At 70.7% G+C, this 57,157-nt stretch carries 49 protein-coding genes, 1 other RNA gene and 1 pseudogene (1 of these 51 cut by a window edge); 29 read left to right on the top strand and 22 right to left on the bottom strand.

Annotation, left to right across the window (positions count from 1 at the left end; genetic code table 11):
- The 8 genes from LWF15_RS25330 to LWF15_RS25295 all read right to left on the bottom strand — a co-directional run.
- Positions 1-425, bottom strand: partial view of a response regulator transcription factor gene (locus tag LWF15_RS25330; protein WP_232813431.1) — the 5' portion only. It extends 214 nt beyond the left edge of the window; 425 of the gene's 639 nt are visible here — the first part of the coding sequence; it begins with the start codon at positions 423-425; its stop codon lies beyond the left edge, outside the window.
- Complete coding sequence (locus LWF15_RS25325; protein WP_232813430.1) at positions 416-1,576, bottom strand: sensor histidine kinase; 1,161 nt, start codon at positions 1,574-1,576, stop codon at positions 416-418. The genes LWF15_RS25330 and LWF15_RS25325 overlap by 10 nt, the downstream gene beginning before the upstream one ends.
- Entirely contained in the window at positions 1,573-2,208 is a 636-nt protein-coding gene (locus LWF15_RS25320) for a DedA family protein (protein ID WP_232813429.1), read from the bottom strand. Before LWF15_RS25320 ends, LWF15_RS25325 begins: the two co-directional genes overlap by 4 nt.
- A gap of 42 nt (positions 2,209-2,250) precedes the next feature.
- On the bottom strand, positions 2,251-3,318 hold the full coding sequence (locus LWF15_RS25315; RefSeq protein WP_232813428.1) for a plasmid pRiA4b ORF-3 family protein: 1,068 nt from the start codon (positions 3,316-3,318) through the stop codon (positions 2,251-2,253).
- Positions 3,319-3,417: 99 nt separating this feature from the next.
- Positions 3,418-4,422: a LacI family DNA-binding transcriptional regulator gene (locus LWF15_RS25310; RefSeq protein ID WP_232813427.1), complete on the bottom strand. Its 1,005-nt coding sequence runs from the start codon at positions 4,420-4,422 to the stop codon at positions 3,418-3,420.
- A gap of 32 nt (positions 4,423-4,454) precedes the next feature.
- A complete protein-coding gene (locus tag LWF15_RS25305) occupies positions 4,455-5,342 on the bottom strand; it encodes a carbohydrate ABC transporter permease (protein WP_232813426.1) in 888 nt (295 codons plus the stop codon).
- Positions 5,343-5,346: 4 nt separating this feature from the next.
- Positions 5,347-6,192: a carbohydrate ABC transporter permease gene (locus LWF15_RS25300; RefSeq protein WP_232813425.1), complete on the bottom strand. Its 846-nt coding sequence runs from the start codon at positions 6,190-6,192 to the stop codon at positions 5,347-5,349.
- Positions 6,193-6,275: 83 nt separating this feature from the next.
- Entirely contained in the window at positions 6,276-7,619 is a 1,344-nt protein-coding gene (locus tag LWF15_RS25295; RefSeq protein WP_232813424.1) for an extracellular solute-binding protein, read from the bottom strand.
- A 382-nt stretch (positions 7,620-8,001) separates the two neighbouring features.
- Between LWF15_RS25295 and LWF15_RS25290 the strand changes: the two genes are divergently transcribed.
- The 3 genes from LWF15_RS25290 (at position 8,002) to LWF15_RS25280 (ending at position 12,990) form a co-directional block, all read left to right on the top strand.
- Positions 8,002-10,359: a glycoside hydrolase family 3 N-terminal domain-containing protein gene (locus tag LWF15_RS25290; protein WP_232813423.1), complete on the top strand. Its 2,358-nt coding sequence runs from the start codon at positions 8,002-8,004 to the stop codon at positions 10,357-10,359.
- A gap of 199 nt (positions 10,360-10,558) precedes the next feature.
- A complete protein-coding gene (locus tag LWF15_RS25285; RefSeq protein WP_232813422.1) occupies positions 10,559-12,457 on the top strand; it encodes a putative bifunctional diguanylate cyclase/phosphodiesterase in 1,899 nt (632 codons plus the stop codon).
- 41 nt (positions 12,458-12,498) lie between these two features.
- Positions 12,499-12,990: an LURP-one-related/scramblase family protein gene (locus LWF15_RS25280; protein ID WP_232813421.1), complete on the top strand. Its 492-nt coding sequence runs from the start codon at positions 12,499-12,501 to the stop codon at positions 12,988-12,990.
- Here the strand turns inward: LWF15_RS25280 and LWF15_RS25275 are convergent.
- Complete coding sequence (locus tag LWF15_RS25275; protein WP_232813420.1) at positions 12,987-14,000, bottom strand: LacI family DNA-binding transcriptional regulator; 1,014 nt, start codon at positions 13,998-14,000, stop codon at positions 12,987-12,989. The genes LWF15_RS25280 and LWF15_RS25275 overlap by 4 nt on opposite strands.
- Positions 14,001-14,177: 177 nt before the next feature.
- On the opposite strand from LWF15_RS25275, the gene LWF15_RS25270 reads away from it, so the two are divergent.
- From LWF15_RS25270 to LWF15_RS25215, 12 genes are all read left to right on the top strand, one after another.
- Complete coding sequence (locus LWF15_RS25270) at positions 14,178-15,104, top strand: carbohydrate ABC transporter permease (RefSeq protein WP_232813419.1); 927 nt, start codon at positions 14,178-14,180, stop codon at positions 15,102-15,104.
- A gap of 1 nt (position 15,105) precedes the next feature.
- Positions 15,106-16,029 carry a carbohydrate ABC transporter permease gene (locus LWF15_RS25265; protein WP_232813418.1) on the top strand — a complete coding sequence of 308 codons (924 nt, stop codon included), beginning with the start codon at positions 15,106-15,108 and terminating at the stop codon, positions 16,027-16,029.
- Between the two features lie 113 nt (positions 16,030-16,142).
- Entirely contained in the window at positions 16,143-17,510 is a 1,368-nt protein-coding gene (locus tag LWF15_RS25260) for an ABC transporter substrate-binding protein (protein ID WP_232813417.1), read from the top strand.
- 83 nt (positions 17,511-17,593) lie between these two features.
- The gene (gene arfA / locus LWF15_RS25255; RefSeq protein WP_232813416.1) at positions 17,594-19,156 is read left to right on the top strand and encodes an arabinosylfuranosidase ArfA; all 1,563 of its coding nucleotides are present in this window, start codon (positions 17,594-17,596) and stop codon (positions 19,154-19,156) included.
- Positions 19,149-20,894 (top strand): glycoside hydrolase family 35 protein, encoded by a 1,746-nt coding sequence (locus LWF15_RS25250; protein WP_232813415.1) that lies wholly within the window; start codon positions 19,149-19,151, stop codon positions 20,892-20,894. Before arfA ends, LWF15_RS25250 begins: the two co-directional genes overlap by 8 nt.
- 151 nt (positions 20,895-21,045) lie before the next feature.
- Complete coding sequence (locus LWF15_RS25245; RefSeq protein ID WP_232813414.1) at positions 21,046-22,224, top strand: Nif3-like dinuclear metal center hexameric protein; 1,179 nt, start codon at positions 21,046-21,048, stop codon at positions 22,222-22,224.
- A 67-nt stretch (positions 22,225-22,291) separates the two neighbouring features.
- Positions 22,292-23,032 carry a zinc ribbon domain-containing protein gene (locus tag LWF15_RS25240; protein ID WP_232813413.1) on the top strand — a complete coding sequence of 247 codons (741 nt, stop codon included), beginning with the start codon at positions 22,292-22,294 and terminating at the stop codon, positions 23,030-23,032.
- Positions 22,990-23,646: a histidine phosphatase family protein gene (locus LWF15_RS25235; RefSeq protein ID WP_232813412.1), complete on the top strand. Its 657-nt coding sequence runs from the start codon at positions 22,990-22,992 to the stop codon at positions 23,644-23,646. The genes LWF15_RS25240 and LWF15_RS25235 overlap by 43 nt, the downstream gene beginning before the upstream one ends.
- Before the next feature lie 101 nt (positions 23,647-23,747).
- Entirely contained in the window at positions 23,748-23,972 is a 225-nt protein-coding gene (locus LWF15_RS25230) for a DUF1737 domain-containing protein (protein ID WP_232813411.1), read from the top strand.
- Positions 23,973-23,975: 3 nt separating this feature from the next.
- Positions 23,976-24,392 carry a rhodanese-like domain-containing protein gene (locus LWF15_RS25225; protein WP_232813410.1) on the top strand — a complete coding sequence of 139 codons (417 nt, stop codon included), beginning with the start codon at positions 23,976-23,978 and terminating at the stop codon, positions 24,390-24,392.
- Between the two features lie 105 nt (positions 24,393-24,497).
- Positions 24,498-25,697, top strand: a complete 1,200-nt coding sequence (locus LWF15_RS25220; protein ID WP_232813409.1) for an O-succinylhomoserine sulfhydrylase — start codon at positions 24,498-24,500, stop codon at positions 25,695-25,697.
- Positions 25,698-25,972: 275 nt separating this feature from the next.
- Complete coding sequence (locus tag LWF15_RS25215; RefSeq protein WP_232813408.1) at positions 25,973-26,425, top strand: hypothetical protein; 453 nt, start codon at positions 25,973-25,975, stop codon at positions 26,423-26,425.
- Between the two features lie 4 nt (positions 26,426-26,429).
- On the opposite strand, the gene LWF15_RS25210 is transcribed toward LWF15_RS25215, so the two are convergent.
- Genes LWF15_RS25210 through LWF15_RS25200 form a run of 3 tightly spaced genes read right to left on the bottom strand, consistent with a single transcriptional unit; the run spans position 26,430 to position 30,554 of the window.
- Positions 26,430-27,908: a pyridoxal phosphate-dependent decarboxylase family protein gene (locus LWF15_RS25210; RefSeq protein WP_232813407.1), complete on the bottom strand. Its 1,479-nt coding sequence runs from the start codon at positions 27,906-27,908 to the stop codon at positions 26,430-26,432.
- 13 nt (positions 27,909-27,921) lie between these two features.
- Positions 27,922-28,713: a YaaA family protein gene (locus LWF15_RS25205; protein ID WP_232813406.1), complete on the bottom strand. Its 792-nt coding sequence runs from the start codon at positions 28,711-28,713 to the stop codon at positions 27,922-27,924.
- Positions 28,714-28,748: 35 nt separating this feature from the next.
- Entirely contained in the window at positions 28,749-30,554 is a 1,806-nt protein-coding gene (locus tag LWF15_RS25200; RefSeq protein ID WP_232813405.1) for a bifunctional metallophosphatase/5'-nucleotidase, read from the bottom strand.
- A gap of 309 nt (positions 30,555-30,863) precedes the next feature.
- Between LWF15_RS25200 and rnpB the strand changes: the two genes are divergently transcribed.
- An RNA gene (rnpB, locus tag LWF15_RS25195) (RNase P RNA component class A) lies at positions 30,864-31,242 on the top strand.
- Positions 31,243-31,369: 127 nt separating this feature from the next.
- The gene (locus tag LWF15_RS25190; protein WP_232813404.1) at positions 31,370-31,630 is read left to right on the top strand and encodes a hypothetical protein; all 261 of its coding nucleotides are present in this window, start codon (positions 31,370-31,372) and stop codon (positions 31,628-31,630) included.
- A gap of 28 nt (positions 31,631-31,658) precedes the next feature.
- Here LWF15_RS25190 and ppgK read toward each other — a convergent pair whose 3' ends face one another.
- The 3 genes from ppgK to LWF15_RS25175 form a co-directional block, all read right to left on the bottom strand.
- On the bottom strand, positions 31,659-32,474 hold the full coding sequence (gene ppgK, locus LWF15_RS25185; protein WP_232813403.1) for a polyphosphate--glucose phosphotransferase: 816 nt from the start codon (positions 32,472-32,474) through the stop codon (positions 31,659-31,661).
- A gap of 35 nt (positions 32,475-32,509) precedes the next feature.
- A complete protein-coding gene (gene map, locus LWF15_RS25180; RefSeq protein ID WP_232813402.1) occupies positions 32,510-33,397 on the bottom strand; it encodes a type I methionyl aminopeptidase in 888 nt (295 codons plus the stop codon).
- Positions 33,398-33,469: 72 nt separating this feature from the next.
- Positions 33,470-33,829 (bottom strand): hypothetical protein, encoded by a 360-nt coding sequence (locus LWF15_RS25175; RefSeq protein WP_232813401.1) that lies wholly within the window; start codon positions 33,827-33,829, stop codon positions 33,470-33,472.
- 150 nt (positions 33,830-33,979) lie between these two features.
- Here LWF15_RS25175 and LWF15_RS25170 point away from each other — a divergent pair, with 150 nt between their 5' ends.
- Positions 33,980-34,171: a hypothetical protein gene (locus tag LWF15_RS25170; RefSeq protein ID WP_232813400.1), complete on the top strand. Its 192-nt coding sequence runs from the start codon at positions 33,980-33,982 to the stop codon at positions 34,169-34,171.
- A gap of 3 nt (positions 34,172-34,174) precedes the next feature.
- Here LWF15_RS25170 and panB read toward each other — a convergent pair whose 3' ends face one another.
- On the bottom strand, positions 34,175-35,026 hold the full coding sequence (panB, locus tag LWF15_RS25165; RefSeq protein ID WP_232813399.1) for a 3-methyl-2-oxobutanoate hydroxymethyltransferase: 852 nt from the start codon (positions 35,024-35,026) through the stop codon (positions 34,175-34,177).
- Positions 35,027-35,274: 248 nt separating this feature from the next.
- Here panB and glnA point away from each other — a divergent pair, with 248 nt between their 5' ends.
- The 8 genes from glnA to glnII all read left to right on the top strand — a co-directional run bounded on the left by glnA (position 35,275) and on the right by glnII (position 47,380).
- Positions 35,275-36,612: a type I glutamate--ammonia ligase gene (glnA, locus tag LWF15_RS25160; RefSeq protein WP_232813398.1), complete on the top strand. Its 1,338-nt coding sequence runs from the start codon at positions 35,275-35,277 to the stop codon at positions 36,610-36,612.
- Between the two features lie 140 nt (positions 36,613-36,752).
- The gene (locus LWF15_RS25155) at positions 36,753-37,346 is read left to right on the top strand and encodes a hypothetical protein (protein ID WP_232813397.1); all 594 of its coding nucleotides are present in this window, start codon (positions 36,753-36,755) and stop codon (positions 37,344-37,346) included.
- A gap of 5 nt (positions 37,347-37,351) precedes the next feature.
- Complete coding sequence (locus tag LWF15_RS25150) at positions 37,352-38,650, top strand: signal peptidase I (protein WP_232813396.1); 1,299 nt, start codon at positions 37,352-37,354, stop codon at positions 38,648-38,650.
- A 27-nt stretch (positions 38,651-38,677) separates the two neighbouring features.
- Positions 38,678-41,875: a bifunctional [glutamine synthetase] adenylyltransferase/[glutamine synthetase]-adenylyl-L-tyrosine phosphorylase gene (locus LWF15_RS25145; RefSeq protein ID WP_232813395.1), complete on the top strand. Its 3,198-nt coding sequence runs from the start codon at positions 38,678-38,680 to the stop codon at positions 41,873-41,875.
- A gap of 46 nt (positions 41,876-41,921) precedes the next feature.
- Positions 41,922-42,404 carry a hypothetical protein gene (locus LWF15_RS25140; protein ID WP_232813394.1) on the top strand — a complete coding sequence of 161 codons (483 nt, stop codon included), beginning with the start codon at positions 41,922-41,924 and terminating at the stop codon, positions 42,402-42,404.
- A 165-nt stretch (positions 42,405-42,569) separates the two neighbouring features.
- Positions 42,570-44,996, top strand: coding sequence for a protein translocase subunit SecD (gene secD, locus LWF15_RS25135; RefSeq protein WP_232813393.1), 2,427 nt, complete (start codon positions 42,570-42,572; stop codon positions 44,994-44,996).
- Positions 44,983-46,212: a cation:proton antiporter gene (locus LWF15_RS25130; RefSeq protein ID WP_232813392.1), complete on the top strand. Its 1,230-nt coding sequence runs from the start codon at positions 44,983-44,985 to the stop codon at positions 46,210-46,212. Before secD ends, LWF15_RS25130 begins: the two co-directional genes overlap by 14 nt.
- 157 nt (positions 46,213-46,369) lie before the next feature.
- Positions 46,370-47,380, top strand: a complete 1,011-nt coding sequence (gene glnII, locus LWF15_RS25125; RefSeq protein WP_232813391.1) for a glutamine synthetase GlnII — start codon at positions 46,370-46,372, stop codon at positions 47,378-47,380.
- Positions 47,381-47,392: 12 nt separating this feature from the next.
- On the opposite strand, the gene LWF15_RS25120 is transcribed toward glnII, so the two are convergent.
- Both LWF15_RS25120 and LWF15_RS25115 read right to left on the bottom strand, forming a co-directional pair.
- Positions 47,393-47,818: a hypothetical protein gene (locus LWF15_RS25120; protein WP_232813390.1), complete on the bottom strand. Its 426-nt coding sequence runs from the start codon at positions 47,816-47,818 to the stop codon at positions 47,393-47,395.
- Between the two features lie 43 nt (positions 47,819-47,861).
- Positions 47,862-48,950 carry a winged helix DNA-binding domain-containing protein gene (locus LWF15_RS25115; protein WP_232813389.1) on the bottom strand — a complete coding sequence of 363 codons (1,089 nt, stop codon included), beginning with the start codon at positions 48,948-48,950 and terminating at the stop codon, positions 47,862-47,864.
- Between the two features lie 127 nt (positions 48,951-49,077).
- Between LWF15_RS25115 and LWF15_RS25110 the strand changes: the two genes are divergently transcribed.
- Both LWF15_RS25110 and LWF15_RS25105 read left to right on the top strand, forming a co-directional pair.
- Positions 49,078-49,746 carry a FadR/GntR family transcriptional regulator gene (locus LWF15_RS25110; protein WP_232813388.1) on the top strand — a complete coding sequence of 223 codons (669 nt, stop codon included), beginning with the start codon at positions 49,078-49,080 and terminating at the stop codon, positions 49,744-49,746.
- Positions 49,747-49,775: 29 nt separating this feature from the next.
- On the top strand, positions 49,776-50,834 hold the full coding sequence (locus tag LWF15_RS25105) for an ADP-ribosylglycohydrolase family protein (RefSeq protein ID WP_232813387.1): 1,059 nt from the start codon (positions 49,776-49,778) through the stop codon (positions 50,832-50,834).
- Between the two features lie 7 nt (positions 50,835-50,841).
- Here LWF15_RS25105 and LWF15_RS25100 read toward each other — a convergent pair whose 3' ends face one another.
- Positions 50,842-51,513 (bottom strand): hemerythrin domain-containing protein, encoded by a 672-nt coding sequence (locus LWF15_RS25100; protein WP_232813386.1) that lies wholly within the window; start codon positions 51,511-51,513, stop codon positions 50,842-50,844.
- 96 nt (positions 51,514-51,609) lie between these two features.
- Here LWF15_RS25100 and LWF15_RS25095 point away from each other — a divergent pair, with 96 nt between their 5' ends.
- Entirely contained in the window at positions 51,610-54,306 is a 2,697-nt protein-coding gene (locus LWF15_RS25095; protein WP_232813385.1) for a BTAD domain-containing putative transcriptional regulator, read from the top strand.
- Here LWF15_RS25095 and LWF15_RS25090 read toward each other — a convergent pair.
- The 3 genes and pseudogenes from LWF15_RS25090 to LWF15_RS25080 all read right to left on the bottom strand — a co-directional run.
- The gene (locus LWF15_RS25090) at positions 54,273-55,361 is read right to left on the bottom strand and encodes a glycosyltransferase family 4 protein (protein ID WP_232813384.1); all 1,089 of its coding nucleotides are present in this window, start codon (positions 55,359-55,361) and stop codon (positions 54,273-54,275) included. The two genes, LWF15_RS25095 and LWF15_RS25090, sit on opposite strands and share 34 nt — an antisense overlap.
- The gene (locus LWF15_RS25085) at positions 55,358-56,476 is read right to left on the bottom strand and encodes a glycosyltransferase family 4 protein (RefSeq protein ID WP_232813383.1); all 1,119 of its coding nucleotides are present in this window, start codon (positions 56,474-56,476) and stop codon (positions 55,358-55,360) included. The genes LWF15_RS25090 and LWF15_RS25085 overlap by 4 nt, the downstream gene beginning before the upstream one ends.
- A pseudogene (locus LWF15_RS25080) lies at positions 56,473-57,157 on the bottom strand (hypothetical protein); the annotation flags it as partial. The pseudogene LWF15_RS25080 and the gene LWF15_RS25085, both read right to left, overlap by 4 nt.

The raw sequence follows: 57,157 nt of genomic DNA, 5'->3' as shown, positions 1-57,157 counted from the left end.
CGCCGGGCGGCCAGGAGCTGGCGCACCACCTCCGGGTCGAAGGCGGTACCACCGGCCGCCACCCGCTCGATCGCGTCGAGGAATCCGCCGATGTCCGAGACCCGGTCCTTGAGCAGGTAGCCGACCCCGCCCCGGCCGTCGAGAAGTTCGCTGGTGTGACGACTTTCGACGTACTGCGAGAGCACCAGCACGGCCACGGCGGGATGCTCACGGCGGATCCGCAGGGCGGCCCGGACCCCCTCGTCGACGAAGTCGGGCGGCATCCGGACGTCCACCACGACCAGGTCCGGGGCCGTGCGGGCGACCGAGGCGAGCAGATCGGCGGCGGTGCCCACCGCGTCGACGATCTGGTGCCCCTCGGCGGTGAGCAGCTGGGCGATGCCCTCCCGCAACAGGGTCGAGTCCTCGGCCAAGGTCAGCCGCACGGGATCGCCGCCTCGATCCGGGTCGGGCCGCCGGCGGGGCTGAGGATGCGCAACTGCCCACCCCGGGCGGCGATCCGCGCGGCGATGCCGCTCAGCCCCGGCCCGGACGCGTCCGCGCCGCCGACGCCGTCGTCCTGCACGGAGAGCAGCAGGTCGCCGCGCGTGCGGCGGACCTGGATCTCGATCGAGGACGCCCGGGCGTGCTTGATCACGTTGGTCACCGCCTCACTGGCCACGAAGTACGCGGCGGCCTGGGTGGCCCCCTCAAGTTCATGAGTGATGTCGGTGAGCAGCCGGACCGGTACCGGGGTGCGGTCGCGCAGCGCCTCCAGCGCCACCACCAGCCCGTCGCGGGCCAGCATGGCGGGATGGATGCGCCAGGCCACGTCGCGCAGGTCGTCGAGCACACCCTGCGTCTCGGCCCGGGCCCGGGCGTGCAGTTCGGCCTGCCGGTCCGGGTCGGCGGTGCGCTCGGCCCGGGCCAGCAGGATGGACAGGGCCACCACCCGTTGCTGCACACCGTCGTGCAGGTCGCGCTCGATCCGGCGGCGTTCGGCGTCCACCGCCGCGACCACGTCGGTGAGAGTCGTGTTCAGCCGGTCCACCTGGCGTTCCAGCTCACCGGCACCGGGCCGGGCCAGGGCGGCCCAGCTGGTGCGGTCGATCCAGACCGTGGCGACCAGACCGCTGAGCACCAGGAACAGCACCAGCACCCCGGGCAGGAAGAAGTAGGCGACGGTGCCCCAGCCGACCTCGCCGGCCGCGCTGTCGATCATCCCGACCGGGCCACGGGTCGCGGCCCCGACCACCATCACCACCGCGAACACCACACCGGCGGCGACCACCACGAGCAGGTACCCGGTGGCCACCGCCAGTACCGTGCGCAAGAGCAGGTACAGGTACAGCCGTCGGCCGTGCGGCTGCGGGCTCCGGGCGGCGGTGTCGAACCGGGAGAGGCGCCGGGCTTCGAGGATGGCCACGAGTTGGGCCGGGCGGGCGCTGAACCCGGCCGCGACCAGGCCGAGCAGGTAGGCCGGGAGCAGCAGGGTGCCGATGGCCGCCCCGCCCACGGCCCGCAGCACAGTGCGCAGCCCGTTCCGCAGCGCCGAATCGGCCGACCTGCTCTGGGCACCCGCCGGCAGCCTGGTCACGATGCCATTGTCCCGCGGGTGCGCTGCCGTACCCGGTGGATCAGGAACACGGTGACGGCCACCACGACCACGGCGATCACGGCCTTCTGCAAGAGGCCGGCGTACTGCTCGACCTCGTCCCAGCGTTCGCCGAGCTGGTATCCGGCCAGGACGAACCCGGTGTTCCAGATCGCGCTGCCGGCGGTGGTGAGCAGGGTGAAGCGCAGCACCGGCATCCGCTCGACCCCGGCCGGTACCGAGATCAGGCTGCGGAAGAGCGGGATCATCCGGCCGAAGAACACCGCCTTGTCGCCGTGCCGGGCGAACCAGGCCTCGGCCCGGTCCACATCGTGCAGGTTCATCAGCGGCATCCGGGCCACCACCCGGCGCAGCCGGTCCCGGCCCAGCCCGGCCCCGAGGCCGTACAGCGCCAGGGCCCCGGCGACGGAACCCAGGGTGGTCCAGAACAGCACCTCGGCCAGGCCGAAGGTGCCCTGGCTGGCGGTGAAACCGGCCAGCGGCAGGATGATCTCGCTGGGCAGGGGAGGGAAGAGGTTCTCCAGGGCGATGGCCAGGCCCGCGCCCGGGCTGCCGAGGTTCTCCATCAGGGAGACCGCCCACTGGGCGACGCCGTCGAGGTTTTCGGTCTGCATGGCAGCGACGCTACGAAGGCCGGACCGGCCGGGGCACTGGTGTCAGCCCCCGGGCGGGGTGTGGAAATCCTCAGTTCCGGCCGGCACTGCGGTGGGTGGGGCCGACGGGGGGAGCGGGGCCGGGTCGCTGGCGTACACGGACAGGGCGGTGGCCTGGGGCAGCAGGCTGCGGGCGGACGGACCGGGGAACCAGCCCTGGGCGGTGCGCTCGGCCAGGTCGAGACCGGTGAGCGCGGGCAGCAGGTGCACCAGCGTGTGCCGTACGTCTTCGGGGGCCACCGGCTTGCGCCGGTCGGTCTCGCTGAACACGATGCCGACCAGGGTCTCCTCGTCGAGGGCGCCCCGGGCTGCCAGCGCGCCGACTCCGAGCCCGGCGACGCTGGCGGTGAAGGTGCCGGGGGCGAACCAGGAACGCAGCCGGCGCACCACCAGCAGCTGATCCCGGCCGGCCGGGCCGAGCAGGCCGGTGCTGCGCAGGATGCCGTGCAGCACCGTCACCGGCGAACCACCGGCGGCCCGGGGCCAGCGCGGCCGCAGTTCGTGCATGGCCTCGACCACCGGTTCGGCCAGGCCGCCGCCCTCGGTGAGCCGCATCAGGTGCCGGACCGACTCCGGCACCAGCCCGGCCATCTGGCGCACCCGCAGGTCGGTGAGGGCCTGGTCGAACTCCGGGCCGTGCGGGGCCCAGAACAGCTCGAGCATGTCTTCGCCCAGGGTGCGCCGCCGGTTCGCGTAGTCGCGCGGGCCCTCGGTGCTCTCGGGTGGGCAGGGCCCCTCGCCGTAGACGCAGCCCGCCTGCTCGCCGCCGGGCCCCAGCACCACCACGTCGTGTTCCCAGCGGGCCCGGGGGTCGTAGAAGTAGCCGAAGTGGCCACCCCCGTCGGCCCGGTCAGCCCGATCGACCAGGTCGGCCAGGGTGGCCTCCGGGTTGCCGGGCAGGTAGGTGGCCGGGCCGCGGACGAACCGGCCACGCTCCAGCCCCAGCCAGCCGAGGCCGATCTGGAGCAGGTCGTGAAGCTCGCCCAGCGTGCTGTCGGACGGCACGTCGAGGACCCGGAGCACCCTCGGTTCGACGTTGCGCAGTGTCACTTTCAGACGGGTCGTCTTCACCCGCCGGAGATTACGTCACAGGGCGCGGCTTTTCGGTGGCCGCCGGAGGTATCCCCAGCGGAGATTGCAGTGGGAGTGCAGGAACTGGCGGGTACATCGTCAGCGCCGGGGTGGCGCCGTGGAGGCCCGCACGACCAGGCTGGTGGCCAGCTCCACGTGGTGCGAGTCGACCGTGGCCCCGGCGGCCAGCTGGAGTGCGGTGCGCACCGCCACCCGGCCCATCTCCCGCAGCGGCTGGCGCACCACGGTCAGCGGAGGTGAGCAGAACTCGGCGAGCTGGGTGTCGTCGAACCCGATCACGCTCAGGTCCTCGGGCACCCGGAGTCCGCGGCGGCGGCAGGCCTCGATCAGGCCCACCGCGATCTCGTCGCTGCCGGCGAAGACCGCGGTCGGGGGCGTGGGGGAGTCGAGCAGGAAGTCGCCCCCGGCCACTCCGGCGGCGTAGCGAAAAGTCTTGTGCAGGGCGTGTTCGTGCGGGACGGGGTGCCCGGCGGCCTCGAGCGTGGAGCGAAAACCCTGCCACCGGGCCTGGTTGCAGCCCGCCTCGGCCTCGCCGCCCAGGTAGGCCATGCGGGTGTGGCCCAGCGAGAGCAGGTGCTCGGCCGCGCTGACCCCGCCGGCGTAGTTGGTCGAGCCGACGCTGGTGACCTCGTTGCCGGCCGGGGTGAGCGGGTCGACCACCACCAGCGGCACCTTGGCCCGGGCCAGGGCGGTGGCGTCCTCGACCGTCATCTCGTTGCTGACGCTGATCACCGCACTGCGCCCGGCCTTGGCCACGGCCAGCGCCCAGGCGGTGGCCGTGGACAGGCCGCGGCCCTTGCTGAGCATCACCGCCACGCCCGGTTCGCCCGCGGCCGAGAGCACCCCTTCCATCACCTCGTTGCTGTAGGCCGCGAGCGGGCCGGCGAAGACCACCTCGATGGTGGTCTGCCGGCTACCGCCGCGGCCGGTGTAGTAGTGCGCCCGCAACAGTTCCTCGACCATCGCGCGGGTGCCGGGGGAGACGTCGTCGCGCCCGTTCACCACCTTGGACACCGTTGCGATGGAGACACCGGCGGCCTCGGCGATGGTCGCCAGCGTCGCCCGTCCGGGCCTGGAGCTCATGGGTACCTCCGTAGGGGCTCCAGGCCGGACGGTCACTTACCGAACCCGGCAGTGAGACCGCTCAGCAGCTGGCGTCGCCCGATTGCGTACAGCGCCAGGATCGGCAGCGTGGTCAGCACCACCGCGGCCGCCACGGCCGGGACGTTCACGCCGTACTGACCCTGGAACGACCACAACGCCAGGGGCAGCGTGCGCTGGTTCGGGTCGGTGGTGAGCACCAGCGGCAGCAGGAACCCGTTCCAGATCGTCAGGGCGTTGTAGATGCCCACCGTGACCAGGGCCGGCCGGGTCAGCGGGAAGGCCAGCGACCAGGCGGTGCGCCACTCGCTGGCCCCGTCCATCCGCATCGACTCGAACAGTTCCTTCGGGACGTCCCGGATGAAGTTCGTGAGGATCAGCACGGTCAGCGGGATGGCGAAGGCGATCGAGGGCAGGATGATCGCCAGCAGGGTGTCGTACAGCTGCAGCCGGATGATGATCAGGTACACCGGGATGATCACCGCCTGCAACGGGATCGCCAGCCCGGCCAGGAACAGCAGGTTCACCGAGCGGACGAACCGCCCGTCGCCGGCCCGGATGATCGCGAACGCGGCCATGAACGAGATCAGGATGGCCGGGATCACCGACCCCAGGGTGACGATCGCGGTGTTGGTGAAGAACCGCATGAAGCCCGCGTCCATCACGAAACTGTAGTTCTCGAAGGAGATCTCGGGCGGCGGGGCGAGCGGGTTGGTGGTGTAGTAGTTCGCCCGGCTCTTCACGCTGGTGAGCACGATCCAGTAGATCGGCAGGATCACCACGATCAGCCAGACCCAGCCGCCCAGGCCGCCGATCCAGTTGATCTCCAGGAGCCGGCGGTAGTTGCGTGGGGTCGGGGCTGCGGTCGCCCGGGGCGGACGGGTGGGTGTGGTCACGGCCATGCCGTCACATCCCCTCGAGTTGGCTGCCGGCGTCGCGTCCGCCGCCCAGACGCCGCAGGGCGAGGGCGAGCAGCAGGCCGACGACGACCAGGATGACGGCGATCGCGCTGGCCGGGCCCATCAGTGAGGCCCGGAAACCGCGGATGTACATGTCCAGGGCCAGGGCCCGGGTGGCGTCGCTGGGGCCGCCGGCGGTGAGCACCCAGATCAGGTCGAAGAAGGTCAGCGACCCGACCACCATCAGGGTGGAGGAGGCGATGATGGTGTTGCGCAGCTGGGGCAGGGTGATGTTCCAGAACTGCCGCAGCCGGCCGGCCCCGTCGAGCTGGGCCGCCTCGTACAGCGAGGCCGGGATCTGCCGCACCGCACCCTGGTAGATCAGCGTGTGGAACGGGATGAACTGCCAGGACACCACGAACACCACGGTGGCCAGGGCGAGGACCGGGTCGCCGAGCCAGTCCTGCACCAGCAGGTCGATGCCCAGGCCGGCGCCGAGGCCGAAGTTCGGGTCGAGCAGGGCCTTGAAGGTAATCGCGATGGCCGCCTGGCTGAGCAGCAGCGGCACGAAGAAGATCACCGCCAGGACCCCGCGGTAGCGCTGCCTGCCGGCCAGGAAGACGCCCAGGAGCAGACTCAGCGGGGTCTGGAACAGCCAGGACAGGAACATGATCTTGAACGTCACCCAGAGCGCGTCGGGCAGACCGGGGTCGGTGAGCACCTCGCGCCAGCTGTCGAAGCCGGACGGGCGGATGTCGCCGATCCCGTCCCAGGTGGTGAAGCTCAGACCCAGCACACCGATCAGCGGGATCACCGCGAAGGTGAGGAACATGAGCAGCGCGGGCAGGACCATCCAGGCGATCGAGCCCTGCCGGACCGCGTGCGACGCGGTCCGGACAGGTGCTACACGATCGGGTGGAACCTGAACAGGGACGGTCATTTGCCGATGACCGCGTTCATGTTCTTCGCGAACTCCTCGGGCGTGATGTCGAGCGCGAACAGCTTGGCGATGTTGTTCAGCAGCTCCTCGGCGGCGGCCGGGCTGAGGGCCTGGTCCCACGACTGCGAGAAGGTCTTGGCCTTGCTGGCGGTGTCGTAGACGAACTGCAGCCACTCGGCGTCCTCGAGGCCGCTGAACTTCTTGTCCACACCGACCACGATCGGGACCTGGCCGGCGTCGTTGACCCAGTCGGTCTGCTCGGCGTCGGAGAGCACCTGGGTCTTGAAGAAGTTCTTGGCCGCCTCCTTCTGCTCGGGGGTGGCCTTGGACGAGAGCGAGTAGTACTGGCCGGGGTTGCCGTAGGTGTTGCTCGGGTCGCCGGTGCCGCCGGAGACCGGCGGGAAGTTCATGAAGCCGAGGTCGCCGCCGGAGACGAAGTCGCCCCCCTCTTCCTTCATCGAGCCGTACGTCCAGGCGCCGTGCAGCATCATCGCGGCCTTGCCCGAGGTGAGCAGGGCCTGGTCGGCGTTGGTGTCGGCGGTGATCGAGGAGAAGCCCTTGACGAAACCACCGGCCTCGACCAGCTTCTGCACCTCGCCCAGGGCCTTGATCGCGGCCGGGTCGGACCAGGCGTCCGCCTTGCCCTCGAACACGGCCTGGAAGATCTCCGGACCGCCGATCCGGTCGAAGAGGAACTCCAGCCACATCATGTTCGTCCAGCGCGACTGGCCGGCCAGGGCGAACGGGGCGATGTCCTTCTCCTTGAACTTCGGCACCAGCGCGAGGATGTCCTCCCAGCTGGTGGGCGGCTGCAGGCCGGCCTCCGAGAACACCTTCTTGTTGTAGAACAGCACGATCGGGGTGACCGTCTCGGCCGGCACCGCGTAGATCTTGCCGTCGACCGTGGCGGCCGCGAACGAGGCCGGGAAGCGTCGCTCCTTCTGGTCGGGGTTCTCGTCGAACCACGACGTCAGGTCGTCCACCGCGCCGGCGTCGACCCAGCTGGCCAGGCCGCCGCCGCCCCAGCCCCAGATCACCGTCGGGGCCTGCCCGGCGCCGATCGCGACCTTGATCTTCTCCTTGTAGGCGTCGTTCTGGAACGCCGTGCCCTTGATCGCCTGGTTCGCGTTGGCCTTGTTGAACCGGTCCAGCGAGGTGCGGCGGATGGTCTCGTTCGGGTCCACGGACAGGTACCAGTAGGTACCGCCCGAACCGTCGCCACCGCCGTCGCCGCCACTGCTCTCGGTGCCGGGGCCGGAACTGCCGCAGGCGGCCAGGGTGGCACCGGCGATCGGCAGGCCGATGGCCAGGCTCAGGAAGTTGCGGCGGGACGTCTTCATGGGATCCACGGTGATCTCCATCGGGTACCGGCCGCGGAGGACCCGCGGCCACACGGACGCAGCGGGCGGGAACAGCGCCCCGCTGCGCTGGAAAAGGTCTGGCTCGGAACTGAACGCTGGAACAACTGCTGGGAGGAGCAGAACGCGGCAACAACTGTCGGTCAGATCGGCACTGGTTCGTCGTGAACTGTCGCCGGATATGTCGGAAGTTCTCGAAAAGTAGTTTCGCCGGACGATGCTGTCAAGCCTTGCGAACTTCTCGGTATCTCGGTGAGAGTGAATCCGTCGCCGAACGGACTTGCCCTGTCCGGACACGTTTTTGACCGTGTTCGCCGGGGCCGTGGCGGCGAAAGTTTTTCGAAGTCTCACGAAGGAGTGGGCCGTGGCAGTTGCGCCCGAAAGTATCGAACCCTGGCGCGACCCCGCGCGTACCGTCGCCGAACGGGTGAACGACCTTCTCGGCCGGATGAGCATCGAGGAGAAGGCCGGCCAGCTGGGCAGCCGCTGGATCGGCAATCAGCCCCGGCCGGCCGCTCCGGCTCCGGACGAGGGTCCCGGCGCGCAGAGCGCCCCGATGGAAGACGCTTTCGCCCAGAAGGCCGGTCTCGGCCTGGAAGAGGCGGCCGCGGCCGGTCTCGGGCACCTCACGCGGGTCTACGGCAGTGCCCCGGTCAGCCCGGCCGAGGGGGCGGCGGAGCTGGCCCGGCAGCAGGCGGTGGTGGTCGAGGCCTCGCGTCTGGGGATCCCGGCGATCGCCCACGAGGAGTGTCTGACCGGCGTCACCACCTACGGCGCAACGGTGTATCCGGCCGCCATCGCCTGGGGGGCCACCTTCGACCCGGAGCTGATCGGCGAGATGGCCGCCGCGATCGGCCGGGACCTGGCGCAACTGGGCGTGCATCAGGGGCTTTCGCCGCTGATGGACGTGGTCCGCGACTATCGCTGGGGGCGGGTGGAGGAGACGCTGGGTGAGGACCCGTACCTGGTGGCCCAGCTCGGCTCGGCCTACGTGCGGGGGCTGCAGGACGCCGGGATCATCGCCACGCTCAAGCATTTCGTCGGCTACTCGGCCTCCCGGTCCGGCCGCAACCACGGTCCGGTCTCGATGGGCCGGCGTGAGGTGATCGACGTGCTGCTGCCGCCTTTCGAGGCCGCGGTCGCCGCCGGGGCCGGCTCGGTGATGCACTCCTACTCGGACATCGACTCGGTGCCGGCCGGGGTGGACTCCTGGCTGTTGCACGAGATTCTGCGGGAAGATTGGGGTTTCACCGGCACGGTGGTCTCCGACTACTGGGCCACGCCGTTCCTGGCCAGCATGCACCGGATCGTCGAGGACGAGGCCGGGGCCGCGGAGCAGACGATCCGCGCCGGGATGGACGTGGAACTGCCCGACACGATCTGCTTCTCGCATCTGCCCGAGCTGGTGCGCAACGGTTCCCTGCCCGAGGAGTTCCTCGACCGGGCCGCCCGCCGGGTGCTCACCCAGAAGGCCGGGCTCGGCCTGCTGGACCCGGGCTGGAACCCGAAGGTGGATGCGCCGGAAGACATCCGACTCGACCCACCGCAGAACCGGGCCATCGCGCGCCGGCTCGCCGAGACGTCCATCATTCTGCTCGAACCGGGCACCGCGCTGCCCCTCGGTGACCACACCGAGATCGCCGTGGTGGGGCCGTGCGCCGACGACCCGCGCACGTTCATGGGCTGCTACGCCTTCCCCAACCACGTGCTGCCCAAGTTCCCCGGGCACCAGGACGGGCTCGGCATCGAGATCCCGACCGTGCTGGAGGCGTTGCGGGCCGAACTGCCGGGAACCCGGATCGTCCATGAGACCGGCTGTTCGGTGATGGGGCAGGACCGCTCCGGCATCCCGGCCGCGGTCGCCGCCGCCGAGGCTGCCGACCTCTGCATCGCGTTCGTGGGCGACCTGGCCGGGATGTTCGGGCTGGGCTCCTCGGGCGAGGGCTGCGACGTGGACGACCTGACGCTGCCGGGGGTACAGGCCGAACTGCTGGAGGCGCTGAGCGCCACCGGTACCCCGCTGGTGGTCGTGCTGGTCTCGGGTCGGCCCTACGCCTTGGGCGACGTGGCTCCCCGGGCGGCGGGTCTGGTGCAGGCGTTCATGCCGGGGGAGGAGGGCGGGGCTGCGCTGGCCGGTGTGCTCTCCGGGCGGGTGGAGCCGGGCGGGCGACTGCCGGTCCAGATTCCCCGCCGCCCCGGCGGTCAGCCGTACACCTACCTACAGCCGCCGCTGGGTGAGCCCAGCTCGATCAGCAGCGTGGACGTCAGGCCGCTCTACCCCTTCGGCTACGGACGCTCGTACACGAGTTTCGAGATGTCCGGCTTCGAGATCGATCAGACCGAAATTCCTACGGACGGTCGTTTCCGGGTTGGTCTGACCGTCCGGAACACGGGGGAGCGGACCGGTAGCGAGGTGGTCCAGCTCTACCTGAGCGACCCGGTGGCCTCGGTGGTGCGGCCGGTGCACTGGCTGGCCGGTTTCGCCCGGGTCCGGCTCGAGCCGGGGCAGTCCGCCCGCGTGGTGCTAGAGGTGCACGCCGACCGTACGGCTCTGGTCGGGCGCGACCTGCAGCGGCTGGTGGAGCCGGGGGTGATCGGGGTGAGCGTGGGCACCTCCTCGCGCGACCTGCCCTTCGAGGGCTCGGTCACGCTCACCGGTCCGGTGCGGCCGGTCGGACACGACCGGGTGCTGGACACCCCGGCCGAGGTGACGATGCTGTAGCCGGTCGGCGCTTTGCCGGCGCCCGGCTGGTGTTCTGCTGGTGGTCTGCGCCTCAGTCGGGGCGCAGACCATGCCCAGAACCCCCTCCCGACCGTTACCGTCACACGATCGGTCGTCACACTCCTGGCGGATCATCGGGCCCGGGTGACCAGACGACGGATAAGGGAGCACTTCGGTCCGGTCCGGAAGGGGTAACGACGTGGCGGTGGCGCCAGCCATGCCGTGGGCCCAGTCCTCGGGCCGGCCCCGCCGTGGCCGGCACCGGCTGCCCGACGCCCAGGCCACCAAGCCCCAGCCGCTGTCCGGCTGGGCCAAGGCGATCCTGGCCGACATCGCCGTCCCGGCCGTCACCATGCCCCCGGAGATGCGGGTCGCGGAACTGGACGACTGGTTCCGCGGCAACCCCCGGGCCACCACCGTGGTGGTGCCGCTGGCAGCCGGCCCGATCGTGGTGGACCGGGCCTGGTTCGACCGCTGGGTGGCCGGGGCCCTGGGCTACGGGCGCTCGGTGTTCAAGCGGATGACCCTGGCCGACCTGGACGACGTGCCGAGCATCTTCCTGACCGCCGACACCACGATCGACGCGGCCGCCGCGGTGGTCACCGACGAGGCCCCCAGCGAGGAGGCCTCGGTGAGCACCGTCGGCGTGGTCGCCGCCGACGGCACCCTGATGACCGTCTCGGTGACCACGCTGTTCCGGGCGCTGTCGTACAGCTACGCCTACCAGGCCCGGCACGACGTGCTCACCGGCCTGCCCAACCGGGCCTCGCTGATGGAGTGGATGCGCGGGCACGACGCCCAGTCGGGCGACCTGACCGTGCTCTACATCGACCTGGACCGGTTCAAGGACGTCAACGACAGCCTCGGGCACGCGGTCGGCGACCAGGTGCTGCAGCTGTTCGCCGAGCGGCTGCAGAACATCGCCCGCCCGGACGACCGGGTGGCCCGGCTCGGCGGTGACGAGTTCGCGATGGTGCTGGCCGGGGCGCTCACCCCGGACGAGTCACGCTCGGTGGCCGAGCGGATCGTGCACGAGGCCTCGATGCCGTTCAGCGTCACCGTCGACCACGGCGACGGCCAGCAGGTCGAGGCGGTGGCCAGCATCGGCGCCAGCGTCGGGGTGGCCGGCGCCGACTCGGTGATGTCCGGGGTCAGCCTGGAGGACCTGGTCTCGCAGGCCGACCTGGCGATGTTCCAGTCCAAGTCGCACGGCCGGGGCCGGGTCACCCACTTCGACGCCGAGGTGCTGGCCACCCGGGGCTCGCAGGCCGAGCTGCGGGCCCGGCACCACATGGAGCGCCGGCTGCGGCTGGCGATCGCCAACGGCGACCTGCGCCTGCACTACCAGCCGCTGGCCGAGGTGGCCAGCAACCGGATCGTCGGCGCCGAGGCGCTGGCCCGCTGGGCCGACGACGAGCTCGGGCCGGTCTCACCGGCCGACTTCATCCGGATCGCCGAGGAGACCGGGCTGATCATCGACCTCGGCCGCTGGGCGCTGCACAGCGCCTGCCAGGAGGCGGCGACCTGGCCGATGTTCGAGTCCTCGGACGGCATCCGGCGGCGGATGAAGGTGACCGTCAACGTCTCCGCCGTGCAGCTGTCGCAGCCCTCGTTCGTGCAGGACGTCTCCCGGGCCCTGGTCGAGTCCGGCCTGCTGCCGCGCACCCTGTGCCTGGAGATCACCGAGACCGCGGTGATCGGCGACATGGAGGCCACCGCCCGGATCCTGCAGGACATCCGCGACCTGGGGGTGACGATCGCGCTGGACGACTTCGGGACCGGCTACTCGTCGCTGACCATGCTGCGCGACCTGCCGGCCGACGTGGTCAAGATCGACAAGTCGTTCATCGACAAGATCGCCGACGAGACCTCCACCGACAGCGTGCTGGCCCGGCTGGTGATCGAGACCGCGCACTCGCTGGGCATGGGGGTCTGCGCCGAGGGGGTGGAGACCAACGAGCAGGCCGAGCGCCTGGCCGACATGGGCTGCGACACCCTGCAGGGCTGGCTGATCTCCAAACCGCTGCCCGGCTCCGACGCCTTCACCGCCTGGCTGCCCACCGCCGTGCTGCCGGAGTGCCTGGGCCCGCGGGCCTGACTGAGGTCGCGACTTCTGCGGGCGCGCCCAGAATGGTGGGCATGTACCTGATCAAGGAACGCTTCTTCGACCTCGGTGACGACTTCGACATCACGGACGAGGACGGGCGCCTGGTGCTGCACGTCGACGGCAAGGTGCTCAGCCCGCGCGGCCGCCTGGTGATCAAGGACCCCTCCGGTCAGGAACTGGCCTCGGTGCACCGTCAGCTGGTCTCGCTGCGGGAGAAGTACACGATCACCGTCGGGAACCAGAAGGCCGCCGAGGTGAGCAAGAAGTTCTTCACCCCGTTCGGCGACCGCTTCACCATCGACGTCCCCGGCCCGGACGACCTGGAGATGCGGGGCGACCTGTTCGACCACGAGTACTCGGTCTCGCGCGGCGGCCGCGAGGTGGGAATCGTGTCCAAGCGGTTCTTCTCGATGCGTGACACCTACGCCGTGCGGATCGCCGAAGGCGAGGACCACCTGCTGATCCTCGCCTCCGTGCTGGCCCTCGACGCGGCGGCGGCCCGCAAGGACAAGGACAAGAACTAGTCCACCGCCGGCGCGGCGGAACTGTCCCGCAGCACCAGATGAGTTGAGATCAGCACGTTCTCGGACGCCGGCTCGGCGGGGGCCGGCGTCTGGCCGTGGCTGTCGCGGATGCCGTGGATCAGCATGTCCACGCTGCGCCGCCCCACACCCTCGAAGTTCTGCCGCACGGTGGTCAGCGGCGGCCAGAAGTTGCGCGACTCCTCCATGTCGTCGAAGCCCACCACGCTGATCTCGGCCGGTACCCGCCGGCCCTTCTCGTGCATCGCCCGCAGCAGCCCCAGCGCCATCTGGTCGTTGGCGGTGAAAATGGCCGTCACGTCGGGATTGTCGGCCAGCTCCAGGCCGGCCTGGTAGCCCGAGTCGGACGACCAGTTGCCGTGGATCACCGGCGGCACCGGGCAGTCGTGCCGCTGGAGCGTGTCGCGCCAGGAGTGCCGGCGCCGGTTCGCCGAGTAGGAGTTCAGCGGCCCGGAGACGTGCCAGACGGTGCGGTGGCCCAGGCCGAGCAGGTGCTCGGTGGCCAGCCGGGCACCCTCGGCCTGGTCGGTGTCGACGATCGGGTGCGGCAGGTCGGCCCCCGCGTCGATCACCACCACCGGCAGCCCGGCCGGCCAGTGCACCGCGGTGGTGTCGATCGAGCTGGTCTCCATCACGATGATCACCCCGTCCACCGCCTGCTTGTTCAGCCGGGCGAAGGCCTTGGTCACGTCGGTCTGGGAGGGCCGCCGCACCGGGATCAGGGTGATCGAGTAGTTCGCGTCCGAGGCGGCCATGGCGATCTCGTCGAGCGTGCGCATGTTGCCGAACGACGAAAGGGTGAACATGATCACGCCGATGTTGCCGAAGCGTCCCAGTCGCAGAGCGCGCGCAGCGTTGTTCGGCCGGTAACCGATGTTGCGCATTGCGGCGAGGACGCGACTGCGCGTGCTCTCGTCCACATTGTTATGTCCGTTGACGACCCGGGAAACCGTCTGTCCAGAAACCCCCGCAATTCGGGCAACGTCTGCCATAGAGGGACCGCGCCTTCGCGATTTTGCCTGTACAGCGAGGGTTTCTGGGGCCTCCGCCGTACCGTCCGGGTGATTCACTGCCGGACGCCCGTGGTCATGTTCACGTAAACATGCTAGCTTCCGAAGACCGAGATGTTGACGTAAACATCTCGGGTTCTTTCCAGAGAGGTAAAGAGGATGACGATGGCGTCGGGGACCGTTCCACCGGTCTCGCCCGCGCGGCCGCCGATCCGGCGCAAGACGCGAAAGGACTGGCGGGGCTGGATCTTCGTCGGCCCGTTCATGGCCGTCTTCGCCCTGGTCTTCATCGCGCCGCTGGTCTATGCGATCTACCTGAGCCTGTTCCGGCGTCAGCTGATCGGCGGCAACAGCTTCGTCGGCCTGGACAACTACACCCAGCTGCTGCAGGACCAGGCGTTCTGGAGCTCGCTGACCCGGGTCCTGCTCTTCCTGGTCATCCAGGTCCCGATCATGCTGATCATCGCGCTCGCCGCGGCGATGGCCATCGACAGCGCCCGGATCTACGGTGCGAACCTGTTCCGGATCGCCCTCTTCCTGCCCTACGCGGTGCCGGCCGTGGTGGCCGTGCTGATGTGGGGCTTCATCTACGGCGACCAGTTCGGTCTGGTCGGCCAGCTGAACGACGCGATCGGCACCGGACTGAACCCGTTCGACCGAAGCTGGATCCTGGTCTCGATCGGTAACATCGTCACGTGGTCGTTCGTCGGCTACAACATGCTGATCTTCTACACCACGCTGAAGACCATCCCGGCCGAGCTGTACGAGGCCGCGGAACTCGACGGTGCGGGCCAGTTCTGGATCATCCGGGCGATCAAGCTGCCGGCCCTGCGCGGGTCGCTGGTGATCGCCACGATCTTCTCGATCATCGGCAGCTTCCAGCTGTTCAACGAGCCGAACATCCTGCGCCCGCTGGTGAAGAGCATCATCACCACCGACTACACGCCCAACATGTACGCCTACAACCTGGCCTTCAGTGGCCAGCAGCAGAACTACTCGGCGACCGTCGCGATCGTGATGGGTGTCGTCACCGCGATCATCGCGTACGTGGTGCAGCTGCGCGGTTCGCGGACGGAGGACCGCTGAGATGAGTTCGTCCACGCTGTCCCGGCCGGAGTCCGAGGGCAAGGCTCCCCGCCGCTCCCGGCCGGCCAAGGAACGGGGCCGTCCCGGCACCCAGAAGTCGATCGCGATGACCGTCCTGATGGGCGCCTTCCTGATCTACACCGTGCTGCCGCTGGTCTGGCTGGTGATCAACGCCTCCAAGACCCAGGAGCAGCTGTTCGACTCCTTCGGGCTCTGGTTCGCCGACGGTTTCGCCTTGTTCTCCAACATCGGCGACACGCTGAACTACCAGGACGGCATCTTCGTCCGCTGGATCGGCAACACGCTGCTGTACGTGGTGGTCGGCGCCGGCGGCGCCACCCTGCTGGCCACGCTGGCCGGTTACGGTATGGCGAAGTTCCGGTTCCCCGGCCGCGGCGCGGTCTTCGCGATCGTGCTCGGCGCGGTGGCGGTGCCCGGCACCGCGCTGGCCGTGCCGACCTTCCTGATGTTCAGCAAGCTCGAGCTCACCAACACCCCGTGGGCCGTGATCATCCCGTCGCTGATCAGCCCGTTCGGTCTGTACCTGATGTGGGTGTTCGCCACCGAGGCGATCCCCACCGAGATCCTCGAGGCCGCCCGGATGGACGGCGCGGGCGAGCTGCGCACCTTCTTCACCATCTCGATGCGGCTGCTGGCTCCCGGTATCGTCACCGTGCTGCTGTTCACCACGGTGGCCACCTGGAACAACTACTTCCTGCCGCTGATCATGCTGAGCGACCCCGACTGGTACCCGCTGACCGTGGGCCTGAACCAGTGGAACGCCCAGGCCCAGAGTGCCGGTTCGCAGCCGGTGTTCAACCTCGTCCTGACGGGCTCGCTGCTCTCGATCGTCCCGATCGTGGCCGCGTTCCTCGTCCTGCAGCGCCAGTGGCAGTCCGGCCTGTCCGCCGGAAGCGTCAAGTGAGCAGCACCCCCGCTCACCCCACTGGCTCGTTCCTCCAGCACGTCCCCGTACGACCCCGGCCGGAACTCAGGCCGGGCTCCCGCAACACGACGAAGTGAAGGGAAGCTCCCTCGATGTCCCGTAAGTTCAACAAGCCCGTGAGCCGCCGGATGTTCACCATCGGTGCGGCCATGGCCATCGGCCTGACCCTGGCCGCCTGTGGTGGCGGCGACTCCGACTCGGACTCCGGCTCGGACACGGTCGCCGGTTCCCAGGCCGACCTGGACGCCGCGCTCGAGAAGGGTGGCGAGCTCACCTTCTGGAGCTGGACCCCCTCGGCCAAGGACCAGGTCGCGGCCTTCGAGAAGGCCTACCCGAACGTCAAGGTCAACTACGCGAACGTCGGCACCAACGTCGACGAGTACACGAAGCTGACCAACGCGATCGAGGCCGGCTCCGGCGCCCCCGACGTGGCCCAGGTCGAGTACTACGCGGTGCCGCAGTACGCGCTGTCCGAGTCGCTGGTGGACCTGAAGAGCTACGGTCTGGGCGACCTGGAGGCCGACTACACCGCCTCCACCTGGGGCCAGGTCTCGGTCGACGGCAAGCTCTTCGGCCTGCCGCAGGACTCCGGACCGATGGCGATGTTCTACAACAAGAAGTCGTTCGACGCGGCCGGCATCGAGAAGGTGCCGACCACCTGGGACGAGTACATCGACGCGGCCAAGAAGATCCACGCGCACAACCCGGACTGGTACATCACCAACGACAACGGTGACGGTGGCCAGACCCTGAGCATGATCTGGCAGGCCGGCGGTCACCCGCTGAACGTCGACGGCAACACGATCAACGTGAACTTCGAGGACGAGGGCACCAAGAAGTACACCGCGATGTGGAACCAGCTCCACACCGCCGGGCTGCTGTCCGACGCCCCGGGCTGGACCGACGAGTGGTTCCGGGCGCAGGCCGACGGCTCCATCGCCACCCTGCTGACCGGCGCCTGGATGCCCGGCAACCAGATCGCCAACGCCGCCGCCGCTTCCGGCGACTGGCGCGTGGCCCCGATGCCGACCTACGACGGTGGCGCCCCGGCCACCGCGGAGAGCGGCGGTTCCTCGATGGCCGTGATCAAGCAGAGCAAGAACCCGGCCCTGGCCGCCGCGTTCGTTCGCTGGCTGAACCACGACCCGGAGAGCATCAAGATCTTCATCGAGAGCGGCGGCTTCCCGGCCACCACGGCCGACCTGAGCGACCCGAGCTTCACCGACGCCGAGTCCGAGTACTACGGCGGTCAGAAGATCAACCAGGTGCTCGCCGACGCGGCCGGCGCGGTCCAGCCGAACTGGTCCTACCTGCCGATCCAGGCCTACGCCAACACCATCTTCGGGGACACCGCGGGCAAGACGTCCTACGTCAACCGCAGCGACCTGAACAAGGGCCTGGCCGCCTGGAAGGCCAAGATCGACGAGTACGCCAAGCAGCAGGGCTTCACCGTCGAGTAACACCAGATCCACGCGAGAGCGGGCCGGGCTGACTCGCAGCCCGGCCCGTTCTTTGCCCAGAACCGCTCGAGAAAGGTACGACGATGATTCCGGCAGACCTGCGGGTCCGGCTCGGCGAGACGGTGGCCCCGGTGCCCCCGCGGCTCTTCGGCGGTTTCGTCGAGCACATGGGCCGCTGCGTCTACCAGGGCATCTACGAACCTGAACACCCGAGTGCCGACGAAGGCGGCTTCCGCGCCGACGTGCTGGAACTCGTCCGTGAGCTCGGGGTCACCGTGGTGCGTTACCCGGGAGGCAATTTCGTCTCCGGCTACCGCTGGGAGGACGGGGTCGGCCCGCGTTCGGAGCGGCCGGTCCGGCTGGACGCGGCCTGGCACCAGACCGAGACCAACCAGGTCGGGCTGCACGAGTTCGCCACGTGGGCCGCGCAGGCCGGCGTGGAGGTCATGCAGGCGGTGAACCTCGGTACCCGCGGGATCGAGGCGGCCGGCGACCTGCTGGAGTACTCCAACCACCCGGGCGGGACCGCGCTGAGCGACCGGCGCCGGGCCAACGGCGCCGAGGAACCCTTCGGGATCACCCTCTGGTGCCTGGGCAACGAGATGGACGGCCCCTGGCAGATCGGGCACAAGACGGCCGACGAGTACGGTCGCCTGGCCGCCGAGACGGCCCGCTACATGCGCTTTCTCGACCACCGGGTGGAGCTGGTGGTGGCCGGCAGCTCGAACATGGAGATGCCGACCTTCGGGGAGTGGGAGCGGACCGTCCTGCGGCACACCGCGGACCAGGCCGACCACATCTCGGTGCACGCCTACTACGAGGAGTCCGACGGTGACGTGGCGAGCTTCCTCGCCTCCGCCGCCGGGCTGGACCGGTACCTGGACACCGTGGCCGGGATCATCGACGAGGTGCGCGAAGAGCTCGGCCTGACCAAGCAGATCGGCATCAGCGTCGACGAGTGGAACGTCTGGTACCAGCGTGACTGGAACGACAACCACAAGGACGCGGTGCTCTCCGGCGACTGGCCGGTGGCCCCCCGGCTGATCGAGGACGAGTACAACGTCACCGACGCGGTGGTGGTCGGCTCGCTGCTGATCTCGCTGCTGCGGCACAGCGACCGGGTCTCGATGGCCAACCTGGCCCAGCTGGTCAACGTGATCGCCCCGATCCGCAGCGAACCGGACGGCGCCGCCTGGCGCCAGACCACGTTCTTCCCGTTCGCCCTGACCTCGGCGCGGGCGCGCGGCCGGGTGGTCCCGCTGTCGGTGAAGGTGGCCTCCGGGCTCACCGAGAAGTACGGCGAGGTCGAACTGGTGGACGCGGTGAGCACCGTTTCCGACGACGGTTCCGTCTCGCTGTTCGTGGTCAACCGTTCCGTCGACGACCCGGCCGCTCTGTCGGTCGAACTGGACGGCGCGGAACTGGTTCTCGAGGACGCCCAGACCCTGACCGTCCCGGCCGGTGGTGACCGGTTCACCACCAACACCCAAGAGTCGCAGCCGGTCGCCCCGGTGGCGCTCGACGGCGTCGTCGTGGAGGGGGCCGGCACCGCCACCCGGCTCTCCGTGACGCTGCCCCCCATCTCCTGGTCGGTGCTCACCCTGCGCCCGGCTGCTGCTGTCTCGGAGGGAACCCCTCATGCCTGAGCTGTCCATCGGTGAGAAGGACTTCCTTCTCGACGGCGAGCCCTACCAGATCATCTCCGGTGCGCTGCACTACTTCCGGGTGCACCCGGACCAGTGGGCCGACCGGATCCGCAAGGCCCGGCTGATGGGCCTGAACACGATCGAGACCTACGTCCCGTGGAACCTGCACTCACCCACCCGAGGTGAGTTCGACACGTCCTCAGGTCTGGATCTCGAGCGCTTCCTGAAGCTGGTCGCGGACGAGGGCATGCACGCGATCGTGCGCCCCGGCCCGTACATCTGCGCCGAGTGGAGCAACGGCGGTCTGCCGCCGTGGCTGCTGCGGATCGAGGGCATCGGGCTGCGCCGCTCGGAGCCGCAGTACGTGGCCGCGGTCAGCGAGTACCTGAAGTCGGTCTACGAGATCGTCGCCCCGCTGCAGATCGACCGGGGCGGGCCGGTTTTCCTGGTGCAGATCGAGAACGAGTACGGGGCCTACGGTTCCGACAAGGAGTACCTGGCCGAGCTGGTCCGGGTGACCCGGGAGGCCGGGATCACCGTGCCGCTCACCACGATCGACCAGCCGACCCCGCAGATGCTGGCCGACGGCAGCCTGCCCGGCCTGCACCTGACCGCCTCGTTCGGCTCCCGCAGCACCGAGCGCTTCAAGACCCTGCGCGAGTTCCAGCCCACCGGGCCGCTGATGTGCATGGAGTTCTGGAACGGCTGGTTCGACAGCTGGGGCTTCCACCACCACACCACCACGGTGGAGGACTCCGACCAGGCACTGGACGAGATCCTGGCGGCCGGCGGCTCGGTGAACTTCTACATGTTCCACGGCGGCACCAACTTCGGGATGACCAACGGGGCCAACGACAAGGGCGCCTACGTGCCGCTGGTGACGTCGTACGACTACGACGCGCCGCTGGACGAGGCGGGCAACCCGACGGCGAAGTACCACGCGTTCCGTAAGACGATCGCCAAGTACGCGTCGGTGCCGGACGAGCTGCCGGCGGAAGCGGCTGCCGCCCCCGAGTTCTCGGTGGGCCTGACCGCCACGGCCGGTCTGCTCGAGGTGGCCGGCTCGCTCGGCACCGCGGTCACCGGAGAGACCCCGCTGACCTACGAGGAGCTGAGCCAGGACACCGGTTTCGTGCTCTACGAGGCCTCGGTGGAGGGTCTGGCGCCGGGTGTGCTGAAGATCGGCGAAGAGGTCCGGGACCGGGCCTACGTCTACGTCGACGGGGTGCCGGTGGGCATCCTGTCGCGGGACTCGCACGAGCGCACGCTCCGCCTGCCGCTGGCCGGTTCCACCCTGACGATCCTGGTCGAGGACCAGGGCCGGGTGAACTACGGCGAGCGCCTGGGCGAGGCGAAGGGCCTGATCGGCGCGGTCACCCTGAACGGCACCCCGGTGCTGAACTGGACCGCCCGGCCGCTGGACGTGGACCGGCTGGCCTCGCTCGACCTGAGCGGTGCGGCCACCGACCTGGGCCCGACCGTGTTCACGGCCGAGTTCGAGCTGGCCGAGGCGAGCGACCTGTTCCTCGACGCCGGTGACTGGGGCAAGGGCCTGGCCTGGCTGAACGGCTTCAACCTGGGCCGTTACTGGCGCCGGGGCCCGACCCGCACGCTCTACGTGCCGGCGCCGGTGACCCGGGCCGGGAGCAACCGTCTGGTCGTGCTCGAGCTGGAGTCCGTGGCCGAGGAGTCCGCCGCCTTCGTGGGCGGGTTGAGCCTGGGGCAGACCGAGTTCTGATCCGCCCCTTCCGGAAGGAGGCCGGTGGGACGGGTGCGGAAGCGGCGCCGCGTCCGTTCCACCGGAACTCCTGAGTATTGTCTTTGGACGCTTGTCGAAGACCACGCCAAGTCATGACACATGAACGCGCTGTGCCCGATAGAGTCTGAGAGTGACCACCGAAGCCGCTGCGCCCACGCTCGCCGACGTCATCGCGGTCCTGGAGCGGATGTACGACCCGGCCTGGGCGCGCGACTGGGACGCCGTGGGACTGGTCTGCGGTGACCCGGGGGCCCAGGTGCGCCGGATCCTGCTGGCGATCGACCCGGCCCCGGTGGTCGTCGAGGAGGCGCTGGCCTGGCGGGCCGACCTGCTCATCACCCACCACCCCCTGCTGCTGCGCGGTGTCCACGGCGTGCCCACCACCAACCCCAAGGGCCGGGTGGTGCACCAGCTGATCCGCGGTGGCTGCGCGCTCTACACCGCGCACACCAATGCCGACGCGGCCGCTCCCGGTGTCTCCGACGCGCTGGCCCGGATGCTCGGCCTGACCGACCTGGTGCCGCTGTCGGCCGACCCCTGCGACCCGGTGGACAAGCTGGTCACCTTCGTTCCCGAGGCGGCGGTCGACAAGGTGCTGGACGCGCTGGCGGGGGCCGGGGCGGGCGAGATCGGTGAGTACGAGCGGTGCGCCTGGACGGCGGTGGGCTCGGGCACGTTCGTCCCCGGCACGAATGCGACCCCGGCGATCGGCACCCCGGGCGAGCGTGAGGTGGTGCCCGAGCGGCGGATCGAGATGGTCGTGCCGCGCCGGCGCCGGGCCCAGGCCCTGGCCGCGCTGCGGGCCGCGCACCCCTACGAGGAGCCCGCGGTGGACGTGTACGAGCTGGCCCGCTGGTCGGGCCCGCGTGGCATCGGCCGGGTGGGCACGCTCGAGCAGCCGACCAGCCTGCGCGAGTTCGCCATGCTGGTGGCCGAGGCGCTGCCCAGTACCGCGCAGGGCGTGCGGGTGGCCGGTGACCCGACGGCCGAGGTGTCGCGGGTGGCGGTCTGCGGCGGCGCCGGAGACTCGCTGTTCGACGCGGTGCGGGCCTCCGAGGCCGACGTGTACGTCACCGCCGACCTGCGCCACCACCCGGCCTCCGAGGCCCGGGACGCCGCCGGGGAGGGCCCGCCGTTCCTGGTCGACGTGGCCCACTGGGCCAGCGAGTGGCCCTGGCTGAACGGGGTTTCCAACCGGCTGGAGGGGGCCCTGGCCGATGCCGGGCAGGCGGTCGAGGTCCTGGTCTCGGCACGCAGTACCGACCCGTGGGTGTTCCGGGTGCCCAGCCCCGGCGGCATGGTCCGCTGAGAGGTTCGCTGATGACCTAGGCTGGGGGTTTCCCACGGGGGGACTTAGCTAGGAGGACATTGCTGTGGTGACGGCGGCGGCTCAGGATCAGTGGCGGCTGCTGGACGTGCAGGCGCACGACATCCGGCTCACCCAGATCGCGCACCGGCAGCGCTCGCTGCCCGAGCACGCGAAGATCGTCGAGCTGGAGAAGAAGCTCCAGGGTGTCGACGACGAGCTGGTGGTGGCCCGGACCGCGCTCACCGACGCGGGGCGGGAGCTGACCAAGGCCGAGGCCGACGTCGAGCAGGTCCGCCAGCGGGCGGCCCGCAACCAGGCCCGGCTCGACGCGGGTCAGGGCAGCGCGAAGGATCTGCAGGCGATCCAGCACGAGCTGGAGAGCCTGGCCACCCGGCAGAGCGTGCTGGAGGACACCGAGCTCGAGGTGATGGAGCGCCAGGAGGCCGCGCAGGCCCTGGTCGAGGCCGCCACCGCCCGGCGGGACGCGGTCACCGCCGAGATCGCCGAGGCCGCCCAGGCCCGCGACAAGCAGATCGCGGCGCTCGACGAGGAGGCCGAGTCGGTGCGCCGCGAGCGCGACACCTCGGCCGGCGGCATCCCGAAGGAGCTGCTGGCTCTGTACGAGCGCATCCGCGAGAGCAACCACGGGGTCGGCGCGGCCAAGCTCTACCAGCGGCGTTGCGAGGGCTGCCGGATGACCCTGCCGCCCAACGACCTGGCCCGGATCCGTAGCGCGCCGGAGAACCAGGTGGTGCGCTGTGAGGAATGCAGCCGGATCCTGGTGCGTACGGCCGAGTCCGGGCTCTGACCGGCCCTGCTGATCTCGGGGCGCCGCTGACCCTGCACCTGGTCCGGCACGCCAGTACGGCGCTGACCGGGTCGGTGCCCAGCGGTGGGGACCGGCATGGTCCGGCGCTGAGCGACCAGGGCGTGGCCGAGGCGCTGGATCTGGCCTCGCGTCTGGGACCGGCCGATGCTCTGATCACTTCACCGCTGTTGCGCACCTGGCAGACGGCCTGGGCGGTGCGTGAGGCCGTGGGGTGCGAACCCGAGGTCGCGCCGGAGTGGGCCGAGCTGCGGCTGGGGGAGTGGGACGGTCTGGGCTACGGCGAGATCGCCCGCCGCTGGCCCCAGGAGTTCGCGCGGTGGCGCGAGTCCGCGGCGGCCCGGCCTCCGGGCGGCGAGTCCCTCTCGGACCTGCAAGAGCGTACGGACGAGGCCGGGTCCCGATTGCGGGCCCGGTTCGCCGGGCGTTCGGTCGTGGTGGTCACGCACACCGGCCCGGTCCGGGCCGTGGTCGCAGGTGCCCTGGCGGCCGGCCCGGCCGCGTACTGGCGGCTGCGGGTGGATCCGGCCAGTGTCACCACCCTGCGCTACTGGGCCGACGGCGGCGTGGAAGTGGTCACGGTCAATCGCACCTGAACGGACCTGAACGGGCCAGGCAGGTGAAAGTCCGGCATCGGCGCGAGAGCGTGGTGGTCCTGCTCTTAAGACTGTCGGCGGGCTGAGGTAGAACTGATCACATGGCCGAGACCGAGCAGCCCCTGCGCTACAAGCTCCTGACGGGTCCCGACGACCGTAGTTTCTGCGAGCGGGTCAGCGCCGCCCTGGCCGAGGGCTACGTGCTGCACGGTCCGCCCACCCTGACCTTCGACGGTCAGCGGGTGATCGCGGGGCAGGCGCTGGTGCTGCCCGAGGTGCTCACCGCGCAGCCGCCGACCACCACTCCCCGAATCCTGGAGGCCTGAGCCGTGGCATACGCCGGAGACCTTTCCCCCGAGCAGGCGTGGGAGCTGATCAGTTCCACCCCCGAGGCGGTGCTGGTCGATGTGCGCACCCGGGCCGAGTGGTCGTACGTCGGGGTGCCCGACCTGACCTCGGTCGCGAAAGACGTGGCCCTGGTCGAGTGGACGTCGTTCCCCGACGGTGCCCGTAACCCCGCCTTCCTCGACCAGATCGGCGCTGCCTCGGCCGACAAGTCCGCGCCGGTGGTGTTCCTCTGTCGCTCGGGCGTGCGGTCGATCGCCGCCGCCGAGGCGGCCACCGCGGCGGGGTACACGTCCGCCTACAACATCCTGGAGGGCTTCGAGGGCCCGCCCGACGAGCAGAACCACCGGGGCCGCAAGGCCGGCTGGAAGGTGCGCGGCCTGCCCTGGAAGCAGGGCTGAGGCCGGCCCTTCCCCGGCGGCCCCGCCCCTGGTCGCCCCGCCCCTGGTAGGAGTGCCTCTGTCGGCACCGCCCACCTCTGCCCCACCACTCGAGGAACGAGCCCCATGAGCAGCGAGACCCCCGACCCCGCAGGCACCCCCGACACCCGCCGCCCGGCCACGCTCAGCGTGCGCGGTGGCACCGTGCGGTCGAACTTCGCCGAGATGTCCGAGGGTCTGTTCCTCACCCAGGGCTACACCTACGAGTCGGCCGGTGAGGCCGAGGCGGCGTTCAAGGGCGAGCTGGAGCACTTCGTCTACTCCCGCTACGGCAACCCCACGGTGTCGATGTTCGAGGAGCGGCTGCGCCTGATCGAGGGCGCCCCGGCCGCCTTCGCCACCGCCACCGGCATGTCCGCGGTGTTCAACGCCCTGGCCGCCCTGCTCGGCGCGGGCGACCGGGTGGTGGCCTCCAAGGCCCTGTTCGGCTCCTGCTTCGTCATCCTCGACGAGATCCTGCCGCGCTGGGGGGTCGAGACGGTCTTCGTCGACGGGGCCGACCTGGCCCAGTGGGAGCAGGCGCTGAGCAAGCCCACCCAGGCCGTGTTCTTCGAGTCGCCCTCCAACCCGGCGCAGGAACTGGTCGACATCCGCGCGGTCAGCGAGCTCGCCCACGCCGCGGGCGCGCAGGTCGTGGTGGACAACGTGTTCGCCACCCCGCTGCTGCAGAAGCCGCTCGAGCTGGGCGCCGACATCGTGGTCTACTCGGCCACCAAGCACATCGACGGCCAGGGCCGGGTGCTCGGCGGGGCGATCCTCGGCCCGGAGGAGTTCGTCAACGAGAAGGTGCAGAACCTGATGCGCCACACCGGGCCCTCGATGAGCCCGTTCAACGCCTGGGTGCTGCTCAAGGGCCTGGAGACGCTGCGCCTGCGGGTCGACGCCCAGTGCGCCTCGGCGCTGCGCATCGCCGAGTTCCTCGAGGCCGACGCCCGGGTCGGCGCGGTGAAGTACCCGCACCTGCCCAGCCACCCCCAGTTCGAGCTGGCCAAGCGCCAGATGAGCGCGGGCGGCACGGTGGTCACCTTCGAGCTGGGCGACAAGGACCGGGCCTTCGCCCTTCTCGACGGTCTGCGGGTGGTCGACATCTCGAACAACCTGGGCGACGCCAAGTCGATGGTCACCCACCCGGCCACCACCACCCACCGCCGGCTCACCCCCGAGGCCCGCGCGGCGGCCGGAATCAGCGACGGCACCGTGCGCATCTCGGTGGGCCTGGAAGACATCGAAGACCTGCTGGAGGACCTGGACAGCGCTCTGGGCTGAGTGCCGCGGGGCCGGCACTGACCCGTTCGCCTGGGCCGACGGGCGGGGCCGCGTCCGGCCAGCCAGGGTTCGCTGTGCGGCCCGTGTACGCATCCGTAAGGACCCACCCGCTTGCCCAGGACTGTGGCGCACCGGGTTTGGTGGGCCGGGTCGGTTGTGGACCATGTGTACACATGCGCCCTGGGCGGAACCCCGCCGGGTCGGCCTGGCTTGGCTCTTGAGCCGGGTCGGTTCTCGGGTTGCGAGAGCGGGGTCAGCGGGCTGAGGGTTCTGGCATGGACGATTCGGGCGTGTGGCTGCCCATCCTGGTCGGTGTGCAGAGCGTCGGCTTCCTGCTCGCGGTGGGCGGCGGGATCTGGCTGTACCGCACGACGATGGCCGAGGCCGAGCGTCGGCGGGACGCCGGGATGAGCGACTACGTGCCGGAGGGCGACGCGCAGACGATCCAGATGCTCAAGTCTGCCGATGCTGAAGAGCTGGACGGTGGGCGGCTTCTCGTGCTGCAGATGGTGGCCGAGTCGCTGGCGTCGCGTCGTCCGACGGCCCTGCTGACGATCGCCGGTGTCCTGACCCAGGCGTGCTGGCTCTTCCAGGACGTGGCGGTCTGGATGAAGGTCGTCGTGGTCCTGCTGGCCGCCTTCTACCTGGTGGCGGCGATCCGGATCGAGCGTAACGCCAGGGTGGCCGCCGCCTTCCTGCGGCGGCACCCCTTCAGCTCCCGCGCCTGACGGCCTACTCCGGGCGGCGTTCGTTCGCCTCGCGGGCGGCCAGGTCCTTCGCGGCCGACCAGACGGCTTCCACGTCGGGCCATTCCGTGCTCTCCACGCCGATCGAGATCCGGACCAGCCAGCGTCCCTGCACCACGGCCGGCGTCACGGTGCCCACGCCGCTGTGGTTCAGGGCGTCGGCCCAGGCCAGGGTGTGGGCGTCGAGGGCTTCGCCGGTCAGGCCGGGCGGCTCGTGGCGGATGCACACGGTCTGCAGGGCCACGGGGGCGACCACGTTCCAGTCCGGCTCGGCGGCGACCAGGCGGGCCAGGCGCTGGGCGTTGGCCAGGTCGCGGCGCAGTCGCTCGCGGATCGCCTCCACGCCGTCCAGGCGCAGGTGGAACCAGAGCTTCAGGGCGCGGAAGCGGCGGCCCAGGGGGATGCCCCAGTCCCGGTACTCAGTTGCCGTGCGGGCGTCCGACACGGCGTTGCGCAGGAAGCTGGGGTTGGTGGACATCACCCGGATCAGGCGCTCGGGCTCGCGGACGTAGAGCAGAGAGGTGTCCAGGATGGTGCCCATCCACTTGTGGGGGTTCCAGCCCAGCGAGTCCGCCGGGGGTACGCGCACCCCGTCCGGCGTGGTGAATCCTTCGATCCCTTCGACCAGCCAACGGTATTCGGGCAGGAGCAGGGCGGAGCCGGCCATGGCCGCGTCGACGTGCACCCAGATCCCGTAGCCCGCGGCAATTTCCAGGATCTCGGCCAGCGGATCCACGGCGGTGGTGGCCGTGGTACCTATGCTCACCACGATCGCCGCGGGCACTCGTCCTTCATTGACGTCTTTCTCGATCGCCGCCCGTAGGGCTGCCGGATCGAGCGCGTGGGTCACCGGGTCGGTGCTCAGCGTGCGGATGTTGGAACGCCCGAAACCGGCCAGCAGCGCGGCTTTCGGCACAGCGGAGTGAGCGTGTTCGGAGGTGTACACGGTGAGGGGGGCCGGTAGTGACTGCAGGCCGCCGCGCTCGCTCACGTAGTCGGCGGCGCGCTCCCGGGCGGCCAGCATCGCGACAAGGCAACCGGTGGAGGCCGTGTCCTGGATGGCTCCGTGCCAGCCTTCGGACAGGCCGGTGAGCTGGCGCATCCACTCGCACACCACCTCTTCCAGCTCGGTCAGCGCCGGGGCGGACTGCCAGGAGATACCCAGGGCGCCGATGCCGGAGGAGGTGATGTCGCCGAGCACCGACGCCAGCGTGGCGTTGGAGGGGAACCAGCCGGTGTGCCGGGGGTGCTGCACCTGCATCAGACCGGGAACGATGATCTCGTCGAGGTCGCGCAACAGCGCGGCCAGTTCCTCGGGCTCGGAGGGGGGAGTGCTGGGCAGGGCGCCGGCCACGTCACCGGGCTTGACCGCGGACTGCACGGGGCGGTCGGGGATTCCCGCGCGATAGTCGGCGATCCAGTCGATCAGCTGATGGCCTGCGATACGGAACTCTTCGGGGGTCACGCCGCCCAGTCTGCTACTGCTGGTGCAGGATCACATCCAAGATCCAGCCGGTGCCGGGGCGGGCGGGGGCGGAAAGTTCTGCAGGCCAGCGCGCCCCGACCAGGTCACGAAGGGCTTCGGGGGTACGAGGATCTGCTTCCTGTTCCAGCAGATAGCGCGTGACCTCGCCCCGGGTGTGCTTGGCCAGATGGCTCACCACCGAGCGCTTGCCGTTGGTCTCGCGCAGCACCCGCACGGCCACCGTGCGGGCGGCCACATCGTCGGAGAACGAGGAGACCGGGGCAGCGGCGACGTACGGCCCGGAGCGGCAGTCCACGACAACGCCGCGCTTGCCTGCGGCGGCGGTCAGCACATTCGGCAGTTCCGAACGCCAGTGTCTGGCAAGCGGGCCGAGCGCGGGCAGATCCCCGTCCATCGAAAGCCGGTAGGAGGGAACCCGGTCGCCGGGGCGCAGTGCTCCCCACAACGCCGAAATGACGAGCACTCGGTTGTTACCCCGTCGCCGAGCCGCCGGGGACAGCGAATCCCAGCTGAGAGCGTCGTAAAGCACCCCTGTGTAAACCTGGTGCGCCGGGCGGGTGGGGGCGGTGTGCAACGTCAGATTGCGCGCTACCTCGTCGGCGAGTGATGCCCCCACGTCGAGCAGTTCGAGGGCATCGGGCCGGGCGCTGACCTCGATCAGCGCCTCCAGAGCCTGCTTGCGTAGGTCTGCCAGTTCGGGGAACGACAGCTGCGCCAGTTCGACGGGCTTACCCCGCTTGGCCGGAGCGGCTTTGGATTCTGAGGGGGGCAGCAGGACGAGCACTCCGGGAGTGTACGTCCCGCTGCCGCCGACCCCGTTTACAGAGAACGGATCCGGGTACCCCGCGGCAGCCCCAGCCCGGGGTGCTTCTTCAGGTACTGGGCCAGAGCATCGCGCTCCAGCACGCCGGTGACCTTGTTCTTGCCCACCGGGAACCCGTCCAGCCGGCTGCCCCCGTCGGAGAAGAAGTCGATGGTGGTGACCCGGTACTTCTTGTCCGCGGACATCCGCTCACCGTTCAGCCGCATGTCCCGGATCCGGATCTTGTGCCCGCACTTCTTGTCCATGTCGAAGCTGAAGAAGAAGCTCCGGCTCACCTCGATCGGCATGCGGCCGTCGTTGTCCACCGCGCCCGGGTGGCAGAACGTGCTCTCCAGGGCGGCATCGATCTGCCGCCCGGTCAGCGTCATGGTGACCAGGCGGTTGCCCATCGGCTGGGCGTCGAAGACGTCGCCGTAGGTGACCCGGCCCTTCTCCAGGTTCATCCGGGCCAGACCGCGGTTGACGATGGTGAGCTGGGCCCCGCCCTTGCTCTTCGGCCGGGTCGCGGCCTGCTGGGCGTCGGCGATCACCCGGCCCAGGTAGGACTCGCCGTTGCGGGTCAGGGTGCGGGTCAGGTCCTGGTTCAGGGTGGTGACCTTCTTGCCCGCGATCGGGTCGGTGACCTCGCGGTAGCGCTCGACCACGGCCGTCACCCTCGCGTCCCGCCGGCCGGTGTGGGTGACCACGACGTTGCCGGCGCTGATCCGGGTGACCTCGTGCCGGCCGGTGTCCATCGTGATCTTGATCTTGGTCAGCAGTCGCCCGTACGAGGCCGCGCTGGTCAGCAGCGTGCCGTTGACCTTGCAGATGTAGGCCTGGTGGGTGTGCGCGCTGAGCACGGCGTCGACGTGGCCGGAGATGCGGGCGGTGAGGTCCCGGGCCGGTCCGGCGAGATTGCGGCAGGAGTTGATCGGGCTGCGCGGAGTGGGGTCGGCGCCGGAGTGGGTCATCGCGATCACCGCGTCCACCCCCTGACCACGCAGTTGCTTGGCGAGCTTGCGGATCACCGGGGCTTCGGGAACGAACTTCACGTCGGCAATGCCCTGCAGGGGCACCAGGTCGACGGTGTCCGGGGTGACGGTGCCGATGATGCCGATCCGGGCACCCCCGACCTTCTTGATCACGTACCCCGGGAGCATCGACTTACCTGTCTTACGGTCGATGACGTTTGCGGCGAGCATGTCGAACTGAGTGCCGGAGAACTTCGGCGACGCGGGGGAGCAGCCGTCGACCGGGTGGCAGCCGCCGTTGATCAGGCGCCGCAGTTCGGCCGTTCCCTCGTCGAACTCGTGGTTACCTACCACCGCCACGTCGACGAACTTGTTCATCGCCTCGATGGTGCCCTCGTCGTGGAAGTACCCCGAGATCAGCGGGCTACCCCCGATCTGGTCACCGGTGGAGAGCACGAGCGAGTTGGGGTTGTCCTTCTTGGCGGCGGCGATCTTCCCGGCCAGCCAGGGCGTGCCCCCTGCGGCCACGTAGCCCGACCCCTTCGAGGTGGACGTCTTGGCGCTGATCGAGAGCCCGTCGGACGTCATGTGCCCGTGCAGGTCGTTGAACGCGAGCAGCTGGGCGGTCACCTTTTTCCCGGCGGCGGCCTGCGGGGTGGTGGTGCCGGAAATTGAGGTCCCCCAGCCCCAAGGGGGCTGGGAGGTGCCCCCAGGGGTGCTCGCCTTGGTCGGCGAGTCCGCCTGGGCGGTGGTCACCATCCAACTGGGGACGGCGACCAGGCCGGCCACCGCCACCGCCGTGCCGATCCGGGCGCGCGTGGCCCATCTGCTCGGGTTCTTCGCAGCGCTCATCTCCGCGCACCTCCAGGGCTGTTCCAGACGCTGAACGGCCCAAGCTTCCCCAACGCCGTTACGCAGAAGGTGAACGAACGTGTGCGGTGAGCAACCGGAAAGCAAAGGGAAGGATGAGGTGATAAACGGACGAATGACGTCCCGGAGAGTGATGTCCAGTGGCTGGCGGGCTGGTGAACGCGTGCGGCGACGGGTGCAACAGGTCGCGTGGGGCGGCATTGCTGTCCCACCCGTGCTGCCCCGGTGCAGGGGGCCACGTCGAGGCCTGCACCGGGTGACGCCGCGAGGCCCTAGGATGTCTTTCGCGGACGAGCTGGACGGGCGACCGCGTCGGGCGGCTTGCCGCCCGCCGAGGAAAGTCCGGACTCCACAGGGCAGGGTGGTGGGTAACGCCCACCCGGGGAAACCCGCGGGACAGTGCCACAGAGAACAGACCGCCGATGGCCCGCAAGGACCATGGGTAAGGGTGAAACGGTGGTGTAAGAGACCACCAGCGCGCCGGGTGACCGGAGCGGCTAGGTAAACCCCACCCGGAGCAAGGCCAGACAGGATGCGCTCGAGGGCTGCTCGCCCGAGCATCCGGGTAGGCCGCACGAGGACGCCGGCAACGGCGCCCCTAGATGGATGGTCGCCGCCGGGCGGGTTCACCCGTTCGGCACAGAATCCGGCTTACAGTCCAGCTCGTCCGCCTCACTGATCACCGAATGTGACCGAACCGGTTCACCCCACCGGGGGTTTGGTGCACCTTGAGTGAGGTCTGGACGTCGTCGGCGCGGATACTGGGAGAACCGGGGGAGTCGACCAGAAAGGTTCTCGTGTTTAGCGCAGAGCAACGTGCCGCCGCCCTCGCCAACCAGCGGGCCGCCGCCTTCATCCGCTTCCAGATGCTCGGCGACCACGAGGCCATGAGCTTCATCCTGCGCGACCTGCAGGGCAGTGCCCAGCTCACGTTCGTGACCGCCCTCGCCTCGCTGTCGGCCACGCTGGCCAGCAAGCACATGGGCGAGGAGCAGGCGATGGACTACTTCCGGATGGTCGCCGAGACCAGCGCCAGCCTGGCCGAACCCCTCGACTGAGGGCGCCCGGCCAGGCTGCCGTCGGCGGTCAGTGGGCGGGCGGCCGGGGAGCGTCGGGGCTCTCGGCGGCCAGCACCGCGGCACCGATGATGCCCGCGTCGTTCAGCAGCTGGGCCGGCACGATCGGGGTGCGCAGGTCGAGCAGGGGCAGGAACTTGCTGCTCTTCTTGCTCACCCCGCCGCCGACCACGAACAGGTCGGGCCAGAACAGGTTCTCCACGGTGGAGAAGTAGTTCTGCAGCCGGTGCGCCCACTTCTCCCAGGACAGGTCTTCCCGCTCGCGGGCGCTGTCGGCCGCCCGGCTCTCCGCGTCGTGACCATCGATCTCCAGGTGCCCCAGCTCGGTGTTCGGCATCAGCTTGCCGTCGAGCAGCACCGCCGACCCGATCCCGGTGCCCAGGGTGACCACGACGACCAGGCCCTTGGTGTCGCGGGCGGCGCCGAACCGGGCCTCGGCCACCCCGGCCGCGTCCGCATCGTTGACCACGTGCACGCTGCGGTTGAGCCGGGCCGTGAACAGCGTGTCCACGTCGGTGTCGATCCAGGTCTTGTCCACGTTGGCGGCGGTGCGGGCCACCCCGTGCTGGATCACCGCGGGGAAGGTGACGCCGACCGGCCCGGTGCCCGCGGCCTCGCCGAAGCTCTCGACGATCTCGGCCACCACGTCGGCGACCGCGCCGGGGGTGGAGGGCTGCGGGGTGGGGATGCGCAGCCGCTCGGCCGCGAACCGGCCCTCGGTCAGGTCGACCGGGGCGCCCTTGATCCCCGAGCCACCGATGTCGATCCCGAAACCGCCCGTGAGGGCGGAGATCTCAGCGGTGAGAGGGGGCTGGTCGGTGCTCATACACGTCCCTAGTTGTGATCGTTCAGGAATGGGGCTCAGGGGAGGGTGAGAATCTCGGCGCCGGACTCGGTGACCAGGACGGTGTGCTCGAACTGGGCGGTGCGCCGGCGGTCCTTGGTCACCACCGTCCACCCGTCGTCCCACATCTCCCACTCGTGCGTGCCGAGGGTGAGCATCGGCTCGATGGTGAAGGTCATGCCCGGCTCGATCACCGTGGCGAAACCGGGGGCGGCGTCGTAGTGCGGCACCACCAGGCCGGTGTGGAAGCCGGTGCCGATGCCGTGGCCGGTGAAGTCGCGCACCACGCCGTAGCCGAAACGCCTGGCGTAGGCCTCGATCACGCGGCCGATGACGTTGATCTGCCGGCCCGGGCGCACGGCCTTGATGCCGCGCATCATCGCCTCGTGGGTGCGCTCCACCAGCAGCCGCGACTCCTCGTCGACGTCGCCGGCCAGGAAGGTGGCGTCGCAGTCGCCGTGCACGCCGAGGCCGTCGCGGGTGAGGTAGCCGGTGATGTCGACGTTGAGGATGTCGCCGTCCCGGACCACCGTGGAGTCCGGGATGCCGTGGCAGACCACCTCGTTCAGGCTGGTGCACAACGACTTCGGGAAGCCCTTGTAGCCCAGCGTGGAGGGGTAGACGCCGTGGTCGAGCAGGTACTCGTGGCCGATCCGGTCGAGCTCGTCGGTGGTCACGCCGGGCTGCACGTGCTTACCCACCTCGGCCAGCGCCGACCCGGCGATCCGCCCGGCCTCGCGCATCAGCTCGATCGTGGCCGCGTCCTTGACCTCCGGCCCCGTGTACTTGGCGGGGGCGGGCTTGTCCACGTACTCCGGGCGCACGATGCCGGCAGGGACGGCCCGGCGGGGGCCCACCACTCCGGGCACCAGCGTGCCCAGTGGTGCGGAGGTACCTGTGCTCATGGTCGCCCAGTTTAGGTCCCCGTGCCGGTACGAGCCGGTCCAGACCTCGGGCTGACTGCTCCGGGGGCGAGCTCAGACTGTGTAGTCGACCTGGAGGCCCACGGCCAGGGACATCGGCACGGTCTGGGCGGCGCGGACACCGCGCGGCGCCAGCGGGTTCTCCACGGTGCCCCGGCCCGGGCCCCGGTAGTCGACGTACTGCACGTACATCGCGGTCAGGTAGGCGTCCGAACCGGCCTGCCGGATGTCGGCCGAGCCGTCGACGATGGCCCCGAAACCCTTTCCCGGCTGGCGGTTCTGGCCCGGGTTGCCGGTGTCCAGCGACCAGCCGGAACCGGCCGAGCCGCCCGCTCCGGTGTCCGGGTCGAGCGAGGCCGGCCGGATCCGGCCGAAAGACGGTGCTGACGGCGCGGTGTTGACGCGTACGTCCATGACTGATGCCCCCGAGCAGGAATTCCAGGGCGCTCTCGAACGGTGAGAGCGGGGAAGGTGACGCACCTGACATCGGCCGGTGTCTGCCTGGCCTTGAACCGTCGTCCGCTGCGGGGGCGGGCCCGGGCGGTGCGGGCTATCGTCGTGATCATGAGTGACGGTGCCGAACAGTACTGGTACAACCTCTCGACCGGGCAGGTCGAGGTGAGCGACCACAAGGGCCAGGGCAAGGACGTGATGGGCCCCTACCCCACCCGGGAGGCCGCCCAGGCGGCCCTCGAGTCGGCCCGGGCCCGCACGGAGGCCTGGGACGAGGAGGACCGCCGCTGGAAAGAGGACTGAGAGCTACTCCTCGAACGAATGTTCCGGCGCGGGGAAGGTGCCGTGCCGGACGTCGCGGGCGTATTCCTGCGCGGCCTGGGTGAGTACCCCGCGCAGGTCCGCGTACTTCTTCACGAAGCGCGGGGTGCGGCCCTCGGTCAGGCCGGCCATGTCGGTCCAGACCAGCACCTGGGCGTCGCAGTCGGGGCCGGCGCCGATGCCCACCGTGGGCACGTCGAGCGCCTTGGTCACGGCGGCGGCGGCCGGGGCCGGGACCATCTCCATGAGCACCGCGAAGGCCCCGGCGGCCTGCAGCGCCAGTGCGTCCTCGAGCAGCCGCTCGGCCGCCTCGCCGCGGCCCTGGACCCGGTAGCCACCCAGCGCGTGCTCGCTCTGCGGGGTGAAGCCGATGTGCGCCATCACCGGCACGCCGGAGTCGGTGAGCAGCTTCACCGTGGGGGCCATCACCGCGCCGCCCTCGAGCTTCACCGCGTGCGCCAGCCCCTCCTTCAGCATCCTTGCGGCGGTGCCGAACGCCTGCTGGGGTGAGGCCTGGTAGCTGCCGAACGGCAGGTCGGCCACCACCAGGGCGCGCCGCGCGGCCCCGGACACCGCCCGCACCAGCGGGATCATCTCGTCGGTGGTGATCGGCAGCGTGGTGGCCTGGCCGAGCACGTTGTTGGCGGCCGAGTCGCCGACCAGCAGCACCGGGATCCCGGCGGCGTCGAACACCGAGGCCGAGAGCTGGTCGTAGGCGGTCAGCATGGCCCAGCGCTCACCGCGGGCCTTCATCTGCTGCAGATGGTGGATCCGGATCTTCTTCGGTCCACCCTGGTCGCCGCCGTAGGGGGCGGTCTCTTCCGGCTGCTGGCTCATCGCCCTGCCTCCTCGCGAATGTCCACCCACCCATCGTCCACCCGTTGTTCGGGGCCACCACGGGCGCTGGGCGTGCGGGCCGTCACAGGGGAGCGCCTTGTGCCGCTCCGTGGGGGTGTTAGGTGCGACACCCTGGCCTGGTGAACCGCGACGGAGCGGGACGGCGGGTGCACCGGGCACCCCGCGATCTGGCAGGCTCGGCACTACCGGCGGAACCGTCCGTGGGCAGGGAGAAGGAAAGGACCGGCATGGACAGGCAGCAGGAGTTCATCCTCCGCTCGATCGAGGAGCGGGACATCCGGTTCATCCGGCTCTGGTTCACCGACATCCTCGGTTCACTGAAGAGCGTCTCGATCGCCCCGGCCGAGCTGGAGGGGGCCTTCGCCGAGGGCATCGGGTTCGACGGCTCGGCGATCGAGGGCCTGGCCCGGGTGCACGAGGCCGACATGCTGGCCAAGCCCGACCCCTCGACGTTCCAGGTGCTGCCCTGGCGCGGGGAGTCCCAGGGCACCGCCCGGATGTTCTGCGACATCTTCACCCCCGGCCGCGAGCCCGCCCTGATGGACCCGCGCAACGTGCTCAAGCGCGCCCTGAACAAGGCCGCCGAGCACGGGCTGAGCTTCTACACCCACCCCGAGATCGAGTTCTACCTGTTCAAGGAGCCGACCTTCGAGGGCCAGGAGCCCGAGCCGGTCGACCAGGCCGGGTACTTCGACCACGTGCCGCGCGGCACCACCCACGACTTCCGCCGGGCCGCGATCGGCGTGCTGGAGTCGATGGGCATCTCGGTCGAGTTCAGCCACCACGAGGCCGGCCCGGGGCAGAACGAGATCGACCTGCGTTACGCCGACGCGCTGACCATGGCCGACAACATCATGACGTTCCGCAGCGTGATCAAGGAGGTGGCGCTGGAGCAGGGGCTCTACGCCACCTTCATGCCCAAGCCGCTGAACGCGCACCCGGGCTCGGGCATGCACACGCACTTCTCGCTGTTCGAGGGCGACACCAACGCCTTCCACGAGGCCGGCGCCGAGTACCAGCTCAGCAAGATCGCCCGGCAGTTCATCGCCGGCCTGCTCAAGCACGCCGCCGAGATCACCGCGGTGACCAACCAGTGGGTGAACTCGTACAAGCGGATCTGGGGCGGCGCCGAGGCCCCGGCCTACGTGTGCTGGGGGCACAACAACCGCTCGGCCCTGATCCGGGTGCCGATGTACAAGCCCGGCAAGGGCCAGTCCACCCGGGTCGAGTACCGCGGCCTGGACAGCGCCACCAACCCCTACCTGGCCTTCGCCCTGATGCTGAACGCAGGCATGAAGGGCATCGAGGAGGGGCTGGAGCTGCCCGACGGCGCCGACGACAACGTCTGGTCGCTGACCGAGGCCGAGCGCCGGGCGATGGGGATCACCCGGCTGCCCAGCAACCTCGACCAGGCGATCTCGATCATGGAGGACTCCGAGCTGGTGGCGGAGACCCTGGGCGAGGGCGTGTTCGACTTCTTCCTGCGCAACAAGCGGGCGGAGTGGCAGGAGTACCGCTCACAGGTCACCCCGTTCGAGCTGAAGCGGTACCTGCCGCTGCTGTGAGCCGGCGCCACCCGGCGATCGGCTGATTCTGGGAGCTGCGGCTGTGCCTGCGGCTGTGCCTGCGGCGCCCGGCGGGCGACTGTTCGTGGGAAGAGACCCGTCTTTCCACGAACAACCAGCCTCGACCAGGAGCCCGTGCGATGCCCGACGCCGCTGCCCGTGCGTCGGCGCGCGGGTTCTGGCCCGCGGTCGGGGGAGGGGCGCTGATCGGGGCCCTGGCGTGCGGCTCGCTGGTCTGGCACACCACCGGTGCGGCCTTCAGCGGCTCCACCCCGGCCACCGGCAGCTGGTCGGCGGGAACCGTCTCGGTGACGGACGACGACCACGGCCAGGCGACGTTCAGCACCGGCTCGGACGGGCTCCTGGCCAGCGGGCAGACGCGGAGCCGGTGCATCACCGTGACCTACACCGGGTCGCTGGTGTCGGGTACGCAGGTGCGGCTCTACGCGAGCGCGGGCGGTGCCCTGGCCGACCAGCTGGACCTGACCGTGGCCGAAGGGACAGGGGGCGCGTTCGGCGACTGCTCAGGCTTCACCGCCACCAGCACCCTGTACAGCGGCACCTTGGCGGCCTTCGCGACGGCCGCGGCGTCCTTCGCCACCGGCGTCGGGGCATGGTCGCCGACCGCGACTCCGGCTTCTCGCAGCTACCGGTTCACGATCACCGTGCGCAGCACCCCGGCTGCTCAGAATGCCTCCGCATCAGGGTCTTTCACCTGGGAAGCCAGGAGCTGAGCGGGGTGGCGGGCCGGGTTGCAGCGGGAATCGTGCTGGGGCTGGTGCTGGGGTTCGCCGCGGTGCTGGTCGGGCTGGGGTCAGGGCTGCCCCGGCTGACGGACTGGCAGTCGTACACGGTCGTTTCGGGGTCGATGGAGCCGGCGGTCAGGTCCGGTGACGTGGTGGTGATCAAGAACGACGGACGCCGGTGGGTCCCGATCGGCACGGTGGTCACCTACCGACAGCCGGGCACCGGAGTACTGGTGACGCATCGCGTCGTCGGGGTCGATCCGGTCCGGCGGGAGTACACCACTCAGGGCGACGCCAATCCGGCGGCCGACCCGGTACCGGTGCCGGCCGAGGCAGTGGTGGGGTCGGTGCGGATGGTGGTTCCGCTGGGCAGACTGCCCCTCCCGGGTGCTGGGGTCGTCCTCTGCCTGGCGGCGGTCGGTGTGGGGGTCGGGCTCGGGGTCGCGGGCGGTCGCCGGGCCAGGCGGGGGCTCCTGGCCGGAACCCTGGTGAGCGGCGCGCTGGTGGCCGGTGTCCTGGTGCCCACGTCTGCCACCTCGGCCCAGTTCACTGCCACCAGTTCCACCACGTTCAGCATCGCCACCACCGACCGGTCGGCCTTTGCCGACCGGACCCAGGCGCTGGGCCCGGTCGCCTACTGGCCCCTGGACGAGAGCTCGGGGCCGACCGCGGCCGACGTGGCCGGTACGACCCCGATGTCCTTCGTCGGACCGCCCACCCTGGACCTGGCCGGGGCCGTCACCGGCGGGGTCAAACGGGCCATCGGCCTGAACAGTAACGCACAGGGGGCGGCCACCGTGGCCACCGGTCCGGCCTCGCTCGACATTCGCGGGCCGATCAGCGTCATGGCCTGGGTGAAACTGCCGTCGAACGTGACCAACCAGGCCAGTGGGCGGGTGGTGTCGAAGCTGATGTACTCCGGCGCGGGCGGGGTCAGCTACCTGCTGGCGCTGGACGCCAGCACCACCCACATGCGCTTCCTGTTCGACCTCACCGCGGGGACCCCGTCCCGCCCGACGGCGGCGATCCCGGCTCCGGCCGACGACGCCTGGCACTTCTACGTGGGGACCTGGGACGGCAGCACCGTGCGGATCTTCCGGGACGGCGTGGTGGGCGGCACCAGCCCGACGGTGACCGGGCCCGGCCAGCTGGTCTCGACCGCGACGAAGGTGGCCGTCGGGGCCCCTTCGTTCAGCGAGTCGTTCCGGGGGCAGGTGGACGAGGTGGCGGTGTGGAACCGGGCCCTCACCCCGGCCGAGATCGCCTCGCTGTACGCCGCGGCCTCCGGCTGACCGGCATCGTCCTTTACGGTGGGGCGGGTGACGACTGCGCGTCAGGCAAGTTTGACCGCCCGGCTGGCCCGGTTCGGTTTCGCCGACCCTTCCGGCGCCGAACGCGTACTCAGCACCCCGGGGATGACCGAGCTGATGGCGGCCGAGCCGGAGGGGGAGCCGGACACCTTCACCCGCGAGCTGCCCCCGCCGGGGGAGAAGCTGCTGGCCGCGCTGGCCGACAGCCCCGATCCGGACCTGGCCCTGGCCACGCTCGGCCGGCTGACCGAGTCGCTGGCCGCGGCCGAGGTGCCCGAGATCGGGGAAGGCGGGCCGGTCGCGCAGCTGGGCCAGGTCCTGCACCGTGACGGCCTGACCGCCCGCCGGCTGTTCGCGGTGCTCGGTGGTTCCGGTGCCCTGGGCGACCATCTGGTGCGCCACCCCGGGCAGTGGCCGGTGATCGACGGCGAACTGGGTGGGGACGACGGGCCCGTGCAGTCGCCGGGGAGGCCGGGCGACCACGAGGCCGACCATCACGGCCATGCCCAGAAGTTTCTGGAAGGAGTTCCGCCGCGGCCTTTCTCGTCGTTCACCGCCGACGAGCTGCGGGCCGAGCTGCTGCGCGCGGTGGGGGCCGACCCGCAGGCGCAGGTGCCGGTCAGCGAGCTCCCGCAGGACGCGGCGACCGATGCGCTGCGGGTGGCCTACCGGCGTCGTCTGCTCGGTCTGGCGGCCCGAGACCTGGCGGCCGACAACCCTTTGGCCATCGTGCCGACCGTCGCGGCGATCCTGGCCGACCTGGCCGCCGCCGCCTTGGAGGCCGCCCTGGCGGTGGCCCGCGGTTCGCTGCCCGGCCACGGGAAGAACTGCCGGCTGGCGGTGATCGGCATGGGTAAGTGCGGTGGCCGGGAGCTGAACTACGTCAGCGACGTGGACGTGATCTACGTGGTCGAGGCGGTCGAGGGGGCCGACGAGCAGAAGGCGATCACCGAGGGCACCCGGCTGGCCAGCACTCTGGGCCTGGTCTGCTCCAAGGCCACTCCCGAGGGCACCCTCTGGCCGGTCGACGCGAACCTGCGCCCCGAGGGCCGGCAGGGCCCGCTGGTGCGCACCCTGGCCAGTCATCTCACCTACTACGAGCGCTGGGCCAAGACCTGGGAGTTCCAGGCCCTGCTCAAGGCCCGGCTGGTGGCCGGCGACGCCGACCTGGGGGCGCGCTACCTGGCCGGGATCGAGCCGATGGTCTGGAAGGCGGCCGAGCGCGAGAACTTCGTGGCCGACGTGCAGGCCATGCGCCGCCGGGTGGAGGAGCACCTGAAGGGCCCGGACGCCGACCGCGAGCTGAAGCTGGGCGCCGGGGGCCTGCGCGACGTCGAGTTCTCGGTGCAGCTGCTGCAGTTGGTGCACGGCCGGATCGACGCCCGGCTGCGCACCGCCAACACCCTGCTGGGCCTGGAGGCGCTGAGCACCTTCGGTTACGTCGGCCGGGCCGACGCGGCCGAGCTGGACCGGGCCTACCGCATGCTGCGGGCGCTGGAACACCGGATCCAGCTGTTCCGGCTGCAGCGCACCCACGTGGTGCCCAGCGGTGAGGCCGATCTGCGGCGGCTGGGAAGGGAGTTCGGCTACCGGGCCGACCCCGGGGCGGCCCTGACCGGGCTCTGGCGGCGGCAGGCCCGGGAGGTCCGCCGGCTGCACGAGAAGCTCTTCTACCGGCCGCTGCTGGCCGCCGCGGCCGAGCTGACCAGCGACGAGGCCCGGCTCACCCCGGAGGCGGCCCGGGCCCGGCTGGCCGCCCTGGGCTACCGCGACCCGGCCGGGGCGATGCGGCACCTGACCGCGCTCACCCTCGGCGTCTCCCGCCGGGCGGCGATCCAGCGTCAGCTGCTGCCGGTGATGCTCGGCTGGTTCGCCGACGGCGCCGACCCGGACGCCGGGCTGCTGGACTTCCGGCGGCTGTCCGAGGCCCTCGGCTCCACCCACTGGTACCTGAAGATGCTGCGCGACTCCGGGGCCGCCGCCGAGCGGCTGGCCCACGTGCTGTCGTCCAGCCAGCTGGTCGCCGACCTGCTGCAGCGGGCGCCGGAGGCGGTGGCCCTGCTGGAGACCGACGAGGTGCTCCGGCCCCAGCCGCTGTCGTCGATGATCGCCGGGGTGCGCAAGGGCGCGGCCCGGCACGAGGGTGAGCCGGTGGCCGCGGCGATGTCGGCCCGGGCGGTGCGCCGGCGCGAGATCATCCGCACCGGGGTGGCCGACGTGGTCGGGCTGAGCGACATCGACACGGTCGGCCGGGCGCTCAGCGACTGCGCGGTGGCCGCGCTGGACGGGGCCCTGGTGGCCGCGGCCGACTCGGTCCGGGCCCGGCGCGGCGACCTGCCGGTGCGGATGGCGGTGATCGCGATGGGCCGGCTCGGCGGGCGGGAGATCAGCTACTCCAGCGACGCGGACGTGCTGTTCGTGGCCGATCCGCTGCCGGGGGCCGACCCGCACGAGGCGCAGGCCGCCGCCACCGACCTGTGCGCCGAGCTACGCCGCCTGCTGTCGATGACCGGCCCGGAGCCGGCCCTGGCGGTGGACGCGAACCTGCGGCCGGAGGGGCGCAACGGCCCGCTGGTGCGCTCGCTGGCCTCCTACCGCGACTACTACGCGCGCTGGTCGGTGGCCTGGGAGGCACAGGCCCTGACCCGCGCCCGGCCGATCGCCGGGGAGACCGACCTGGGCGAGCAGTTCGTCGAGCTGATCGATCCGCTGCGCTGGCGGGAGGGGGGTCTGCCCGACGCCGCGCTCAAGGAGATCCGCCGGATCAAGGCCCGGGTGGAGTCGGAGCGGCTGCCGCGCGGCGCCGACCCGCACCGCCACCTCAAGCTGGGCCGGGGCGCGCTGGCCGACGTGGAGTGGACGGTGCAGCTGTACCAGCTGCAGCACGCCCACGAGGTTCCCGGCCTGCGGGTCACCGGCACGATGGAGGCGCTGGCCGCGGCGGTGGAGGCGGACCTGGTCACCGAGGGCGACGGCGAGGTGCTGGCCGAGGCCTGGCGGCTGGCGGCCCGCTTCCGCAACGCGATCATGCTCTGGAAGGGCAACGCCTCGGACGTGCCGCCGACCAACCACACCTCGCTGGACGGGGTCGCGCGGATCATGGGCTACCCGCCCGGATCGGCCGGGCAGCTGGACGAGGACTACCAGCGGGTGACCCGGAGGGCCCGGACCGTGGTGGAGCGGCTGTTCTACGGCTGGGACGTCTGAACGCAGAGCGAGGGTTCACGGCTGAGTCACAGGTAGAGTGACCGCGATGACGCGACGTATCAGCCTGCGCCCGGCGGCCTCCGCCGCCGCACTGATCACGTTTGTCGCCGTCGTCCTGAGCCTGCTCGGCAGCCTGCTGGGCGTGAGCAGCCTGGCGCTGCGCCGCGGTACCGAGGTGCTGCAGTTCGCTGCCCGGTCCGGTCAGCCGCAACCCGGCCCGTCGGCCTCGCCGAACCAGGCCCGCCCCGGTGCCCACCAGCGTCCTACATCTACGGCTTCCCCGGCCTTGCACCGCACGTCTGCGCATTCGGCCGAACGTCGGATCCCCGTAGCCGGGTTCGGTCAGAGCGCCGAGAACCACTGTCCCGGTGGCTCTCCCGACCTCCCCGTCGCCGTTCTGCCCCCGGGCCGACAGTTCTTCGTAGACCTGGCTGACCTGCCCGTCGACGCCTATGCCGAGGTCGTTGCGACCACGGTCAGCGTCTCGCACCGGGGCCGCGCGCCTCCGGCGTCCGGGTACGACATCTAGGTCTCGTTCTTCCCGGAGCATCCGCGAAAGCGGTTCGTTCTTCTCAAACCCGGCCTGCAGCGTTCGGCGCATCCGCGAACGCTGCCCAGCGCCGACGTCCACAGTTTGAAGAAGCCTTTCTGAGCCGTCGCGTTGCTCCCCCCATCCCTTTTGCCCGGAGGAGCCATGAAAGCTGTTCCCGTGGTGCGCGCGCTGGCCGCCTTGGTCGTCGTTGCCGCATCGCTCTACGTGGCGTTGACGATGTCCCCCCGACTGGGGCTCGATCTGCGCGGTGGTACCCAGATCGTTCTGCAGACCCAGAGCACCGACGTGGTGGAGGCGAACGCCGAGTCCACCGACCGCGCCCTGGGAGTACTGCGCAACCGGATCGACGCCCTGGGCGTGACCGATCCGACCGTCACCCGTTCCGGTGAGAACCGGATCATCATCGAGCTCCCCGGGGTCCAGGACCCGCGGGAGGCGGCCGAGGTGATCGGACGGACCGCCCAGCTGACCTTCCACCCGGTGGTTTCGGCCGACCCGCCACCGGTGGCGGCGGAGGGAGAGGAACCGGAGGAGGAGAAGCTCGCCGAGGGTCAGCAACGGCTCGTCGACGAGGACGGCCAGCCGCTGGTGATCGGGGCGTCGGTGATGACCGGCGAGGGCGTCAGCGACGCGGCCGGCACCACCGATCCGGCCCGCGGCGGTGCCTGGTTCGTCACCATCGACTTCCGCGACGCCGGGGGCGAGACCTGGCGTCAGCTCACCGCCGACGCGGCCTGCGCCACCCCCGGTGACCCGCAGCGCCGGATCGCGATCGTCCTGGACGACGAGGTCATCTCCTCTCCGCAGGTCGACCCCTCGATCGGCTGCGGTGTCGGGATGTCCGGCAACAGCACCGAGATCACCGGCCAGTTCAGCCCCCAGCAGGCCCAGGACCTGGCCGTCCTGATCAAGGGCGGGGCGCTGCCGCTGCCGGTCGAGGTGATCGAGCAGCGCACCGTCGGCCCGACGCTCGGCGCCGACGCGATCGACGCCTCGATCCAGGCCGCGATCATCGGCCTGGTCCTCACCGGCCTGTTCATCACCCTGGTCTACCGCCTGGTCGGCTTCCTGGCCACGGTCGCCCTGGCCGGCTACACCCTGATCGCCTACGCCTTCCTGGTGGCTCTCGGAGCCACCCTGACCCTGCCCGGCCTGGCCGGTTTCGTGCTGGCCATCGGTATGGCGATCGACGCCAACGTGCTGGTGTTCGAGCGGGCCCGGGAAGAGTTCGGCGCGGTCGCGCCGGAGCGCCGCCGCAACAAGGGCACCCTGCCGGGGGCCCTGAAGATCGGGTTCGACAAGGCCTGGACCGCGATCATCGACACCAACGTCACCACCCTGCTGGCCGCCGCCCTGCTGTTCTTCCTGGCCACCGGGCCGGTGCGGGGCTTCGGGGTGACGCTGTCGATCGGTGTGATCGCCTCGATGGTCTCGGCCCTGATCGTCGCCCGGGTGCTCAGCGAGTGGGCGGTCCGGCGCAGCTTCGTGCGCAACCGTCCCGCCCTGAGCGGTCTGGCCGGGAACGGCCGGCTGCGGCGCTGGCTCAGCGAGAGCGGCCCGGACCTGATGAGCAGAGGACGCCTGTGGCTGGCCGTGTCGGCCGCCATCGTGGTGGTCTCGGTGGCCGGCATCCTGGTGCGCGGGCTCAACCTGGGCGTCGAGTTCACCGGCGGCCGGTTGCTGACCTTCAGCACCTCGCAGGCCATCTCGGCCGACCAGGCCCGGGAGGCGGTCAGCGAGGCCGGTTTCCCGCGGGCCGTGGTGCAGACCTCTTCGCCCACCGGCGGGGCGGCCGAGAGCATCAGCGTGCGCACCGAGGAACTGAGCAACGACGAGGCGCTGGCGATCGAGCAGGCCCTCGGTGAGATCGGCGGAGAGGTCAGCAAGGAGACCGACGAGCTGATCGGCCCGAGCCTGGGCGACGAGCTGCGGACCAAGGCGCTGATCGCGCTGGCCGCGGCGATCCTGGCCCAGATGCTCTATCTGGCGGTGCGATTCCGCTGGACCTTCGGGATCGCGGCCGCCGTGACCATGTTCCACGACGTGCTGGCGGTGGTCGGGGTGTTCGCCTGGCTGGGCAAGCCGATCGACGGCGTGTTCCTGGCGGCGGCGCTGACCGTGATCGGCCTGAGCGTCAACGACACCGTGGTGGTGTTCGACCGGGTGCGGGAGATGCGCCGGGAGCACCCGGAGGCGAAGTTCGGCACGGTGGTGAACCGGGCCATCCTGCAGACGGTCCCGCGCACGATCAACACCGGCCTCGGGGCGATGTTCATCCTCGCCGCGCTGACCCTGCTGGGCGGGGACTCGCTCACCGACTTCGCCCTGGCCCTGCTGATCGGTCTGGTCGTGGGCACGCTCTCCAGCGTCTTCACCGCCTCGCCGCTGGCCATCCTGATGGAGCGGTTCTGGCCGGACGAGTCGGTCCCGGACCGCGCCGAGGACGAACCGGAGCGCCCCGGCGCCGGCCCCCGCCCCGAGCGCCGGCCGGTGCGGCGCGACTCGGTCGACCCCTACGCCCACATTCCCTCCGGGCAGGGGTCGGAGGACAGCAGTGCACCACGCTGAGATCCTGATGGCGCTCGGCGGCGCCTTTCTGGCCGCCGGGCTGGCCGCCCGGCTGGGGCGGCGGGTCGGCCTGCCCACCATTCCGCTGTTCATGCTGGCCGGGCTCCTGCTCGGCCCCAACACCCCCGGCCTGGCCCTGGTCGAGGACCCCACCGAGTTCGCCCTGCTGAGTTCGCTCGGCCTGATCCTGCTGCTGTTCTACCTGGGCCTGGAGTTCCACCTCGACGACCTGCTCGGCGGCGGGCGCAAACTGCTCGCCGCCGGAGGGCTCTACCTGCTGATCAACGTCGGTCTCGGCCTGGGCTTCGGGTACCTGCTGGGCTGGGGCGGCCGGGAGGCGTTCGTCCTGGCCGGCGTGATCGGCATCTCCAGCTCCGCGATCGTGACCAAGGTGCTGGTCGAGACCGGCCGCCTGGGCCGGCCGGAGAGCAAGCTGGTGCTCGGCATCATCGTGGTCGAGGACGTGTTCCTGGCGCTCTACCTGGCCCTGCTCCAGCCGGTGCTGAGCGACGCCAGCGGGTTCGCCGAGGCCGCGCAGAAGTTCGGCATCGCGTTCGCCTTCCTGATCACCCTCACCGCGATCGCCCGCTGGGGCGCCGGCCTGGTCGGCCGGCTGGTCGAGACCCGCGACGACGAGCTGCTGATCGTCACCTTCGTGGGTCTGGCGGTGCTCAGCGCCGGGGTGGCCGAGAGGCTCGGGGTCTCCGACGCGATCGGGGCGTTCATGATCGGCCTGATCCTGGGCTCGGGGAAGGCCGGGGTACGCATCCAGAAGCTGGTGCACCCGCTGCGCGACGCGTTCGCCGCACTGTTCTTCTTCACCTTCGGGCTGACCATCGACCCGGGCGACGTGGCCGACGTCTGGGTGCCGATCCTGCTGGCCGTGCTGGTCACCGTGTTCGGCAACCTGCTGGCCGGGACGCTCTCCTCGCGGATCTACGGATTCGGCCCGGAGAGAGCCAGTTTCGTGTCGCTGACCGTGCTCGCCCGCGGTGAGTTCGCGCTGATCCTGGCCTCGATGGCGGCCGCCGCCGGGCTGGACGGGCGGATCACTTCGTTCGTGGCCGGCTACGTGCTGATCCTGGCCATCCTCGGCCCGCTGGCGGTGAGCCGCTCGGACCTGTTCGCCCGGGGGCTGGAGAAGGCGATCGGACGGTGGCTGCCGGAGCGGGCGGACTCCGGTGCACGGGAAGTGTCGGACATGGCCTCCAGCTGATCTGAAACATCCCGGAAACCGGGGAAATCAGTTCTTCACGCTCCGGCAACCGTTGCGCAGCATCTTCGGCAGAAGGTACTGGCAGGAACGGTTGTACGACCGGCCACCAGGTGCGGAACCTGGTGGCCGGTCTTCGTCCTCGAGGAGCGAGAACCCCATGCCATACCGCGCCGAGTACATCTGGATCGACGGCACCGCGCCGACGCCGCTGATGCGCAGCAAGACCCGGATCGTCGCCGACGGCACCGAGCCGGAGATCTGGGGCTTCGACGGCTCCAGCACCAACCAGGCGCCGGGTGAGAACTCCGACTGCGTGCTGCGCCCGGTGTTCACCTGCCCCGACCCGCTGCGCGGCGAGAACGACGTGCTGGTGCTCTGCGAGGTCGAGCTGACCGACTTCACCCCGCACCCCACGAACACCCGCGCCGCCAACGTCGCCGCGGCCGAGAAGTACGCCGACCAGAGCCCGATGTTCGGCATCGAGCAGGAGTACACGTTCATGCAGGACGGCCGCCCGCTGGGCTGGCCGGCGGTGGGCTACCCGGCCCCGCAGGGCCCGTACTACTGCGGTGTCGGCGGCGGCAAGATGGTCGGCCGCGAGATCGTGGAGAAGCACACCGATGCGTGCCTGAAGGCCGGTCTGGCCATCGAGGGCACCAACGCCGAGGTGATGATGGGCCAGTGGGAGTTCCAGATCGGCGTGCTCCCCGCCCCGCTCATCGGCGACCACATCTGGGTGGCCCGCTGGCTGCTGGCCCGGATCGCCGAGGACTACGACGTCGAGGTCTCGTTCGACGCCAAGCCGGTGAAGGGTGACTGGAACGGCGCCGGGGCGCACACCAACTTCTCCACCGCCGCCACGATGGAGAGCTACGACGCGATCGTGACCGCCTGCGAGGCGCTCGGCAAGAAGGCCGCCGAGCACGTCGCCGCCTACGGCGCCGGCATCGAGGACCGCCTGACCGGCGCGCACGAGACCGCCAGCTACCAGACCTTCAGCTGGGGCGCCTCGGACCGCTCGGCCTCGATCCGCATCCCGTGGGCCGTGGAGAAGGCCAAGAAGGGCTGGCTGGAGGACCGCCGTCCGAACGCCAACGTCGACCCGTACGTGGTCTCGCGGATGCTGATCACCACCTGCTGCGCCGCGCTGGCCGGCGAGGACAGCTGAGGTCCCGGCAACTCACTGGGTGGCCGCCCGCAGCGGATCCGGCTCGTCGATGACGTCGTGCAGCACCGAGAGCACGATGTCGGCCAGGGGCTGATCCATGCGGGCGCCGCCCAGGTCGTCGGTGGCGATGAACGGGCCGGGCATGTTCTTGGCCCGCCAGGCCCGCTCGATCGCCGAGTGGGTGCCGCCGACCGCCTTGGGCGAGCCGACGATGGCCACCAGGTCGTCGTACTCGGCGGCCCCCGGCGAGGCCTGGGCGACGTGCCGGATGTACTCGGTGCGCTTCTCGCCGTAGCCCCGCAGCAGGGCGATCACCTTCTGCCGGACCACCTCCGGGTCGGGGGCCTCGGGCTGGGGGACCAGACGGTCGAGCACAGCCCGGGCCTTCTCCACCTCGGCCGGGTCGTCCGGGTCGAAGGTCAGTGTGATCGTGGTCATAGTGGCGATCATGCGCCTGGTCTACTTGGACCGCAAGTGCTGCTCAAGTAGACAGATCGGCTTCCCGGACGTCGAGCCGGGTGTGCTCGAGGTAGAGATTCCCGGCGCGGACGGCCTCCTCCAGCACCTGTTGCCGCTGTCGCGCGGAGAACCGGCGGAACGGGGTGACGGTGACCAGGTGGCGTTTACGGTCCAGGTGCCACCAGCCGCCGACCGTGCCGTCGACCAGGAAGATGCTGGGCACCACGACGATCCGGGTGGACAGCCGCCGCTGGTCGTCGGGACTCATGAAGCGGGACCGGTCGGCGTGCGAGAGCAGCACGTTGTCGAAGTCGGGCAGCATCCGCACCGGCGCGATGACGTCCTGCGCCGGGCGGGGAGCGTCCGGCAGGTCGAGCAGGTCGGCGCCGTTCTCACCCTTCAGGCGCAGCAGCCCGGGCATGGTGTCGGTGATCTCGCGCAGCTTCGTGAGCTTGCACCAGGCCTGCACGTCGGCCACGGTGGCGGGACCGTAGGCGGCCAGGTAGCGGCGGATCACGTCGCGGATGTCGGCGGCCTGCAGAGGTTTTCCCAGCCAGTCGGCGGCCGGGACGTAGGTGGTGCGCCCACTGCGGCCCCACAGGGCGCGGGGCGGCACCTGCACCAGCGCGAGCGAGCCGCGGGTGGCCATCCCCACCACCTCGAGATCGGCGTCGGGGTAGTGCGCCAGCAACGCCCGGGACAGGTCGGTGGCCGCGATCGGGCCCGCGCGCAGCAGGTCCTGGGCCCGGCGGGTCAGGCCGTCGAGGTCGCCGATCGCCCGGCGCACCCGGGTCTGCCGGTAGATCCGGTCGAGCACCGGCTGCATCAGGGGCCGCAGGCCCAGGCAGTCGGCGGCGCTGAGCAGGTGCACGGTGCCCCGCATGGCCAGGATCCGGACCACCTGACGGGACTCGATCAGGTCGGACAGTTCACTGGGCCGGAAGTCCACCAGACGCGTCCACAGGCCTCCGTAGGCGCTCAGCGGTTCCTGTGACTGCAGGCCGACCAGGTGCTCGATCATCTCCAGCGCGCTCATCCGGGCCGGCTCCAGCAGGTGCTGGCGGGCGAGCGTGGCGCGGCCCAGGCTGCGGGTGCTGATCGGTGAGGACATGCCGCGACGCTAGTGCGGCATCAGGAAGAGAACGCTCCTGATTCCCGAGGTCACGTCAAGAGCCGGGCCCGGATTCCGGAGCTGGACTTCAGGTGCCCGTAACGCTTGCTCGCCTACGATCCGCGGCATGTCCCACGCGGGCAAGGTCGGTGACGGGCTGGCGCGCGCCCTGGTCACCCGGATCACCGAGGAAGGTCTGGCGCCGGGTACCCGGCTGCCCGGCGAGGCGCAGATGCTGGCCGAGTACCAGGTAGGCCGGGGCACGCTGCGCGAGGCGCTACGCATTCTCGAGGTCAGCGGGCTGATCGCGATCCGGCCCGGGCCGGGTGGGGGGCCGGTGGTGCGGGAGGCCTCCACCGCCGACTTCGCCCGCGCCCTCACGCTGTTCCTGCAGGCCCGCGGGCTCACGCTGGGCGAGACCCTGCAGGCCCGGCTGGTGCTCGAGCCGATCTCGGCCGCCGCGGCGGCCCAACGGTGCACATCTGAAGACGCGATGGGCCTGCTTGCGCTGGCCGGTTCGGCTCGCGAGTTCCATGCGTCGGTAGCGGAGCTGGCCGGCAACGAGGTGCTGGGTCTGTTCACCGTCGCCCTGAACGAGATCTGCCAGGCGCAGGTGGGCGATCTCCTGCAGTCGGCCGAGGTCACGCGGGCCCAGCGGGACCTCGCCGAGACGATCGGCGCGGGTGACCCGGCCCGGGCCGAGCTCCGGATGCGGGAGCACCTGGCCGATCTGATCCGGCTGGTCGAGCAGGAGCGGCCCGGCCTGAGCGACTCGGTCATCGACTGGATGCGCTGATCAGGGCGCTTCTGCGAGAAGATCGGCCGGTGACCAACGCCCTGGATCCACATCCGCTGGTCTGGGAGAGCCGGGTCCGCGGATGCCTGCTCGGCCTCGCGCTGGGCGAGAGCCTGGCCTTCCAGCCCACCGAACTCTCGGAACCCTCCGAACCCTCCGGCCTGATCCAGGCCGGGCCGGCCACCCAGCTGGCCGCCTTCACGGTGGAGGGCGTCGTCCGGGCGGCGGTGCGCTCGCTGCAGCAGGGCAGCTGCCATCCGCCTTCGGTGGTGTGGGCCGCCTACTGCCGGTGGGGTCAGCTGCAGGGGCTGCTGCCGGAAGACGCGGCCGAGCTCGACGGCTGGCTGGTCACGGTGCCCACGTTGCGTGAGCGCAGGGGAGCGGCCGAGGCCACGGTCACCGCGATCCAGGACACCGGGCCGGGCACCCGGGATGCGCCCACCACCGGCAGCATGGACTGGCAGGCCCTGGTGCGGGGGCTGCCCTTCGCAGCGCTGTCGGGGCAGGCGCACTGGTCCGACGTCCTGATGGCGACGGAGTGCGCGGCGCTCACCCACGGCCATCCCCGGGCCTGGAGCACGGCCGCGGCGGGGGCACGGCTTCTCAACAACGTGCTGGCCGCGCGTACCGGGCGGGAAGATCTGCCCGCCGTGATCACCGAGGCCCTCCCCGGGCTGGACGAGGAGCTGGCCGCCGGGCTGCGCACAGCGTTGTGGGCAGCCAGCACCCGCCCGGGGGAGCGGGACGTGCTGTACAGCCTGGCGTCCAACGACAGCGCGGCCTCGGTACTGATGGGTGGCGTGTACGCGGCAACGAGTTTCCCTGGGCGAGAAGGCATCTACCAAGCGATGCGGTTCGCGGCCACGGCCCCGGAAGCCCACGGGGTGTCGGCGATGACCGGCGCCGTGATCGGGTCGCTGCACGGCGTGGAGATCTGGCCCGCCGGGGTGCTGGCGCGGCACGAGCTGGTCTGGGTGCTGGACACGCTGGCCCGCGACCTGGTTCGCCAGCTCACCGCCAACCCGGGCGGCTCGGCCAAGGCTGCGCCGCACGATCCCCGCTGGAACGAGCGCTACCCCGGCTGGTGAACCGGTCCTACCCGTGACGCAGTTCGTCGCGGGCCTTCACGAACATCCGCCGGCCGAGCAGGCGCCACACCAGCCGCAGCGGCGCCGGCAGGTCGGCCATGATGCGCTGCTTCTCCAACGGGGTGGCGTCCTCGATGGCGAAGCCGAACAGCACCAGGGCGGTCTTCGGGTTCTTCGCGGCCATCCCGTTGCGGGCCCGGGTGTTCAGGGCGTCCCACTCCTCGTGGGAGACGTTGCCCGGCACCAGCGGCAGCAGGTCGCGCTCCTCGTCGCTGAGGTGCTCGTCGAGCGCGGAGGAGGCCTGGGCCAGAACGTCCGCGAGGTCGTCGCGCACCTGCGCCGCGGCCGTCGCCCGCCAGTCGGTGTTCAGTTCGTCGACCCGCTTCAGCAGGCCCTCGAGGCGCTCGTGCTGCGACTCCATCCGCAGCACGATCTCGGCGTCCGGGCTGATCACCCGCTGCAGCATGATCGGCCAGAGCAGGTCGTCCTCGGCCTCGTGGTGGTGGTGCAGGGCCTGGGCGATGCGGTGCAGGTGGGCGCCGACCAGTTCGGAGCGGGCCCGGTCGCCGTCGGCCACGGCCCGGATGATGCCGGGCAGGATCCGGAACTCGCGGCGGTAGATCCGGTGGGCGAACACCATTTCCCAGGTGTCCACCGGGGTTTGCGTGCTTGTCGTCATGCCGGCCAGGTTGCCCGGGCGTCCTTGCCGACCTCTTGCAGACCCCTTGCAGCCGCTTGCGGGCTGTCTGCGGCACTGGCCCTATGCTCTCCGGTCGTGCTGATCTGCCGGGTCCTTGGACCGTTGGAAGTGGTACTGGGCAGCACCCGGGTCGAGGTCGGAGGACCGCAGCCGCGCCGGCTGGTGCAGGCGCTGGTCACGGCCCGGGGCGGTGCGCTCACCGAGGAACAACTGGCCGAGGCCATCTGGGGCGACTCCCCGCCCGCCAATCCCGCCGCATCGCTGCAGGCCTACGTATCCCGGCTGCGCAAGCTGCTGGGCGCCCAAGCCCTCACCCGCGGACCCGGCGGTTACGCGCTCATCGCCCAGTCGGACGTCCTCAATTTCGAAGCCCTTGTCGCCCAGGCTCGCGCAGCCCAGCGGCCAGCTGATGCACTGCGCGACTTCCGTGGTGCTCTGAAACTCTGGCGGGGACGTCCGTATCCCGACCTGGAGGCGTTCGGCGACCAGGAACGTCATCAATTGATCGAACAGCACGCCGCCGCACTGGAAGACCAAGCAGCGGCACTGCTCGCTGTGGGCGATGCTCCCGCCGCGGTAGCCGAGCTCCGTACGGCCGTACGCGACGAGCCCTACCGCGAACGTGGCTGGGAGCTGCTCATCCTGGGGCTGTATCGCAGTGCCCGCCAGGCGGAAGCTTTCTCGGCGCTGCGGCAGGTGCGCGCACTGCTGGCCGATGACCTGGGCGTAGACCCCGGCCCGGAACTGCAGAACCTCGAGCGGCGCCTGCTCGCCCAAGACCCCTCACTGCTTTTGGACGCCGGTGCTCGCCTTCCGGCGCTCCAGCGTCCTTTGACTCACTTCGTCGGCAGGGAGAACGAAAAACGCCTGCTCTCAGAAGCAATGGCAGAGACCCGATTGATGACGCTTGTGGGCCCGGGAGGCGCGGGTAAGACCCGGCTGGCCCTGGAGTGGGCCGGAACAGTGCCCCTGGCCCGGCTTGCCGACGTTCACTCGCCGCTCGATCTGCCCTCCGTAATAGCTCAGGCCCTGGGTATGGCGGAAACGCCGGGGCGTTTCACCGGCCTGCGTGGGCTGCTCATCCTGGACAACTGCGAACACCTGACCAGCGCGGTGGCGGATCTGGCGGTCACCCTGCTCGCTGACAACCCGGAACTACGCATCCTGGCTACGAGCCGCGAGGCACTGGGGGTAGACGGCGAACGCCTGCTGCCCGTTGATCCGCTGCCCCAGACCGATGCGGTGGTGCTGCTCAGCGACCGCATCGCCGCCGTACGGCCGGGCTGGCGGCCGGACGAGTCAGACAGCCGCGAGCTGGCCCGGCTGGCGGAGGCTCTCGACGGCATCCCCTTGGCACTGGAGCTGGCCGCCGCACGGGCCCGGGTGCTCAGTCTGGCCGATCTGACGGGGCTGCTCGGATCGCGCTTCCCTGCTCTCGGCCCAGTTCCCCGCAACGCGCTCAACCCCCACTCCACGCTGGAGGCCACCGTGGCCTGGAGTGTGAACCTGCTGCCGCCGGGGGAGCGCCAGATTCTGCTGCGGCTGTGGCCTTTCGAGGGCGGGTTCACCCTGGAAGCGGCCGAGGCCCTGGGCTGCGACCTGGACGCGCTCTCGTCGATGGTCTCGCGTTCGGTGGTCAGCGCCGACACCACGCTTACCCCTGCGCGTTATCGCATGCTGGAGATCATCCGGGCCTACTGCCGAGACCGTGATCCAGACCAGGCCGGTAGTCGCGCCGCGCACGCCGCGTGGAGCCGTGATCTCGTCGCCCGGACCGTTCCCGACCTCAGGGGGAAACGGTCGGCCCGATCCATCCGCGTGCTCAACCGCGAACTGCCAAATATCCGCGCGGGTTTGGTGCACGACCTGGCCGCCGCCCCGATCCACGCCCTGCGCACCGCCGGCCTCCTGGAGTGGTTCTGGCTCCGGGCGGGCCATGTCGCCGAAGGGGTGCGTCTGCTCGAGCAGGCGTTGGACGGCGCCCCTGAGGCCGCCCCGGTCGACCGCGCTCGCGCATTCTCGGCCTGGGGCACGCTGTACTGGATCGGGGGAGACATCGACACCGGCTGGGAGCTGGTGCAGCGGGCCATGGCTGAGCTCGGTCGACCTACGGACGACGACGAACGACGGCTGCTGGCCCAGCTGCAGTACTACGAGGGCATGTTCTGGACCTACCGCGGCGAGTTCCAGCGGGCCGCCGACAGTGCCCGGGCCTCGATCGAACTGGCCGAACAGATCGGCCGGGCCTGGTTCGGCACGGTGCCCCAGATCGTGCTCGGCTCAGCCCTGGTCGGGCTGGGATCGCTGGCCGAGGGGCAGCGGGTGCTGCGGGCCGCGATCGCCGAGGCGCAGCAGAACGCCTACGGCTGGGCCGGAGGGCTGGGCAATCTGACGCTGGCGCGCTCGATGCTGAACGACGACCCGCGCGGTGCCCTGGCGCCGCTGCACCGGGCGATCGAACTGTTCCGCGAGGAGGACGACGCAGCCGAGGTTCTGGCCTGCCTGGTGTACGGCGCGCGGGCCCTGCTGCACCTCGGGCATCCGCTGGAGGCAGCCACCCTGCACACCGCGGCCTACCAGCGGGCGCAGCAGCGGGGGATCCGGCTGGACAACTCCGACCCGATCACCACCGCGGCCATCCGCGCTGAGATCGAGGCGCTGGAGCCGGAACTGCTGGCGTCGGCCCGTCGTCGGGCCGGTGAGCTGGCGGAGGACGAGCTGGTGGGGATGCTGCCGGGTCAGGACAGCCGGGCTCTGACCAGCGAGAGGTAGCGGCTGCGGTTGCGCTGGTTGAAGTTCTCGGCGAAATCGTGGGCGCAGTGGCCGGCCGCGGATCGACGCACCGGGTCGCGCGAGTAGTCGGCGATCGCCCCGGCGAGTGCGCCCACGTCGAAGCTGGGCACGCTCAGGTGGGCGCCGGGCGGCATCCAGGACAGCTGAGGCAGGTCGAAGTGCACCACCGGCCGGCCGTGGCTCAGGGCCTCCAGCGCGGCCAGGCTGAAGCTTTCTTCCCGCGACGGCACCACCACCAGGGCCGCCCGGTCCAGCAGCCCGGTCCGGCCCAGGTCGTCGACCTTGCCGACCCAGCGCACCGGTGCGCCGCACGTCTCGATCAGCCGGGCCAGCGACTGCTCCTGCGGTTTCGGCCCGGCGCCCGCGATGACCAGCGGCAGCAGGTCCTCGGGGTGCTTGCGGTAGGCGTCCAGCAGCAGGTCCAGGCCCTTCAGCCGGATGTCGATCCGGCCCAGGAACACCGCGTACTCGCCGTCCTTGGCGTCGGTGACCGCGGTGGTCGGCATCTCCACCCAGTTGGTGATCACGTGCACGTCGGTCCGGGGAGAGCAGCGCCGCACCACTTCGGCATCGTACTCGTTGAGCACCACGACATCCCGGTAGCGGCGCAGCAGCAGCCGTTCCAGCCGGAGCGGGAAGTTCACCCGGTACCGGGCCGCCATCACCCGGCCGGACAGTGACTGGGCCACGCCGATCACCGGGCGGCGGGTGAACAGGGGCACCAGGTTGGAGGAGAACGGCGGGGTGAAACTCTCCAGCCACAGCGCGTACGAGGCGAAGAGGGCGACGAAGGGCAGAACCAGGGCCCACAACAGCTGGCTGCCCCGGGCCCCGGCGAGCAGCACCGGCAGGTACACGTAGGTGACGGCACCGGCCTCGCGGCGGGCCAGGCGCCGCCCCGCAGTGAGCACCACCACGTCGTAGTCCTGGGCCAGGGCGGAGGCGACCCGGCGGACCACGGCCGGACCACCGCCCGCGTAGTACGGGTTCTCCTCGTCGTCGTAGATCGAGATGATCACCCGGCGGCTCTTCATCGTGCCCTCCCTGGCTCCGGCCGCGCGGCCCGCCCCTCGCGGACCACGTCCTCGTAGGTCTGTTCCTGCTGAGCCGCGATCTGGTCCCAGTCGAACTGCCGCACGAATTCTCTTCCCTGCGCGCCCATCCGGGCGCGGCGCGGCTCGTCGTCGTACAGGTCCAGTACCGCCTCGGCCAGTCGCCCGGAGTCGAACGGGGGAACCAGCCGCCCGCAGTCCGGTGGCACCACCGCGCGCAGGCAGGGAATGTCGAACGCGACCACCGGGGTGCCCACCGACAGGGCCTCTACCGCGACGATCCCGAAAGTCTCGAAGCGCGAGGGCATCACCGTGACCCGGGCCCGGGCCAGCAGCTCGAACTTGGCCGCGCCCCCGACCCGCCCCGCGAACCGCACCCGGTGGCCGATCCCCAGCCCGGCGGCCTGCTTCTCGAGGGCCCGGCGGTCCGGCCCGTCGCCGGCGATGACCAGGTTGCCGTCGATCCGGAGCGCGATCCGCGCGAAGGCGACCAGCAACAGGTCCAGGCCCTTCTGGGCGATCTCGAGCCGGCCCAGGTAGACGATGTCGCGGCCTCGCCGCAGGCCCGGGGCCAGTTCGGGGACGGCCACGCCGTTCGGGACGACGTCCACCACGGACCTGGGGCTGGCCGCCCGGATCCGGTCGCGCATGTCCTCGGAGACCGTGACGAACCTGCGGTGCAGCCGCACCCCGAGCATCTCGAACAGGAAGAACGGCAGGTGGTACTGCCGGGACTTTTCCCAGCTGTTCATCCACTGCACCACGGCCAGGGTCGGCCGCCGGGTCCAGAGCGGGGTCAGCACCGAGGACATCGGGGCGGCGAACTCCTCCACCACCAGGTCGGCCGGGCAGCCCCGGGCGACCAGCGGAACCAGGAGGAAGTAGCTGATCAGGCTCGGGAAGTAGCCGAGGGGGAGGCCGACCGGGATGTACTCCACCCCGTCCTCGACCCGCCGCCGGGCGCCGCGATAGTTGGCCACCAGCACGGTGATCCGATGCCGTTCGGCGAGCCGGCGGTTGATCTCGGCGTTGCGCAGCGACCCGCCGCCGCTGCCGGGGCGGCGGTGGTCCTCGAACCCGAGGTGCAGGATTCTCACGGCGCCGCCCGCAGCACCAGCACCTGGCGGGCCACCCAGACCGAGGTGGCCAGGCAGCCGCCGATCCAGGCGATCGGGTTACCGGCGGCCAGCACCAGCCCGGCGGCCAGCACGAGACTCAGGCCGAGGCCGGCCAGGGGCAGATGCACCGCGCCGGGCCAACGCTTTCCGGAGTCGGCCAGCAGAAGCCCGGCTGTAGCTGCGGTTCCGGCGAGGGCACCGGCCGAGAGCCCGACGATGCCGCCGATCCGGAAACCCACCAGAACCGCGGCGACCGAGAGCGTGGCGGCCAGCAGCTGACGGACCAGGCCGGGCCGGTACAGACCGCGGCCCTGGTAGAAGGTGGTGATCAGCTCGACCGCTCCGAGCATCAGGCCGGAGGCCGCGGCGTAGGGGAGGATCGCGGTGATGTCCGCGAACTGGGACGGAAGAACCAGGTACACCAGCTCTTCCGGAGCAGTGGACAGCATCACCGCGAACGGCACCGCGATCACTGCATACAGCCGTAGCGCATCCCGGTACTGCCGGGCCGCCTCGCCCGCCGCGGCCCGGACCGCCAGCGGTAGGGCCACCATGGCCACCGCTGTAGCGAGGTACAGCGGTATGCGGGCGACGATCATGGCGGCCTGGTAGCCGGCGGCGGCCGGGGACGCGATCGGCAGCACCGCCACCAACACCACG

This window comes from Kineosporia rhizophila (assembly GCF_021277265.1).
In the GTDB taxonomy this organism is placed as follows: domain Bacteria; phylum Actinomycetota; class Actinomycetes; order Actinomycetales; family Kineosporiaceae; genus Kineosporia; species Kineosporia rhizophila.
This window is presented reverse-complemented; position numbering and strand designations above follow the sequence as displayed.

What these genes read in the sequence shown, in the direction of transcription:
- LWF15_RS25320 (WP_232813429.1), bottom strand. Translation starts at nt 2,208, where the DNA reads ATGCAGACCGAAAACCTCGACGGCGTCGCCCAGTGGGCGGTCTCCCTG.
- LWF15_RS25310 (WP_232813427.1), bottom strand. Translation starts at nt 4,422, where the DNA reads ATGAGCTCCAGGCCCGGACGGGCGACGCTGGCGACCATCGCCGAGGCC.
- LWF15_RS25305 (WP_232813426.1), bottom strand. Translation starts at nt 5,342, where the DNA reads ATGGCCGTGACCACACCCACCCGTCCGCCCCGGGCGACCGCAGCCCCG.
- LWF15_RS25300 (WP_232813425.1), bottom strand. Translation starts at nt 6,192, where the DNA reads ATGGTCCTGCCCGCGCTGCTCATGTTCCTCACCTTCGCGGTGATCCCG.
- LWF15_RS25295 (WP_232813424.1), bottom strand. Translation starts at nt 7,619, where the DNA reads ATGAAGACGTCCCGCCGCAACTTCCTGAGCCTGGCCATCGGCCTGCCG.
- LWF15_RS25280 (WP_232813421.1), top strand. Translation starts at nt 12,499, where the DNA reads ATGTACCTGATCAAGGAACGCTTCTTCGACCTCGGTGACGACTTCGAC.
- LWF15_RS25275 (WP_232813420.1), bottom strand. Translation starts at nt 14,000, where the DNA reads ATGGCAGACGTTGCCCGAATTGCGGGGGTTTCTGGACAGACGGTTTCC.
- LWF15_RS25270 (WP_232813419.1), top strand. Translation starts at nt 14,178, where the DNA reads ATGACGATGGCGTCGGGGACCGTTCCACCGGTCTCGCCCGCGCGGCCG.
- LWF15_RS25265 (WP_232813418.1), top strand. Translation starts at nt 15,106, where the DNA reads ATGAGTTCGTCCACGCTGTCCCGGCCGGAGTCCGAGGGCAAGGCTCCC.
- LWF15_RS25260 (WP_232813417.1), top strand. Translation starts at nt 16,143, where the DNA reads ATGTCCCGTAAGTTCAACAAGCCCGTGAGCCGCCGGATGTTCACCATC.
- arfA (WP_232813416.1), top strand. Translation starts at nt 17,594, where the DNA reads ATGATTCCGGCAGACCTGCGGGTCCGGCTCGGCGAGACGGTGGCCCCG.
- LWF15_RS25250 (WP_232813415.1), top strand. Translation starts at nt 19,149, where the DNA reads ATGCCTGAGCTGTCCATCGGTGAGAAGGACTTCCTTCTCGACGGCGAG.
- LWF15_RS25235 (WP_232813412.1), top strand. Translation starts at nt 22,990, where the DNA reads ATGCAGCCGGATCCTGGTGCGTACGGCCGAGTCCGGGCTCTGACCGGC.
- LWF15_RS25230 (WP_232813411.1), top strand. Translation starts at nt 23,748, where the DNA reads ATGGCCGAGACCGAGCAGCCCCTGCGCTACAAGCTCCTGACGGGTCCC.
- LWF15_RS25220 (WP_232813409.1), top strand. Translation starts at nt 24,498, where the DNA reads ATGAGCAGCGAGACCCCCGACCCCGCAGGCACCCCCGACACCCGCCGC.
- LWF15_RS25215 (WP_232813408.1), top strand. Translation starts at nt 25,973, where the DNA reads ATGGACGATTCGGGCGTGTGGCTGCCCATCCTGGTCGGTGTGCAGAGC.
- LWF15_RS25200 (WP_232813405.1), bottom strand. Translation starts at nt 30,554, where the DNA reads ATGAGCGCTGCGAAGAACCCGAGCAGATGGGCCACGCGCGCCCGGATC.
- ppgK (WP_232813403.1), bottom strand. Translation starts at nt 32,474, where the DNA reads ATGAGCACCGACCAGCCCCCTCTCACCGCTGAGATCTCCGCCCTCACG.
- map (WP_232813402.1), bottom strand. Translation starts at nt 33,397, where the DNA reads ATGAGCACAGGTACCTCCGCACCACTGGGCACGCTGGTGCCCGGAGTG.
- LWF15_RS25175 (WP_232813401.1), bottom strand. Translation starts at nt 33,829, where the DNA reads ATGGACGTACGCGTCAACACCGCGCCGTCAGCACCGTCTTTCGGCCGG.
- LWF15_RS25170 (WP_232813400.1), top strand. Translation starts at nt 33,980, where the DNA reads ATGAGTGACGGTGCCGAACAGTACTGGTACAACCTCTCGACCGGGCAG.
- panB (WP_232813399.1), bottom strand. Translation starts at nt 35,026, where the DNA reads ATGAGCCAGCAGCCGGAAGAGACCGCCCCCTACGGCGGCGACCAGGGT.
- glnA (WP_232813398.1), top strand. Translation starts at nt 35,275, where the DNA reads ATGGACAGGCAGCAGGAGTTCATCCTCCGCTCGATCGAGGAGCGGGAC.
- LWF15_RS25155 (WP_232813397.1), top strand. Translation starts at nt 36,753, where the DNA reads ATGCCCGACGCCGCTGCCCGTGCGTCGGCGCGCGGGTTCTGGCCCGCG.
- LWF15_RS25140 (WP_232813394.1), top strand. Translation starts at nt 41,922, where the DNA reads ATGACGCGACGTATCAGCCTGCGCCCGGCGGCCTCCGCCGCCGCACTG.
- secD (WP_232813393.1), top strand. Translation starts at nt 42,570, where the DNA reads ATGAAAGCTGTTCCCGTGGTGCGCGCGCTGGCCGCCTTGGTCGTCGTT.
- glnII (WP_232813391.1), top strand. Translation starts at nt 46,370, where the DNA reads ATGCCATACCGCGCCGAGTACATCTGGATCGACGGCACCGCGCCGACG.
- LWF15_RS25120 (WP_232813390.1), bottom strand. Translation starts at nt 47,818, where the DNA reads ATGACCACGATCACACTGACCTTCGACCCGGACGACCCGGCCGAGGTG.
- LWF15_RS25115 (WP_232813389.1), bottom strand. Translation starts at nt 48,950, where the DNA reads ATGTCCTCACCGATCAGCACCCGCAGCCTGGGCCGCGCCACGCTCGCC.
- LWF15_RS25110 (WP_232813388.1), top strand. Translation starts at nt 49,078, where the DNA reads ATGTCCCACGCGGGCAAGGTCGGTGACGGGCTGGCGCGCGCCCTGGTC.
- LWF15_RS25100 (WP_232813386.1), bottom strand. Translation starts at nt 51,513, where the DNA reads ATGACGACAAGCACGCAAACCCCGGTGGACACCTGGGAAATGGTGTTC.
- LWF15_RS25090 (WP_232813384.1), bottom strand. Translation starts at nt 55,361, where the DNA reads ATGAAGAGCCGCCGGGTGATCATCTCGATCTACGACGACGAGGAGAAC.